Genomic DNA, 56,926 nt, shown 5'->3' with positions numbered 1-56,926 from the left:
GTCCATCCGGCCGACGGCGCCGTACACGGCGGTACGCTTCGTGAACGCGTAGGTCAGGCGTGCGACCAGCATGTTCGTGTCGTCGCCCGATGCCTTGACGTCCTTCCGCGCGGCCTGCGCATCGAAGCTTAACTGCGCCGAGATCGGTTGGCTGAAGCCCAGGTAGTACAGATCCGATTCCGAGATACCGGTTGCTGCATCAAGCTTGCGCCGGATAATACCGCCGCCGAGCCTGGTCGAGCCGAGCATATAGTAGCCGTTCATGCTTACCCGCCGGTCGAAGCGCTCGCTGCTATCGAGCCCGCCTGCGCCGCCAGCGGTCCCGTGGAACTTGTCATAGCTGAGGTTCAGGCCGTACTCCTTCATCTCGTACCCGACCAGGCCGGTGACCTGGCGGCAGGCTTTTGCCGCCCCTGCAAGCTCGCCGGCGCATCCGCCGGCCACATTATCGCGGCCGAAGCTGTAGGTCGCGCCGAGCTGCAGGCCGTCGAAGCTTCCGAGATAGGCAATGGCATTGTCGCTGCGCGCCCCTGCCAGGTAGGGATCGATACTGTTGATCGAGAAGAGGTTCGGGCCAAGGACATCGCTCTTGACCGGTGCCAGCAGCGTCATGTTGTTGACGCGGCCGACCTGCAGTGTTCCCCAGCTGCCCTTCAGTCCGACCCAGGCCTGGCGTCCGAACAGGCGTCCGCCCTGCCCCGACGTCCCGCTATCGGAATTGAATCCGCCCTCGAGCGTGAACACGGCGGAGAGCCCGCCGCCCAGATCCTCGGAACCGCGCACGCCGAAGCGTGACGGCACGGTGCCTGTCAATGACGATACCCTCGTGATCGCCTCTCCCCTTGCATTCGCGTTTGTCATTCGCGCGACAGCGGTGTCGACAATACCGTAGATCGCCACGTTGCCCTGTGCGTCTGCTGCGCTGCTGGTGAACGCCGTGGCAAGCATGGCAGCCATGAGCACCGCGCGCGGCCCGGTCATCTGTTTATGCATCAATGTCTCCTGGTCTTAATGTTTTGTGGTGCTGCGCTGGAGCGCCGCTGCGACGTCCCGGATTGCGTACCTGGTGCCGGACATCGCATGAAGCGGCGTCCGGCCCGGTCATGCCCGGGCCTTCGCCGTGGCGGCAAGCGGCGCGCTGTGCTGCGCCGTCGCAGCTCCTGCGGAGCAGTCATGCCTGATCAGGGCTGCAGCGAGGGCCGCGATCACTGCGGGTACGGCAATGACGAGGAAGTTGGTTTGCAGCGGCAAGGACATGCCGATCAGCGTACCGATCACGATTGGCGCCAGGATGGCGCCCATGCGGCCGACACCGGATGCGAAGCCGATTCCGGTCGAGCGTGCGTCGATCGGGTAGAACTGCCCGGTGTAGGCATAGGTAACGATCTGGGTGCCGATCGTGGTAGCGCCAGCCATGCCCACCAGCAGGTAGAGCACCGGGGTCGGCACTTTGTAGCCGAGCAGTGCAATCGACAGTGCTGCAAGCAGGTACATGACAACCATGACGCGTTTGATCTGGAACCGATCCGCAAGCCAGCCACCGCCGATTGCACCCACGACCGCCCCGAAGTTCAGCACGAGGGTGAACGTCAATGCCGATCCAAGGCTGTATCCGGCACTTGCCATCAGCTTGGTCAGCCACGAGCTGAGCGCGTAGACCTGGAAGAGACACATGAAGAAAATAGTCCAGAACATCACCGTGCTGAAACCTCTTCCGTTCTGGAACAGTCTGCCGACCGACGCGCCTTTCGTCCCGCCGGCAACCGGGAGATGGAAGGTATCGCCCTGCGTGGCGCGATAGGCAGGCTGCATCTTTTCGAGCACACGCTGCAGTTCGGCGACGCGGTTCTTGCGGATCAGGTAGGGCATCGTCTCGGGCAAGCTCTTCAGGATGAAGGGCACCAGGAGTACCGGCACGCCAGCTGCCAGGAAGACCGATTGCCAGCCGTATGCTTCAAGCATGCCCTTCCCCAGGACGGCCGCCAGCATGCCGCCGATGGCGTACCCGCTGAACATCAAGGTCACCATCGTGGCCCGGATGCGCTTGGGCGAGAACTCCGTCATCTGCGCGACCACGTTCGGCATGACGCCGCCGATCCCGAGGCCGGCAATGAAGCGCATCACACTGAACGCATAGGGATCGTCGACGAGGCCGGACGCGGCCGTGAACACGCTGAACAGCGCGACGCAGATGGCAATGGTGGGACGCCGCCCGATACGGTCGGCGATCGTGCCGAGAAAGATGGCGCCGACCATCATGCCGAACAGCGCGGAACTCATCATGAATCCGGCGTCCTGCGCGTTGACGCCCATCTCCTGCATGATCAATGGCAAGGCCACCCCAGCGACAGCCAGGTCATAGCCGTCGCAGATGATGATGACCGCGCACCATGCCAGGACCTTCAAGTGAAAACTGTTGAACTTCGCCTCGTCGGCGAGCTGGTGTACGTCGATGTGTCGCATGCTTGTCTCCTGGTTGTAATCGGCCTTTCGGCCGGCTTGTGGCTTGTTGTTGCAATCGACATGCGAAAGGCGTGGGCTGAAAAAGGTCGAACACGCCCCTGGCGCGGCATGAAGCCGGCCATTGTTCGGTTGTATAAGGTGCAGATCCCCGGGCGTTTGCCCGAACCGCAGGGCTGTCAGGGCGAGGCTGCCAGCTCCTGCCGCGCCGCCTCTTCAAGCGCGCGCCGCATGATCTTCCCCGTGCTCGTCTTCGGCAGGTCTGCCATGAACTGCACGAGACGCGGCAGCCGGTCCCGTGCGAGGCGAGCTTGGCAGTACGCGATGATTTCTGCTTCCGACGCAGTCCTGCCCTTGGCAAGGACGATGTAAGCCTTGGCGAGCTCCCCTTTTTCGGCGTCCTTCACCGTTCCGACCGCGACCATGGCAACCGCCGGGTGCCCGGCGATGACGCGCTCGATCTCGGCTGGATAGATATGGCATCCATCGGTGACGATGAGGTCTTTCGCGCGATCGATCAGGAAGATGAATCCGTCTTCATCCATGTGACCGAGATCGCCGGTTCGCAACCAGCCATCCTCGGTGAGTACCTCTGCGGTCGCGTCCTCGTTGTTGTAGTACCCCATCATCGTCAGCCCACCCCGGATCATCAATTCGCCGATTCCTGGATGCAGCGTGGATGCGAAGCAGTTGGGCATCACGTTGATGCGCGCCTGGACATGCGGAAGCGGAATGCCGATCGATCCGCGCTTGCGTGGGCCGTACAATGTCTGCGTCGTCGCCGGCCCGGCGAGTTCCGTCATGCCCCACAACTCGATAAGCGGGCACCCGAACGCTTGCTCGACCTGCTCGATCTTGGCTGTCGGCATCGTTTGCCCGCCGACGGTACAGCGTTGCAGGCTGCCGAGCTTGTACCTCTTGAGTTGCGGGACGTCCAGCAGGGACATGTACATCGTGGGGACACCTTCGAACAGGGTCGCGCCGAACTGTTCGATCGACTCCAGGACTGCGTGTTCGGCGAATGTCGGGTGCAGGACCAGGGTGCCTCCGCAAGCGAAAGTCGCGTTCATCACGATGTTTCCGTAGGCATGCGCACACGGCAGAGCAGTCACCACCACATCGCCGGCGTGGCGGGTATGCATGACAGAAGTCATGGCCGCGTTAAGCAGCACCGCCTTGTGACTCAGCATTGCGCCCTTCGGATGGCCCGTGGTGCCCGACGTGTACGCAATCGTGGAAAGTGCATCAGGACTGATTGCCGGGATCGTGAAATGCGCGCTTTCCCTGTCGATCATGGCGTCAAAGCCGAGCGCACCGGGCAAGGCCGGACCGAAGCTGACGACTTGCAGGTTTGTGGCACTGCCGACGGACTCGACAAGGGCGAGGGCGTTGTCGGCGGAGGCGACGACGAGCGACGCGCCGCAGTCTTCGATCGCATACTTCGCTTCTTCGGCGGTGAGCATCGCATTGAGCGGGTTCACGACTGCCCCCAGCTTGAGGACCGCGTAGTAGCTGACAATCCACTGCCAGGAATTCGGTGCGTACAAGCTCACACGGTGGCCCGGGGCGACCCCGACGCGCTCCAGCGCGTTGGCAAACCGGTTCGCGAGCTCGTTGAGTTGCCTGTAAGAAAAGCGGTCGCAGCCGATCGCGAGAGCGAGATGTTCACCGTGCTGGATGGCCGCACGCTCGAGTACATGGGCGATCGAGCGATCCATCAATCGACTCCTTCGTCATGCTGCGCGTGCAACAGAGGCATGACGGCCCCCGTGCGCGTAACGGTATGCCCCAAGCCGGTATAGGCATGCGTCATCTTGGTCTCCATAGCGTCTTCTTGTAGTGTCGGAAGGTCCGCTGGTGAGCGGGTTTCCTGCTCTGCGCGGCCCCCTGTGTTTGCAATATTAATTTTGTACGGCAGCGCAGAATGTCTTGCGACGAACAATTGGCCACAAATAGTCAGGCTGAGTGGCGCTGGATATGTCCGAGTCCATCCTCATCTTAACTTTTCCCCACTGACGACCGCGAGCGAGCGCCCGATTGCAAGCTGTGAAACACCGGGATTGCCGGACACTGGCAAGGCAGTTAAAATCATTCCTGCCTGTCAAGGCAAAGCTGGGGGTCCTGCATGTCGCAACGGCGACCTGTGGGTGAGACATACCCTTTGAACCTGATCTGGATAATGCCAGCGAAGGGAAGCACCGATGCTGGCTGCGCGCCGTCTCCGTACGTCCCCTTGCTGGATCCTGCTCAGTCACCGAGACGCCAACAAGGATCCAATGACCTCTCCCATCCGTGTAGACCGCGGCCGATCTGCCCTCAAGGGTCGCCGGCACCCGCCTCCCCCAGCCGATCGACCGGATGGCACGCCTGCCCGTGCTTGTGCTGCCAGGGCGGCGCGAAGCCGATGAACGTCGTCGTGCTGGGAGCGGGCGTCATCGGCACGACGTCGGCCTGGTACCTGCGTGAGGCAGGCCATGATGTCACGGTGCTCGAACGCCAGCCGGGGCCCGCGCTGGAGACGAGCTTTGCAAACGGATGCCAGATTTCGGTGTCGCATGCGCAGCCGTGGGCCAACCCTGCCGGATTACTGAAGATAATGCGCTCCCTCACCCGCGAAGACGCGCCGCTGCTGTTTCGCCTCCGCGCCGATCCGCTGCAATGGCAATGGTGCCTGCAGTTCCTGCGCGAATGCCGGCCCGCGCGCGTCAACGCAAACTTGCGCCAGATTCTTGCCATCGCTGAATATGGCCGCCGTAGCCTGCAGGCGCTGCGCGCGGAAACCGGCATCGAATACGACAGCCTGGCGCGCGGCATCCTGCACTTCTATACCGATCAGCGCGAGTTCGACAAGGCATGTGCCGTGGCAGCACAGATGCGGGAACTCGGCTGCCCGCGCAGGACGATCGATGCCGATGAGCTCATCCGGATCGAGCCTGCATTGGCTGCCATGCGCAAGAAACTGGTCGGCGGTGACTTTACGCCCAGTGATGAGTCGGGCGACGTCTACAAGTTCACGTCGGGGTTGGCTGCCGAAGGCGAGGCAGCCGGCATCCGCTTCTGTTACAACACGAGCGCAACGCGCCTGCTGGTCGAAGCGGGCACGGTGATCGGGGCGGAAGCCATCGATGGCGAAGGCAGGCATCGGGTAATACGCGCCGATGCCTTCGTTGTCGCACTCGGCAGTTTTTCCGCTCCGTTGCTTGCACCGCTGGGCGTCAAGCTGCTGATCTATCCCGGCAAGGGCTATTCGGCGACCTATGACATCGCTGACGCAAGCGCGGCCCCAAGCGTTTCCCTGACCGATGACAGCTACAAGCTCGTGCTGTCGCGGCTGGGATCACGCTTGCGGGTGGCCGGAACCTGTGAATTGAACGGCTATTCGCGCGCCCTGAATACGGTACGTTGCGAAGCGATCACGCGACGGGTCCGCGAGCTCTTCCCCGATGCCTGCGACTATGCGCGCCCAAACTACTGGACGGGCCTGCGACCGCTTACGCCGTCGAACGTACCGTATATCGGAAGGACGCGTTATCCCAACCTCTATCTGAATACCGGACACGGCACGCTCGGCTGGACCATGAGTTGCGGCAGTGCCCGGCTACTGGCCGATATCGTCGCCGGCCGCCGTCCTGAAGTCGCCTGCAGGACCGCCGCTGGCTGAGGCGGGATTCTGTACGGCCGGCAGCCATTACCCTTCTGCTGAACCTCGGATGCCTGGTGCAGGAGGACTCAATTCATCCGTAAACGGCGCAGTCTGGGCTTCTTCTGGATGCCTTGGTGATGCAGTGTTGGCTTTTTCGTAGTTGTTAACGTCGAGGTAGTGCAGTGTGTAGAAATTATCTGTTGGTTAGTTACGTATTTTGTATTTGCGGCCGGCTGATTTCCCGAATGGATGGGCGTTTATGACTGGACTCTTCAGGAAACAAAGAAGCGGCTGTGGATCGCCAGGGCCTTCCTGCGCCAGCCTTGCCATTGCCTTCGCTCTGCATTAGCCGCTTGGCACACGCCGATGTCATGACTGGAAGCGAGCTTCGGGATGGTATGGGCACTCTTCAACGCTAGCGCCCTTACCCAGCACCATGTTCGATACCATTGAAATTGCTCGCATAGCACCAGTCGGACATGCACGGACCCGCTCCATTCGACAATGAAAAAGCCGTTGACTATTCATACCAGAGATCAAGCTCCGATTGGTGAATTGCTCATGTTTTCCTGATTGACCAGCACCCAATGCGATAGAGCCCAAAACACGGTGGCCCGCGACCACGCAGTGCGTGGTCAGCGCCTGACAGGAACACAGCACCGCTTGAAATCATGGTCCTGACACCGATATAGCAAAATTAAGCACCTGATTCCGCAAAGCCGTGTATGAATACGATGCTGTTTTTCGACTATGAGACCACGGGTCTGGTCCCTGCCCGCGAACGCCCGGCCCAGTTCGCGTGCGTGCGTACCGACATGAATCTGGAAATCGTCGGACAACCGACGACGCTGTACTGCAAGCCGGCGCCCGACCATCTGTTCGATGCGGGCGCTTGCCTTGCCACCGGCATCACGCCGCAAGTGTGCGCCGAAGTGGGCCTGCCAGAGCTGCAGTTTGTGCGCGAAGTGTGCCGGGAACTTGGTACCCCCGGCACGGTCGGCGCCGGCTACAACTCGGTCGCGTTCGACGACGAGGTCACACGCTTTATGCTGTGGCGCAACCTGGTGGACCCGTACGAGCGCGAGTGGAAAAACGACTGCAGCCGATGGGACGTGATGATGGCGGTACGCGCCACGTACGCGCTACGGCCCGAGACGATGGAATGGCCGCGCGAGGACGATGGCAGGGTCTCATTCGCCCTGGAACGCTTAAGTAGCGCAAACCAGCTGCTGCATGAATCAGCGCACGATGCGCTGTCCGACGTGTACGCCACTATCGGGTTGGCGCGCCTCATCATGGAACGCCAGCCGCACCTGTACGCGCACTGTCTGGCAATGCGCAATAAGAACCTGGCGATGCAGGAGATGGGCTTGGAGCGGCGTCAGCCATTCATCCATGTCGGCTACGGCGCTGCCGCGACCGCGGGCCTGCGCATCATGTTTCCCCTCGCTGCGCATCCCATCAACCGCAACGAGGTCGTCGCCTGGGATCTGGCGCACGACCCGCGCGAGCTGCTTGATATGGACGCGGAGACCGCCCGCAAGCGCCTGTTCACGCGGGTCAAGGACCGGCCCGAAGGTTTCCAGCGCCTGCCGCTCGACAGCATTGCCGCGAACCAGTCGCCGGCGGTGTTCGCGAACCTTGACGTCGTATCAGGCCAGCGGGCGACCGAACTCGGCCTGGATGTGGATGCAGCGATGGAAAACGCCGCCACGATGGCGCGCGTGCTGCAGGCAGTGGACGTAGACAGGTTGTTGCAGGTGCTCTTTGCCCGTGACAGCCTGGACGGCGAGGCCGATGCCGAGGTGGCGTTGTACGCGGGCCTACTAGGCAATACCGACCGCCGCACGCTGGATCAGCTTCGCATCCTTGATCCGCGCGGCTTCTCCGCTGCCAGGCCGGAGTTCGACGACCCTCGGCTCGCTACGCTGTGGTTGCGCTACAAGGCGCGTCACTATCCGGATGCGCTGTCACCAAGGGAGCTCGACAAGTGGGAAGAACATCGCTTCGATAAGCTTATCATGGGCACTGACGGCAGCCGCACGGTCGCGATGGTGCGGGAGGACGTTGTGCGCTACTGGCGTGCCCTGGTGGCGTCGAGCGATCTCATCGACCCGGGAAAGCTGCGAATATTGGACGATGTGCTGGCCCACGCGAACGGCATCGCTGCCGAAATCGACCCGTACGAGACCGTTGCGCCGGCCCGGCCAGACGCAGCGCCAGCACTTGCAACCGTTTCTCCGTTTGCGGTGCAGCCGGACATGTTCGGCGGCGCTGGCGACGGTGGCATGTCGCCAAGACGTCGCGCCATCGCGCGTCGCGCCTAACAAGCGGCGTTGCCGTCGTAACGGGCAAGCAGTTGCGCGAGCACGTCGGCGGCCGCTGTGTTATCGGGAAAGTCGAATTGCTGCCGGCGCGGCCGGTACACGCCACCGGCCTCCTGCACTATCAGCATGATGTCGGGTAGTCGGCTCAGCGCCTGGATCGGCAGCTTCAGGCTGCTGCCGTCAGGCGTGAGCATGCGCAGCTGCCGCTGCAGTTCGTCATCGCATCCGACGCGGGGCACTGCTACTCTCGCGTTTCGCTCCCGCGCCGCGTCATTGCGGCCGTCTGTCCTGGCGAGATCGGGCCGCGCCGCCAGCATGCCCGCCAGGCGCGCCGTTTGCCGCTCGACGTCAAACCGTCCCGCGTACCGGCTTCCCTCCACCATCTGGTACCGGATATAGAGTCGCCCGTCGTCGCTGGCCTCAAGGCGATAGTGATCGGCCAGCAGCCCATCGCTCGAACGGTACACCATCCCGACGCGGTCGATAAACTGCTTTAACTCATCGTTCGCACGTACGCGAATCGAAAACATTTGCCGCAGCACCTTGGGGTCGAAGGCATCGAGCCCCGCTGCTTCCACCGCACGCATGCGGATGGCCTCGCCGTAGTGCAGCGTCAGCTCGTCCGGCGCATGGACAGCTACGCCCGTTGCGTAGCGCACGCAGCCCGGCCCGGCGTCGCCAACCAGGGCGAGGGATTCGAATAACTCGGCGATGACTTCGTCCTGCAGCACGCTGCGATAGCGCGGATCCAGCATCGCCAGGTCGATGCCGTCATCGATGCCCTCGGCGCGGCAGCGGTCCCGCAATGCTTGGTAGGAAGGATCGGCCTCGAGTTCGGGACCGGGGAAGCGGACTTCGCGCGCGAGCCGTCGGCCATCGTAGCCCAGTATGCGTGCGGCGCGGAACTCTTCCCCCGTCGCCTGGGGCGTCGGCCAGCGCTTGTGGTAACCGGCGAACACGGTACAGATACCGATGTAGTATGTCAGGTCGTGCGCGGGCCCTTCCTGGACAAACGGAAGTCCAAGCTGAGGCGTGGCGTCGAGCTTCGGGCCTCGTTTAGGTGTCATGGCCTGTCTTCGGAGCGTGTCGTCAATCTGGGTTGACGATACATGATCTGGACAGGCCGAGTTGTCCAGGATGACGAGTTGTCGGACTGCACTTCGCCAGATGGCTGTGGTGCAAGCTTGAAGCTCGGCCAGAATGGCGGCTTGCAGACAGATCCGCACGCGAACGGTTGCCGACAAACTGGACCTTCCTGGAAGCCTTCGCAAGGCGTGGTTAGTTTGTTCGCAGTTGTTAACGTCGAGGAATCGTCTTGGATGAAGCCCCACTGTCGGTTAGTTACATTTATAGGGCGGCGGCGATTCATTCATCAATAGACTCGTCCTGGTCACTGGCCTGGACCCGAAAAGAAACAAAAAAGCCGCCGATCATTCATACGAATGATCAACGGCTCTGCAGTTTTCAATTCAAATGCGTTACTTAGAGACTGCCGTCATTCCCACTCAATCGTCGCCGGCGGCTTCCCCGAAATGTCATACACGACACGATTCAGCCCGCGCACTTCATTGATGATCCGGTTCGACACCTTGCCCAGCAGCGAATGCGGCAGGTGCGCCCACTGCGCCGTCATGAAGTCGAGGGTCTGCACCGCGCGCAGCGCCACCACGTATTCGTAGGTGCGGCCGTCGCCCATCACGCCGACCGACTTCACCGGCAGGAACACGGCGAAGGCTTGGCTGGTCGCCTCGTACCAGTTCACCGGCGCCTTGCCTGGGTCGATGCCGGCCACGGCCGGCAGCTCGAACGGGGTGTTGCGCAGCTCTTCGATGAAGATGGCATCGGCTTCGCGCAGCAGGTCGGCGTATTCCTTCTTCACTTCGCCCAGGATGCGCACGCCCAGGCCAGGGCCCGGGAACGGGTGGCGGTAGACCATGTCGTGCGGCAGGCCCAGGGCCACGCCGAGTTTACGCACTTCGTCCTTGAACAGCTCGCGCAGCGGCTCGAGCAGCTTCAGGTTCAGGGTTTCCGGCAGGCCGCCCACGTTGTGGTGGCTCTTGATGGTCTGGCCCTTCTTGCCCTTGCCGGCCGATTCGATCACGTCCGGGTAGATCGTGCCCTGTGCCAGCCATTTCGCGTTGGTCAGCTTCTTGGCTTCGGCCTGGAACACCTCGACGAACTCGCGGCCGATGATCTTGCGCTTCTGTTCCGGGTCGGTCACGCCGGCCAGGTGGCCCATGAACTGGTCTTCGGCGTCGATGCGCAGCACTTTCACGCCCAGGTTCTTCGAGAACATGGACATGACCATCTCGCCCTCGTCCTTGCGCAGCAGGCCGTGGTCGACGAACACGCAGGTCAGCTGGTCGCCGATGGCGCGGTGGATCAGGGCCGCGGCCACGCTCGAGTCGACGCCGCCCGACAGGCCCAGGATGACTTCGTCGGTGCCGACCTGCTCGCGGATCTTCTGCACGGCTTCGCCGATGTAGTCCGGCATGTTCCAGTCCGACTTGCAGCCGCAGATCTCGTGCACGAAGCGGCCGATGATGGCCTCGCCCTGGGTGGTATGGGTCACTTCCGGGTGGAACTGCAGCGCATAGAAGCGGCGGTCCTCGTCGGCCATGGCGGCGACCGGGCAGCTGTCGGTGGAGCCCATCAGCTTGAAGCCAGGCGGCATCTCCAGCACCTTGTCGCCGTGGCTCATCCAGACGCGCAGCATGCCGTGGCCTTCGCCGGTGACGAAGTCGTTGATGCCGTTCAGCAGCGCCGTATGGCCGCGTGCGCGTACCTCGGCGTAGCCGAACTCGCGCACCTTGCCGTTCTCGACCTTGCCGCCGAGCTGGGCCGCCATGGTCTGCATGCCGTAGCAGATGCCCAGCACCGGCACGCCGGCTTCGAACACCGCCTGCGGGGCGCGCGGCGAGTCGCCTTCGAGCGTCGAGTTGTGACTGCCCGACAGGATGATGCCGCTGGCGCCGTAGTTGCGCACGAACTCGTCGCTGACGTCATACGGGAAGACTTCGGAGAACACGCCGGCATCGCGCACGCGGCGCGCGATCAGCTGGGTAACCTGGGAACCGAAATCGAGGATGAGGATTTTGGAGTGCATGTAAGGGCAACAATAGATGATGAATCGGGACCGTAGGGTGGTCGGCTATGCCGACCGCGCGTTCGACTCCCCTATGATCAGATCGAGCGGCTATTCATAGGCTAGCTGGACGCGCGGTCGGCGAAGCCGACCACCCTACGAAAACGCGGCCCACGGGCCGCGTTTCATTGGATACTTACTCGGAACGGTAGTTCGGCGCTTCCTTGGTGATCTGCACGTCGTGCACGTGCGATTCGCGCATGCCGGCCGAGGTGATCTCGACGAACTCGGCCTTCTCGCGCAGCTCTTCGATGGTCGAGCAGCCGCAGTAGCCCATCGACTGGCGCACGCCGCCGACCAGCTGGAAGATGATCGCCAGCACGCTGCCCTTGTAGGCGACGCGGCCTTCGATGCCTTCCGGCACGAACTTGTCGGCCTTGCTCGAGGCTTCCTGGAAGTAGCGGTCGGCCGAACCTTCCGCCATCGCGCCCAGGCTGCCCATGCCGCGGTAGGACTTGTAGCTGCGGCCCTGGTACAGGATGGTTTCGCCCGGCGCTTCATCGGTGCCGGCGAACATGCTGCCCATCATGACGGTGTGCGCACCTGCTGCCAGCGCCTTGGAGATGTCGCCCGAGAAGCGGATGCCGCCGTCGGCGATGCAGGGCACGCCGGTGCCTTCCAGCGCCTTGGCCACGTTCGAGATCGCGGTAATCTGCGGCACGCCCACGCCGGCCACGATACGGGTGGTGCAGATCGAGCCCGGGCCGATGCCGACCTTGACCGCGTCCGCCCCGTACTCCACCAGCGCTTTCGCCGCCGCCGCGGTGGCGATGTTGCCGCCGATGACGTCAACGTGCGGGAAACGTTCCTTGATCCACTTCACGCGGTCCAGGATGCCTTGCGAATGGCCGTGCGCGGTGTCGACCACCAGCACGTCCACGCCGGCCGCGACCAGCATCTCGATGCGCTCTTCGTCGCGCGCGCCCACGCCCACGGCCGCGCCCACCAGCAGCTTGCCCTGCGAGTCTTTCGACGCCAGCGGGTGCTCGTGCGATTTCTGGATGTCCTTGACGGTGATGAGGCCGCGCAGTTCGAAGGCCTCGTTGACCACCAGCACGCGCTCGAGACGGTGCTTGTTCATCAGGCGCTTGGCTTCGTTGGTGTCCGCGTCTTCGTTGACGTACACGAGCTTTTCGCGCGGGGTCATCTTGGCGCGCGCTTCCGCTTCCAGGTCTTCCTCGAAGCGCAGGTCGCGGTTGGTGATGATGCCGACCACCTGCTTGCCCTCGACCACCGGGAAGCCGCTGATGCCGTGCTGCTGCGACAGCGCCAGCACTTCGCGGATCTTCATGGTGGGAGGAATCGTGATCGGGTCGCGCAGCACGCCTGCTTCGAAACGCTTGACGCGCGCTACCTCACGGGCCTGGTCGGCCGGACGCAAGTTCTTGTGGATGATGCCGATGCCGCCCTCCTGTGCCATCGCGATCGCCAGGCGCGCCTCGGTCACGGTGTCCATCGCAGCCGACAGCAGCGGGATATTCAGCGTGATGTTCCGGGTCAGCTTGGTGCGAAGGGAAGTTTCGGCCGGAAGAACATTGGAGTAGGCCGGGACGAGCAGCACATCATCGAACGTGAGTGCTTTTTGGAGTAGACGCATAGCATTTTCCTATAGGCGCAAAAGTGAATTATACAGAATGTAGCTACGGCTGTCGCAGCCCTGCCCAAAAAACCCTGTCCCATGATTGACAGCCATGACGAAGCATGGCGAAATCGAGTAGTTACCTAAAGGAATTTTTATGCTGCGTTTCACCCCGATCCCGCGCCCTGCGTTGCTCCGCATGGCTGGCGCGACCGCCCTGCTCCTGGCCGCCAACCTGGCGCATGCCCAGTATTCGTGGATCGGCGAGAACGGCGTACGCCAGTTCTCGGACCGCCCGCCGCCGCCCGGCACGCCGCCCCACAAGATCCTCAAGGCGCCCGGCCGCGCCGCGCAGGCGCCACTGGCCGCGCCTGTGTCCACGGCTGTTTCCGAAGCCGGCCCGGCCGCTACCCAGGCCGGCACCGCGCCGGCAGCGCCGCCGGATGCAGGCGGGCGCAAGGGTCCGCCCACCCTGGCGGAGCGGGAAGCCGCCTACCGCGAGCGGGTGAAGCAGCGTGCCGAACAGGACAGGAAGGAAGGCCTCGAAGCGCAGCGCCGCCGCGACCTGGCCGAGCGCTGCGAACTGGCGCGCCAGGCCAAGGCCCAGGCCGAATCGGGCATCCGCGTGGCGCGCATGAACGCCGACGGCGAGCGCGTGTTCCTGACGGACGAAGAAAGGGCCGCGGATGCGGCCCGTGCCGGCAGGGCGCTGGCGGACTGCCGCTAGGTGTAGCCCAGCCCTGTTCCTTCCGCGCACACCACCATGTTGCGCCCGCCCGCCTTGGCGGCGTAGAGCGCCGCGTCCGCCCGCGCCATCAGGCTGGCGAAGGTGTCGCCCTCCTCCAGCATCGCCAGTCCGATGCTGACGGTATAGGTCACGCCGTGGCCGGACGGCGTCGCCGCTGCCGAGCGGTCGAGTGCGGCGCGCAGGCGCTCCGCGACCGCGCGGGCCGCCTCCAGGCCCGCGTCGGGCAACAGCACCGCGAACTCTTCGCCGCCGAGACGGGCGAAATGGTCGATCTTGCGGATGGCTTCCCGGGTCCGCTCGGCCAGGTCGCGCAGCACCTGGTCGCCGACGCCGTGCCCATAGGTGTCGTTGATGCGCTTGAAATGGTCCGCGTCCACCAGCAGGAGACCGAGGCCGCCCGCATGCCGCTGCGCCCGCGCGAGCTCGCGCTCGGCAATGGCGAAGAACGCGCGGCGCGACGGTGCGCCGGTCAGGTGGTCGTGGTCGGCGGCGTAGGCGGTCTCGGAGATCACGCGGGCGTTGGCCATCATCACCGCGCCCAGGGTCAGGGCCGGCAGCGCCAGCGTGCCGATCGCCAGGAACACCAGGTTGGCCGTGCTCGGCTCGAGCAGCGACACCGGCGCATACGCCTCGACCGCATGGAAGGCCCCGCGCACGGCATGCCCGATGCCGAGCACCAAGGCCGCGCTGCGGGTGAAGGCGAAGGGATAGCGCAGCCGCCCGTCGACCCGGCCCCGCAGGGTGGCGAAAATGGCGAAGTACACGGCGGCGTGGTAGCACGACACCGACACGACCCGCATGGCCAGCGACTCGGCCAGATGGTGGAACACGACCACCCCGGCCAGGGCGGCGAGCGCGCCGCCCAGCAGCAGGCCGCGCGGCACCGGCAGGCCCAGGTGGCGCCGGAACCCGGCATACATCAGGGCGATCGTGCCGAGGTACAGCGCATTCGCCACCTCGATGCTCAGCAGGTCGGGCAACACACCCCGGGAAGCGAACAGCAGCAGCGCAATGATGGCCAGCGCGTTGGCCTGTCCCCACTCGCGGATGCCCGCGACCTTGCTGCCGGCCAAGGACGACAGGACCAGCAGCATGACCACCGACAGTGCGGTGGTCACCAACAACAAACTCAACGCACTCAGCATGTACGAAGCAAAGGCACGGCGGCTCAAGCCGCGGGCGGACGGGCACCGCCGGACGACGGCGCGCCGTCAGCCTTCTTCGCCGCGCGCTTGCGGCGCGATTCCTTCGGGTCGGCAATCAAGGGCCGGTAGATTTCGATGCGGTCGCGCTCGCGCAGCACCGTGTCGAGGGTTTTCTTCTTGGCGTAGATGCCGACCGGTTGCGTCGCCAGGTTGATGTCCGGGTAGGCTTCGAGCACGCCGCTCATCTCGATGGCCTGGCCGATCGTCGTGCCGGGCGCGACCTTCATCGGACGCAGGAATTCGTCGCGTGCGGTGGCGTAGCAGACGTAGACCTGCAACTGCGCTTGCAACTGCGCTTGCAGCATCTCATCCATAGATCGCCTCTGCGCGCTTGCAGAACGAGTCCACCATGCTGTTGGCGATCATGCCGAACACCGGCCCGATGATCTGCTCCAGGATGATGCTCGAAAACTCGTAGTGCAAATCGAAGTCGATCTTGCAGGCATCGGCACGCAAGGCCTTGAAGTTCCACGTTCCTTCCAGCATCTTGAACGGGCCGTCGACGAGGTGCATCTTCATCTGCGTCGGCCGGTTGTTGTGGTTCGACGTGGTAAAACTCTGCTTGACGCCGTGAAAATTGATCTGCAGGCTGGCCACCAGCTTGTCTTCGCTGCGTTCGATCACTTTCACGCCCCCGCACCAGGGAAGGAATTTCGGATAATCTTCGACCTTTGCGACGAGATCGAACATCTGCTCCGTGCTATAGCCCAGAAAAACTGATTTGTGCACTACTGCCATTGGTCAACCGTTTGTTATGATGTTGGACGAGTTGCATTTTGCGCCATGTGTTGTATATCTGGCGCCACAGCAGTAGTTTAACCGAGACGCGGATTTTCGCTATTTCATGAGTATCGTTGACAATAAAAAAGCTTTTTTTGACTACTTCATCGAGGACCGCTACGAAGCCGGTATCGTGCTCGAAGGCTGGGAAGTCAAGGCCATCCGCGCAGGCAAGGTGCAGATCAAGGAAGCCTACGTGGTCGTGCGCAACGGCGAACTGTTCCTGTTCGGCGCCCACATCAGCGCGCTGAACACCGCCTCCGCCTTCAGCCACCCCGAAGCCCTGCGCACCCGCAAGCTGCTGCTGCACCGCGCCGAACTGGACAAGCTGGTCGGCAAGGTCGAGCGTTCCGGCTACACGCTGGTGCCGCTGAACCTGCACTTCAAGGGCGGGCGCGTCAAATGCGAGATCGGGCTGGCCAAGGGCAAGAAGCAGCACGACAAGCGCGCCACCGAGAAGGACCGCGACGCCAAGCGCGAAGTGGCCTCGGCGATGAAGCAGCACCGCCGCTGATCGCCGCAGGCAGGAAGCGGTCCTTTCCTGCATCGCTCCGCCGCCCTTCTGCGCTAAGGGTGTCCGATTGCATATTTGCTCGGGACGGCAGTCTTCGTAGGGTGGACGGCTTGCCGTCCGCGCGTTCAAGCAACCCATGCCCTATCCCTGCGCCTTCGTCAGTTGAACGCGCGGTCGGCGTAGCCGACCACCCTACGAGAACACATACCCTAGTCCGGCCTGGCGAAGCGCAGGCTCAGGCGCCACATCAGGAAACTGAGCACCGCGCCGATCGCCGCGCCGCAGGCGAGCTTGAACGCGCTGCCGAACAGCAGCGGTGCCACCAGCCCCGACACCAGCGCGAAGGACATCATCTGGATGAAGCCGACCATCGAGGCCGCCAGGCCGCGATTGTGCGGGAACAGCCCCATTGCCGACAGCTGGATGCCGGGCATGGCCACGGCCAGGCCGAAGGTGAAGACCGCCAGCGGCAACACCGCCCACGGGATGCTGGCCGGGAACAGCGCGTTGTAGCCGACGTTCAGGATCGATGCCACGCCCATCACCGCATAGCCGATCCACAGCAGGCGTGCCGGCGGCACCCTGGTGGCGCGCTTGCCGCCCCAGGCCGACCCGAGCACCATGCCGCCGATCAGCGGGATGAACATCCAGGCGAACGCGGTTTCGGGCAGGCCCAGGATCTCCATGACGAAGTTCGCGGCCGAGCCGATATACAGCGACAGCCCGCCGAACACCAGGCCCAGGGCCAGCGCCAGCATCACGAACTGCGGGTGGCGCAGCACCATCAGGTAGTTGCGGCCGATCGTCGCCGGGTGGAAGGCCTGGCGCTTCTCGCGCGGCAGGCTCTCCGGCAACATGCGCGTCACCAGCAGGATCATGGCGGCGCCGAAGATGGCCAGGAACACGAAGTTCGAGCGCCAGCCGAAGGCCACGTGCAGCCAGCCGCCCAGCACCGGCGCGATGGCCGGCGCCAGCCCGAATACCATCATGATGTGCGACATCATCTTCTGCGCCTGGGCGCCGGAGAAGCGGTCCTGCACGATGGCCTGGCCGATCACCGAGCCGGCGCCCGCCGACAGGCCCTGCAGCGCGCGGAACACCAGCAGCCAGCCGAAGGTCGGCGCCAGCGCCGCGCCGATCGAGGAAAGCGTGTACAGCGACAAGGCGGCCAGGATCACCGGGCGCCGGCCGAAGGAATCGGACAGCGTGCCGTAGAACAGCATCATGAAGGCGAAGGTGAACAGGAACACGCTCAGCGTCTGCTGCACGGCCACCGCCCCCACCCCGAACTCGGCGCCGATGGCGGGCATCGACGGCAGGTAGGTGTCGATCGCGAGTGCCCCGATCATGCCGAGGCAGGCGAGGATGACGGTGAGGAGTCGTTGCATGGAAGTGCCTTCTGAATCTGGAAAGATCCGGCACTTGACGGCGACGCGTCGGGGCAAGCGTCCGGAGGGGACGCGATTGTACTGGATTTCAGCAGAACAATTTTGGCAGCCCTTCAAAAGACGGATGTCGCTGCCTAGCGCAGCGACATCCCGAAACGCTCGGGGCGCGGCATCCAGTTGCCCTGGTAATCGGCCGAGACCAGGATGCGCTCGGCGCGGCCGATCAGGAGCTTGCGGGGCACGAAGCCGATGACGCGGGAGTCGGCGCTGTTGTCGCGGTTATCGCCCAGCATGAGAAAGGCGTCCGGCGGCACGGTGACCGGCCCGAAGTCGCGCGCGACCAGCCGCTGCGGCAGCCGCTGGATGCGGTGCCGCCGGCCATCCACGGTTTCCTGCATGCGCAGCGCGTCCAGCTTACCTTCCGGCATCGCCTCCTGCACCACCTCGTCCAGCGCATACTGCGACGCGACGCCGTCGATCACGAGGCGCCCGTCGCGCATCTCGACCCGGTCGCCCGGCAGCGCCAGCACGCGCTTGATCAGGCGGGTGCCGTCGTGCGGCGAACTGAAGATGACCACCTCGCCGCGCCGGGGTTCGCCGGTGCGCGCCACCACGATGTCGGTCAGCGGCACCTTGAGGTGATAGGCCAGGCGGTTGAAGAACACCACGTCCCCTTCCAGCAGGTTGGGCCGCATCGAACTCGACGGGATCGGGCTCCAGTCCGCCACGGCGGTGCGGAAGACGCCGAACAACAGAATGAACATCAGGAAACCCTTGTTGGCACGCACGAACGCTTTCATCTGGCGATCCTCCTCTTGTTATGATGAGAACGTTATACGGACGATTCCTTTAGCGATGCTTAAAAACGATGCTATTTAGTCAATCTGCATAATATCGAACAAGAGGCACCCTCGGGATTGTCGATGTAACATCGTTGTCATATTCGCCCACTACACTGCCTGCGCCGACACTACGACGCAGAACCAATGGATATGAAACACAAGGCCCTGGAAACCGAGGCCAGAAGCATTCCGGAAGGCGGCGCGTTCCTGAACCGGGAACTGTCGCTGCTCGAATTCAACCGGCGCGTGCTGGCCCAGGCGGAAGACCCGTCGATACCGCTGCTGGAGCGGCTGCGCTTCCTGACGATCGTCTCGGGCAACCTCGACGAGTTCTTCGAGGTGCGGGTGGCCAGCCTGCTGGCCCAGCACCAGATGGAGGCCGGCCACAACGGCATCCCGCATGCGCTGGCGACCACGCTGGAGCGTGCATCCGCCGAATGCCGCGTCCTGATCGAACGCCAGTACCGGCTGTTCAACGAGGAGATCCTGCCGAGGCTGTCCGAGAACGGCATCCACATGCTGCGCCGGAGCGAGCGCAACGCCGCCCAGCGCGCGTGGGTCAAGCAGTTCTTCGACCACGAGGTGCGCCCCCTGCTCACGCCGATCGGACTGGACCCTGCCCACCCCTTCCCGCGGGTGATCAACAAGAGCCTGAACTTCATCGTCGAACTGGCCGGCAAGGACGCCTTCGGGCGCGGCACCGGGATCGCGATCATGAAGGCGCCGCGCGTGCTGCCGCGCGTGATCCGCCTGCCGGACGAGCTCTCCGACAAGAAGGGCCAGTCCTTCTGCCTGCTGTCCTCGGTGATCCAGGCCCACATGGCCGACCTGTTCACCGGCCGCGAAGTCGTCTCCTACTCCCAGTTCCGCGTCACCCGCAACAGCGACCTGTGGGTGGACGAGGAAGAAGTGAAGAACCTGCGCCAGGCGCTGCAGAGCGAACTCCACAGCCGCAACTACGGCTTCGCGGTGCGCCTCGAGGTAGGTCGCGGCTGCCCGCCGCACCTGTCGAACTTCCTGCTCAACCAGTTCGAGATCGACCGCAGCCGCCTGTTCGCGGTCGACGGCCCGGTCAACCTGGGCCGCCTGCTGGAGGTGGCCAACACCCAGGACAAATCCGAGCTCAAGTTCACGCCCTTCGTGCCGGGCTTCCCGCCCAAGCTCACCGGCCCCGACATCTTCGCCTCGCTGCGCAAGCAGGATGTCCTGCTGCACCATCCGTTCGAGTCCTTCCAGCCGGTGATCGAGTTCATCCAGACCGCCGCGAGCGACCCCTGCGTGGTGGCGATCAAGCAGACCATCTACCGCGCCGGCATGAACTCGGACCTGATGGAGGCGCTGATCGGCGCCGCGCAGCGCGGCAAGGAGGTGACCGTCATCGTCGAACTGATGGCGCGCTTCGACGAGGAAGCCAACATCAACTGGGCCGGGCGCCTGGAACAGGCCGGCGCCCAGGTGGTGTACGGCGTGGTGGGCCTGAAGACCCATGCCAAGATGGCGCTGGTGATCCGCCGCGAGGCGGGCGGCCTGCGCCGCTACGCCCACCTCGGCACCGGCAACTACAACTCGACCACCGCCAAGTTCTATACCGACATGGGCCTGCTGACGGCGAGCGAAGATGTCACGGCCGACGTCAACGAGGTGTTCATCCACCTGACCAGCCTGACCCGCCCGAAGCAGCTCACCAGCATCTGGCTGGCGCCGTTCTCGCTGCACAAGGAGATCGTGCGCGCCATCCGCGAAGAGGCCGCGATCGCGCGCCATGGCCGTCCGGCGCGCATCATCGCGAAGATGAATTCGCTCACCGACGAATCGGTCATCAAGGCCCTGTACGAGGCATCGGAGGCCGGCGTGCGCATCGAGCTGATCATCCGGGGCGCCTGCGCCCTGCGCCCCGGGGTCAAGGGCATGAGCGAGAACATCCGGGTGCGCTCGATCGTCGGCCGCTTCCTGGAACACACCCGCATCTTCTACTTCCGCAACGACCTGAAGCACGACATCTACCTGTCGAGCGCGGACTGGATGAACCGCAACCTGTTCCGGCGCGTGGAGGTGGCCTTCCCGGTGCGCTCGCCTGCGCTCAAGCGCCGCGTCCTGCGCGAGGGCCTGCACCCCTACCTGAAGGACAACGTCAATGCCTGGGACCTGGGCAGCGACGGCCACTACAAGCGGCGCAAGCCGCGCAACGGCCAGAAGGCCGTCAGCGCCCAGCAGATGCTGATGGAAATGCTCGGAGCGAACAGCCTGCCTACCAAGGAGAACGAACATGGACCTGATCCTGTGGCGCCACGCTGAGGCGGAAACGCCGGAACCGGGCGCGCCCGACCTGACCCGCGCGCTCACCGCCAAGGGCAAACGCCATGCCGGCCGCGTCGGCGCCTGGCTGCACCGCCAGCTGCCGGACGACGTGCGGGTGCTGTCCAGTCCAGCCACCCGCTGCGTGCAGACGGTGGAGGCCCTGGGCCGCAACTACAAGCGCCTGGACGCCCTGGGTACCGACTCGAGCGCGGAAGCCATCCTGGACGCCTGCGGCTGGCCGGAACACCGCCAGCCGGCCCTGATCGTGGGACACCAGCCGCTGCTGGGCCAGGTGGTGTCATTGGTGCTGTGCGGCGGCAAGCAGGACTGGCGCATCCGCAAGGCGGGGGTGTTCTGGATCAGCACCAAGGGCAGTGAGGGCCTGCCCTATCTGAAACTGGTGGTGGGGCCGGATTTCATCGGGCAGCTGCGCTAGGCCTGCGTCACACCACCCGCACCTGGCACGGTATCCCGACCTCTCCCCAGGCCCCCTCTTCCTTCTCCAGCCACGGCGCCAGCGTCGGATGCCGGTCCAGCAGCATGCGCGGCAGGTCGATGTCGATGCGCGCCGCGTCGATGCGGGCCTTCATGCGCAGCTTCAGCCCGGCCAGGTCGTCGTCGGCGCGCGCGTGCATGAAGACCACCGCCATGCGCAGGGCCAGCACGGCCTTGGCCAGGTCGGCGTCGCCCAGCGCATCGCGGATCTTGCGCAGGTTGCCCTTCTGCCCCAGCACCATGACGCTCATGCGGCGCTGTTCGCGCGTCGTGAACCCCGGCAGGTCGGCATGCTCGACGATGTAGGCGCCGTGCTTGTGCGCGCCGGTCATCGACACGGCCAGCCCGACTTCGTGCAGCATGGCGCTCCAGCACAGGTAATGGTGCGAGTCCGAGGGCTCCAGCTTCTCGTACAGGGTCGAGGCGATGCGCGAGGTGCGCAGCGCGCGCTGGCTGTCCACGCCGAAGCGGCGCATGCAGGCGCGAATGGCCGCGTCGCGCCGGTCGCGGCGGTTGGCGCGCAGCTCGAGGTCGGACAGCACGCCCAGGCGCAGGCCGGCGTTGATCGCCGTGAGCCGCTCGATGCCGAGCTCCTGCATCACGCCGATCAGGACCGTCAGGCCGCCCACCATCACCGGCACCCGCTCCTTCTTCACGCCCGGCATGCTGAAGGCATCGACGTGGCCCAGTTCGAGCAGGATGTCGCGCAGCGCGTGCAGGCTGGCCTGCGACATGGTGCCGTCGCCGATGGCGTTCTTCGACAGCACTTCATTGATTGCGCGCATCGTGCCGGACGAGCCGTAGGCCGCGTCCCAGCCCTGTGCCTTGTACAGGCCGGCCGCATCCTCGAAGCGGGCGCGCGCCTCGGTCACGGCCGCATCGAAGAGGGCGGCGGTGATGCGGCCGTCGCCGAAGAAGGCGGCTGTCTGCGGCTGCGTGCCGATGCCGAAGGATTCGACCAGGTTGATCTCCGGCCCGATCGCGGCGATGACTTCGGTGGAGCCGCCGCCGATGTCCACCACCAGGCGCCGCTCGTCGGGCTTGTCGATGGCGCGCGCCACGCCCATGTAGATCAGGCGCCCCTCTTCCTCGCCGGAGATGACCTCGACCGGATGGCCGATCGCTGCCTCCAGCTGGGGCAGCAGCTGCTCGGCATTGCGCGCCACGCGCAGGGTGTTGGTGGCCACCACGCGCACCGCGTCGAGCGTGTATTCGTCGAGGATGGCGCGGAAGTCCTGCAGGCAGCGTACCGCGCTGCGCATGGCAGCCTCGGACAGCATGTTGTCCTTGTCCAGGCCCGCGGCCAGCCGGATCGGATCGCGCGCGGTACGCACGATGTGCATGCGCCCGCCCGCCGGTTCGCCGATGTGCAATCGGAAGCTGTTGGAACCGAGGTCCACTGCTGCAAACATACGCGCCTCTAGCTGTTGAATTCGTTGCCGAAGTATACAGGTTCGGGGCGCGCTCGGTAGGACTGATTCGTGGGCCGATTCGGTGCGCTCAGCGCTTGCGGCGCAGGCTGTACCAGATGCCGACGGCGACCGGGGCGCCCAGCGTCACCGCCGAGACCAGGTCCCAGGCGCCGTCGCCCAGCAGGGCGGCGACCAGGCCGATGAGCGTGAGCACGGCGAGCAGCACCGGCATGGCCCAGATCCGGGCGGTGGAGCGGATCATGACGCCTCCGTCGAACGGACCAGTGCCGGCGCTTGCGCCTCCTGCGGCGGTGCTTGCGTGCCGGCCTTGAACGCCCTGGCGCTGCGCGCACGCCTGATCCACAGGTACAGGCCGCTGCCGAGGATGACGATGGTGCCGATGTCGAGCAGCGCCCACAGCAGCTTCATGGGCTGGCCGCCGTAGTCGCCGAAGTGCAGCGGCTGCGACAGCAGCAGCGCGGTCAGGTACCAGGGCAGTTCGCGGCGGTCGGTGATCTCGCCAGTGGCGGCGTCGATCAGCACCGGCTTGTACAGGCGCGAGCTGAAGGCCTCGTCGCCGCGCATGTACACGCCGTAATGGTGGGAACTGGTGAACGGGGTGCCCGGGAAGGCGACGAAGGCGACCTTCATGCCCGGCTCGGCCGCTTCGGCGCGCAGGATCGCGTCGTGGATCGACGCCATGTTGTCGATCTTCGGCTCGCCGCGTCCCTGGTACGGCTTGAGCATCTCGGCGATCTCGGTGTTCTGCCAGTACTTGAGCAGCAGGTCGGCCCAGGTATTGACCATGCCGGTCGCGCCCACCACCAACACCCACACCAGGGTGACGATGCCCAGCAGGTTATGCAGGTCGAGCCACTTCAGCAGGCTGCTCTTGTCGCGCCGTACGGTTCCGAAATCGAGCTTGCGCATGAACGGGGCGTACAGCACCACGCCGCTCACGACGGCGACGATCAGGAGCAGGCCCATGAAGCCGAGGAACAGCTTGCCGTACAGGCCCGCGAACAGGTCGACGTGCAGGCGGAACATGGTGGACATGAAGGCCCCGCCTTCGAAGGCTGGCTCGGTGATCACCTTGGTGGTGCGGGCGTCGACCGCGATCGGCTTGTACTGTTCGTCGTTCGGATGGTCGCCCAGCGTGACGTTCCAGATCGCCGGCTCATCGATCTCCTGCGACATGTACATTGGAATCTTGTTCGGGTACAGCTCCCGGGCCGAGGCCAGCACCGCGTCGATGTTGCCGCGCGGCGGGTTGGCCTGCATTGCGGGCGGCAGGGCGGGCGCTTCCACGTCGGTGCCGAGCAGGTGGCCGATCTCGTGGTGGTAGATGAGCGGCAGGCCGGTCAGGCACAGCAGCAGCATGAAGACGGTACAGACCAGGCTGCTCCACTTGTGGATCCAGCCCCAGCGGCGCAGCTTGGTGGGCGACATGAGTGGGTGAAAGCTTGTTGGGTTAGCGTATGCTCAGGTTAGGTCCGGAGAATAATAATCGTTCTCATTTACAGAAGCAACCCAAACCGGATAGAATGATAATTATTCTCATTAAGAAAAACAGGTTCCGCCGATGAAATCGTCCGCCACCGCTCCTTCAGTCCGCGCATCTGCCCGCGCATCCAGCCGTACTTCCGCCCTTGCCTCCCGCCTGGCCCTGAGCCCGATCGCCATCGCCGCCTCCCTGCTCGCCGGCGCCGCCCATGCCCAGGAATCCGCCAACGTCGAACCGGTCGCCACCGTCGTGGTCAGTGCCTCGGCCGACGCCTCGGCGCAGGGCCTGCCGTCCGCCTACGCCGGCGGCCAGGTCGCGCGCGGCGGCCGCATGGGCCTGCTGGGCAACGTGGACATCATGGATACGCCCTTCAACACCATGAACTACACCCAGGCCCTGATCCAGGACCAGCAGGCGCGCAGTGTTGCGGACGTGGTACAGAACGACCCGTCGGTGCGGGTGGCGCGCGGTTTCGGCAACTACCAGGAGCTGTACGTGATCCGCGGCTTTGCCGTGAACTCCGACGACCTGGCCTACAACGGTTTGTACGGCATGCTGCCGCGCCAGTTCGTGGCCTCGGAACTGCTCGAGCGCGTGGAAGTGCTGCGCGGGGCCAACAGCTTCGTGAACGGCGCGGCGCCGGGCGGCGGCGGCATCGGCGGCGCCATCAACCTGCTGCCCAAGCGCGCGCCGAATGCACCCCTTACCCAGGTCACGGCCGGCGTCGAATCGGGCGGCCAGGGCTATCTCGCGACGGACATCGCCCGCCGCTTCGGACCGGAAAGCCGCCTGGGCGTGCGCGTCAACGCGGTACGCCGCGACGGCGACACCGCGGTGGACCGCGAAAGCCGTGAGCTGAGCCTGTACTCGGTGGGCGTGGACTACCGCGGCCGCGGCTACCGCGTGTCGGCCGACGTCGGCCACCAGGACCACCAGTTGCGCGGCGCGCGTCCGAGCGTGACCATGGGCGCCGGCCTGCCGGTCATCCAGGCTCCCGACAGCAGCAGCAACTACGCCCAGCCCTGGACCTTCTCGGGCGAGCGCGACACCTTCGGCACGCTGCGCGGCGAGCTCGACCTGCCCGGCGGCGCGGTGGCCTGGGCCGCGGTCGGCGTGCGCGAGGGCGATGAGTCGAACGTCATCTCCTCGCCGACCGTGACGGCCGTCGACGGCAGCGCCACCATGACCCGCTTCGACAACGTGCGCACGGACAAGGTCCGCACCGGCGAAGCCGGCGTGCGCGGCGAACTGCGCACCGGCCCGGTCAGCCACAAGCTGAGCGCCTCGGTCTCCGGCTTCCATTCGCAGTCGAAGAACGCCTACGGCATGAGCGACTTCGCCGGTTTCGCCTCGAACATCTACCGCCCCGTGGACGTGGCGGCGCCGTCGAGCGGCTTCTTCACCGGCGGGAACATGGCCGATCCGCTGCTGACCCACAAGGCGATCCTGTCGAGCGTTGCCGTGGCCGACACCCTCGGCTTCATGGACGACCGGCTGCTGGTGACCGTCGGCGCGCGCCACCAGAAGATCAAGGACTACGGCTACGATTACACGACCGGCGCGCCGAACGCCCGCTACGAGGAGAGCGAAGTCACGCCGGTGGCGGGCATCGTCTACAAACCCGTGAAGGGGGTGTCGGTCTACGCCAACTACAGCGAAGCGCTGCAGCAGGGCCCGGTGGCCTCGGGCATCGACATCGTGAACCAGGGCGAAGTGTTCGCCCCCTACGTCTCGCGCCAGAAGGAAGTCGGGGTCAAGGTCGACAGCGGCAAGCTGGGCTTCACGGCGGCGCTGTTCACGACCTCGCAGCCGAGCGGCTTCGTGGTGGAGCGGCGCTTTGGCGTGTTCGGCGAGCAGCGCAACCGCGGCCTGGAACTGACCGCGTTCGGCATGCCCGCGCCGGGCCTGCGCGTGCTGGGCGGGCTCACCCTGCTCGAGGCCGAGCAGCGCAGGAACGCCGGCGGCGTCAACGAGGGCAAGGACGCGATCGGCGTGCCGGGCACCCAGCTGAACCTGGGCGCCGAATGGGACGTGCCGGGTGTACAGGGGCTGTCGCTCAACGCCCGTGCGCTGCACACGGCGAAGCAGTATGCGGATGCGGCCAATACCCAGCGCCTGCCCTCGTGGTCGCGCCTGGACATCGGCGCGAACTACACGGCCCGCTTCATGGACCGCGACGTGACGCTGCGCGCGCGCATCGACAACGTCACCGACCGGAACTACTGGGCATCGGCGGGCGGGTACCCGGGCTTCGGCTACCTGGTCCAGGGCGCGCCGCGGACGGTGGCGGTATCGGCGACGGTCGACTTCTAAACACGCATCGCGCGGACCGGCAACGCCGGTATCGGGAGCGGCGCCATGGTCTCCGGCCATGGCGCCGCCCGGCTTGTCAGCTGGTCCATCTGCACGGATCCAGCGGTGTGTTCGCTTTGCCGAGGCTCAGGTACAGTGTGCACCTCGCACTCGCGTCGACACCCACCGGCCGCAAGGCCCGGTAGCGCACAATGATCCAAATACATTGCCATGACATTTGAATTAATGGCTGCAGCGGCCAGGAGCTTTTTGTTCGTGCTGGTGGCGATGCTGCCCATCCTCAATCCCGCAGCGACGGCGCCGATCTTCCTGAGCATGACCGAGGGCGCCTCGGGCGGCACCCGCACCCTGCTGGCGCGCCGCATCGCGCGCAACATGTTCTGGCTGATGACGGGCTCGATGCTGATCGGCTCGTACGTCCTCGATTTCTTCGGCATCTCGCTGCCGATCGTGCGCGTCGGCGGCGGCCTGATCCTGGCCTCGGTGGCATGGCGCCTGCTCAGCGCAACACCGTCCACCCCGGACAGCCGCGCCGCCCTGGCCGAAGCGTTCACGCCGGACCACGCGCACCGGCAGGCGTTCTACCCGCTGACCTTCCCAATCAGTTGCGGTCCGGCCTCGATCTCCGTGGCCATCACGGTGGGCGTGGCCCTGCACGACGAGAAGCTCGTGATGTCGCTGGCGCGCATGGGCGGCGCGATGATGGCGCTGGCCATCATCGGCGTGCTGCTGTACCTGGCCTTTCGCTACGGGGAGCACTTCCTGCGCCTGATCGGCGATGCCGGCACGGCCGTCTTCCTGCGCCTGACCGCTTTCATCCTGCTGTGCCTCGGCGTGCAGATCGTCTGGGATGGCGTGCGCGAACTGCTGCTGGAGTTGTCCACCGTTCAGACCTACATGACGGCGGTCCAGGCCGGCATGCACGGCTGAGCGCCCGCGCAGCGCCTGCATGCGGCGGCGCTTGACCAGGCTTCATTGCGGCGGCCGCACATCCTGCTTCAATGCCGCCAGCGCCATCTTCTCCACCAGCCCCGGCGCCAGCAGCTTCATGAAGCGCCCGATCTTCCCTTTCGCCGTCATCACCACCTCGCGCCGGCGCGCATTCATTCCCTCGATGATCAGGCGCGCGCATTCCTCGACGCTCATCGCACCCTCTTCCTTCAGCGCGCTGGTCCCCATCGCCTCGCCTTGCGCATTGAAGCCGCGGTAGCGGATCCGTGTCGCCACCACGCCCGGATAGGCCGTCGTCACGCTCACGCCCGCACCTTTCAGTTCGGCCCGCAGCGCCTCGAAGAAACCGGTCAGCGCGAACTTGGTCGCGCTGTAGGCGGTCCGCCCCGGCACGCCGACCAGCCCGGCCAGCGAGGACACCGCGACGATGCTGCCTTTCGAATCCTTGAGGTGCGGCAGCGCCGCCTGCGTGCACCAGACCGCGCCCCACAGGTTCACGCGCATCAGCTCCTCATACCAGGACAGGTCCTCGACTTCCTCGAACAGCGCATGCGCCGAGCGGCCCGCGTTGTTGACCAGGACGTCGAGGCCGCCGAAGCGTTCGACGGCACTGATGACCAGCCGCCGGCACTGGATCTGGATCGAGACGTCGGTGGGCACAATCATCGTCTGCGCACCGAGGGTCGCGCATTCGGCGGCCACGGCCTCGAGCTGCGCCGCATTGCGCGCGGCCAGCACCAGGTTCACGCCGGGGCCGCCGTTGGCCGTGCCTTCCAGCGCCGCCAGCTGGCGCGCCATCTCGGCGCCGATGCCGTCGGACGCGCCGGTGATCACGATGGTGCGCACCACGCCTGCACCCGGCCTGCGTGCCCCGTTCATTTTTGCGACTTCACGATGTGCAGCGCGCTGGCGATGACACCACTCATGTCACCCATGTTGGCCGGGACGATCAGCGCGTTGTTGGTCTTGGCCAGGTTGCCGAAGGCGTCGACGTAATGCTCGGCCACGCGCAGGTTGACCGCGTCCATGCCGCCTGGCTCGCGGATCGCCGCGCCCACCTGACGCAGCGCCGCGGCGCTGGCCTCGGCCAGCGCGACGATGGCGCTCGCTTCGCCCTGGGCGCGGTTGATCGCGGCCTGGCGCTCGCCTTCCGAACGCAGGGTGGCCGCTTCGCGCTCGCCGCTGGCGATGTTGATCTGCTCCTGGCGCCTTCCTTCGGAGGCCGCAATCAATGCCCGTTTTTCGCGCTCGGCGGTGATCTGGCGCTGCATCGCGTGCAGGATCTCGGCCGGCGGCGTCAGGTCCTTGATCTCGTAGCGCAGCACCTTCACTCCCCAGTTGGCGGCCGATTCGTCGATCGCGTTGACGATGGTGGTGTTGATGTGGTCGCGCTCTTCGAAAGTCTTGTCGAGCTCCATCTTGCCGATCACCGAGCGCAGCGTGGTCTGGGCCAGCTGGGTGATGGCCTGGATGTAGTTGGACGAGCCGTAGGACGCGCGCATGGCGTCGGTCACCTGGAAGTACAGGATGCCGTCGACCTGCAGCTGGGTGTTGTCGCGCGTGATGCAGACCTGCGGCGGCACGTCGAGCGGGATTTCCTTGAGGCTGTGCTTGTAGGCGATGCGGTCGATGAAGGGGACCACGATGTTCAGGCCCGGGGCCAGCACGGCGTGGAACTTGCCGAGGCGCTCGACCACCCAGGCGTGCTGCTGCGGCACGACGTTGATGGTCTTGAAGATGAATACCAGGGCGATGATGAAGAACACCAAGGCGACCATACCAAACGAGAATTCCATGAGCATCCCTTATAGTTGACTAGTTATTTATATGCTGAGCTTATGAATCGGCGATCAGGCGTTGGCGACGATCAGGCGGTTCCCGAGAACCTCGACGATCCGGTAATCGCCTGCTTCCGGCAACGCTCCCGGGCCGAGCTCGACGTCCCACAGCGCGCCCCGGTACATCACGCGGGCACGGCCGTTCTCCCATGCGCCGACCTGGAGCCGCTGGCCGATGTCGAGGTTGACGTTGCTGTCGCGCGTGGCGCTCGAACGGGCCGGCCTGCCGAAACGGCTGCGGTGCAGGATGGCCGTGGCCACCAGGCCGACGACGGCCGCGCTCAAGGTCTGCACCGGCCCACTGGCGCCCGACCAGGCCGCAAATGCCCCGGCGCACAGCCCGATGGCGATCATCAGGAGGTAAAAGGTGCCGATGAACAGTTCGGCGATCACGACGATGCCGGCTGCAACCAGCCAGCCCATCCAGTCGGTCATGTTGTGTCTCCTTCTTCGGTTCGGTCAAGTAAAAAACCCCCGCGGCCTGCAAGGGGCGGCGAGGGTTCGGCGATGTCGATGTGCTTGATTATTATGTGCTTTCTGGCAAACAGTTGATCGATGCCAGTGTAGCAGGTATGGACAGCAATGGACGGCTTCGGGTTGCGATTTATCCAAGCCGCATAGGGATCCGCGCCAAAGAAAAAACCCCCGTTGCCATGGAGGGCAACGGGGGCCGGTTCAGCGCAAGCCGCGAATTACTGTGCGGATGCCAGCTTGTTCCAGGTATCGATCACCGAGTCCGGATTGAGCGACATCGACTCGATGCCTTCACCCACCAGCCACTGGGCGAAGTCCGGGTTGTCCGACGGCCCCTGGCCGCAGATGCCGATGTACTTGCCCTGCGCGCGGCAGGCCTTGATCGCCAGCGACAGCATCGCTTTCACGGCCGGGTCGCGCTCGTCGAAGTCCTTGGCCAGCAGCTCCATGCCGGAGTCGCGGTCCAGGCCCAGGGTCAGCTGGGTCAGGTCGTTCGAGCCGATCGAGAAGCCGTCGAAGTACTGCAGGAACTGCTCGGCCAGGATGGCGTTGGACGGCACTTCGCACATCATGATGACGCGCAGGCCGCCTTCGCCTCCACCTTCGCCGCGCTTCAGGCCGTACTTGGCCAGCAGGTCGATGACCTTCTCGGCCTGGCCCAGGGTGCGCACGAACGGAATCATCAGCTGGACGTTGGTCAGGCCCATCTCTTCGCGCACGCGCTTCATGGCCATGCATTCCATCTCGAAGGCTTCGGCGAAGTCTTCGGCCAGGTAGCGCGCGGCGCCGCGGAAGCCCAGCATCGGGTTCTCTTCGTCCGGCTCGTAGCGCGAACCGCCGATCAGCTTCTTGTACTCGTTCGACTTGAAGTCGGACAGGCGCACGATGACCGGCTTGGGCCAGAACGCGGCGGCGATCGTCGCCACGCCTTCGGCCAGCTTGTCGACGTAGAAGGCGCGCGGCGAGGCGTGGCCCCTGGCCACCGACTCCACCGCCTTCTTCAGGTCGGCGTCGATGTTCGGGTACTCGAGGATGGCCTTCGGGTGCACGCCGATGTTGTTGTTGATGATGAATTCGAGGCGCGCCAGGCCGACGCCGGCGTTCGGCACCGACTGGAAGTCGAAGGCCAGCTGCGGGTTGCCCACGTTGAGCATGATCTTGGTCGGGATCGGCGGCAGTTCGCCGCGCGACACTTCGGTGATCTCGGTTTCCAGGATGCCGTCGTAGATGCGGCCCTCGTCGCCTTCGGCGCAGGACACGGTGACGAAGTTGCCGTCCTTCAGCGTTTCGGTGGCGTCGCCGCAGCCGACCACCGCCGGCACGCCCAGTTCACGCGCGATGATCGCCGCGTGGCAGGTACGCCCGCCGCGGTTGGTGACGATGGCCGCGGCGCGCTTCATGACCGGTTCCCAGTTCGGGTCGGTCATGTCGGCCACCAGCACGTCGCCCGGCTGCACGCGTTCCATCTCGCTCGGGTCGTGGATCACGCGCACGGGACCGGCGCCGATCTTCTGGCCGATCGCGCGGCCGCTGGTGAGCACCGTGCCCGAGCCCTTCAGGCTGAAGCGCTGCTGGGCGTCGCTGGTCTTCTGCTGCGACTTCACGGTTTCCGGACGCGCCTGCAGGATGTACAGCTTGCCGTCGCGGCCGTCCTTGCCCCACTCGATGTCCATCGGACGGCCGTAGTGGTTCTCGATGATGACGGCATATTTCGCCAGCTCGACGACTTCGGCATCCGTCAGGGAATAGCGGTTGCGCATCTCGATCGGCACGTCGACGGTCTTCACCGAACGGCCGGCCTTGGCTTCGTTGGTGAATTCCATCTTGATCAGCTTCGAGCCGATGTTGCGGCGGATGACCGGCGACTTGCCTTGCGCGAGCATCGGCTTGTGCACGTAGAACTCGTCCGGGTTGACGGCGCCCTGCACCACCGTCTCGCCCAGGCCGTAGCTGGACGTGACGAAGACCACGTCCTTGAAGCCAGATTCGGTATCGATGGTGAACATCACGCCCGAGGCGCCGGTGTCCGAGCGGACCATGCGCTGCACGCCGGCCGACAGCGCGACCTCGGCGTGGGTGAAGCCTTTATGGACGCGGTACGAGATCGCGCGGTCGTTGTAGAGCGACGCGAACACGTGCTTCATCGCTTCCAGCACGTTGTCGATGCCGACCACGTTCAGGAAGGATTCCTGCTGGCCTGCGAACGAGGCGTCCGGCAGGTCTTCCGCGGTGGCCGAAGAGCGCACGGCGAACGAGACCTCGGTCTCGGAACCGGCCACCAGGCGCTCGTAGAATTCGCGGATTTCCTGCTCCAGGCGCGGCTGGAACGGGGTGTCGACGATCCACTGGCGGATCTCGGCGCCGGCCGCGGCCAGCGAGCGCACGTCGTCCACGTCCAGGCCTTCCAGGCGGGTGGCGATGCGCTGGCCGAGCGACGGACCGGCATCGAGGCTATGGTCGAGGAAATCGCGGAAGGCGTCGGCCGTGGTGGCGAAGCCGCCCGGCACGCGCACGCCGGCGCTGGCCAGCTGCGAGATCATCTCGCCGAGCGAAGCGTTCTTGCCGCCGACCGACTCGACATCGGTCATACGCAGGTTCTCGAACGATGCGACATAGGTGCGCGCTGTGTTCGACGCCTGGTCAGGCTCCTTCAATGCTGCTACAGACAGGTTAGTCATGGTAAAACACCCTTACTTGATGATAGAAACCTTCGCGGCCCTCCGGGAGGGCCGTCGCGCAGCGCTGGAGACGGGGCGTCTTCTTGTTATTCTGGCCGTCGTGCAGCACAATGCAAACCCGTTGCCGAGCATTTTACCCTGTGAGCCGGCGATTCACACCGCACGATGCTGCAACTTTGTCAGCAAAGATTAGCATTTCGACACCATGACCATAGAAACCAGCCCCGCCTCCAATCCCGCTTCCGCGCCTTCGTCCCGCACGGTGTTCTTCGTGTCGGACGGCACCGGCATCACGGCGGAGACCTTCGGCCACGCGGTGCTGAGCCAGTTCGAAATGCGTTTCCGCCAGATCCGCCTGCCTTTCATCGACTCGATCGAGAAGGCGCACGAGGCGGCGCGGCGCATCAACGACAGCTTCGCACGCGACGGCCAGCGGCCCATCGTGTTCTCGACCCTGGTGAAACATGACCTGTCGAGCGTGATCCGGGCGGCCAAGGGCATGCACATGGACCTGTTCCAGACCTTCGTCTCGCCGCTCGAGCAGGAACTGGGGGTCAAGTCGACGCACACGATCGGGCGCATCCACAACGCAGTGGACACCGAGGAGTACAAGAACCGCATCGAAGCGATCAACTTTTCGCTGGCCCATGACGACGGTCAGTCGCACAAGAACCTGGCCGAGGCCGATGTGATCCTGGTCGGGGTGTCGCGCTCGGGCAAGACGCCGACCAGCCTGTACCTGGCGATGCAGTACGGGCTGAAGGCGGCCAACTATCCCCTGATCCCGGACGACTTCGAGCGCGGCAAGCTGCCCTCGTCGCTGCCGCCGTTCAAATCGAAGCTGTTCGGGCTGACGATCACGCCCGAGCGCCTGTCCCAGATCCGGAACGAACGCCGCGCGGGCAGCAAGTACGCTTCCATCGAGAACTGCCGCTACGAAGTGAACGAGGCCGAAGCGATGATGAAGCGCGAAGGCATCCGCTGGCTGTCGTCGACGACCAAGTCGATCGAGGAGATCGCGACGACCATCCTGCAGGAAATCAAGCCGGACCGGCGCGAGTATTGAGCCGGCACCCTTGAACCGGCACCGAGCCGGCTCGACACGGTGGACTCAGAAGAAGTGGCGCCAGTCCTCGAGCCAGGCGGGGAAGGCCGCCGCCTCCATCGGGTTGGCAATGTGGTAGCCCTGGGCATAGGTGCAGCCGAGGTTCTGCAGGAAGTCCCAGTCCTGGCGCGTTTCGACGCCCACCGCCACCGACATCCGGTCCAGGCTGTGCGCCAGGCCGAGGCAAGAGCGCAGCACAGTGCCCAGCGGGCGGCGCTTGGAGGCGCCGTCGACGAAGCTGCGGTCAATCTTCAGCTCGGTGAAGGGGATGCGGGCCAGCAGCTGCAGGTTCGAGCGGCCGGTGCCGTAGTCGTCGATCGCCAGGCCGAAACCCATCATGCGCAGCCGTACCAGCTGTTCGATGAAGGTCGGGTCGGTGTTGAGCACCGACGATTCCGGCATTTCGAAGGTCAGGTATTCGGGCGCGACGCGGTGGCGGCCGATGCAGCCGCCAATCTGGCGGATGAAGGCGGGGTGCGCCAGCGTCTCGGGCGCCAGGTTGATCGAGATCGAGATCGGGATGCCCTGGTCGTGGAACGCGCGGCAGCGTTCCACCGACATCTCGATCATGCTCCAGTCGAGGAAGTCCACCCGGTTGTTCTGCTCCAGCGCGTCGATGAATGCGCCCGGGCCCAGCACGCCGTGCTCGGGATGGCGCCAGCGCGCGAACGCTTCCAGTCCCTTCACCTGACCGGTGGCGAGTTCGATCTTCGGCTGGAAGAAGGGTTCGAACTGGCGCTTCTGCAGGCCGATGCCGATTTCCTGGAAGCTGAAGCGCGGCCCGGCCGGGCGCGCGTCGGCGCGCGCGACCGGGGTGTAGTTGTCGAGCAGCGGCTTGAGCCTGGCTGCCGTCACCGGCTTGGCGATGGTGCCCAGCAGCTCGACGCCGAGCGCCTGGGCCAGCGTCTCCACCGAGAACAGCAGGCTCGACGGCTGCGCGCCGGTGACGAGCACGCGCGGCCCCGCGCCCGCGGCGCCGGCCGAGACCATGGCGCCGAGCTTGCGGATCAGTTCCAGGCCATCCATCCCCGGCAGCGCCAGGTCGACGATCGCGACGTCGACCTTCGGCGTGATGCCCGGCTCCAGCCGCTGCAGCGCCAGGTGCCCGTCCGGCACGTCGGTCACGCGGCTCGCGCCCAATTGGCCGAGCAGCTCCACCAGCGTCCTGCGCTGGGCAGCGTCGGCTTCCGCCACCAGGAAATGCAAATGCGCGATGTCCATCCCTACTCCACTTTCGCTACTCAAAGCCAGATTACCCCGAGACCGGGCCGGCGTCCATGCCGATGTGCCTGCCTTCGCTATTCCTGCAACTGGCGCAGCTGCTCGAAGAAGCACACCGCGGCGCACGCGGCCACGTTGAGCGACTCCACCTTGCCCGCATGCGGCACCGCGACCCGGTGCGTCGCGAGCTCCAGCAATTCCCGCGATACGCCCTGCCCTTCGTGGCCCAGCACCCAGGCCACCGGACGGCGCAGGTCGAGGGAGTACAGGCGCTCCGATGCGTAGCCGCTGGTGGCCAGTACCGGCACCTGCGCCGCGCGCACCAGCTCAGCGAGTTCGATGTTCTCGAAGATGTCGAGGACGAAATGGGCCCCCATCGCGGCGCGCAGCACCTTGGGCGACCAGCAGAAGGCGGTCCCGGGGCTGCAATAGACCTGTTTGATGCCGCTGGCGGCGGCGCTGCGCAGGATCGAGCCGACGTTGCCCGGGTCCTGCACGCCGTCGAGCAGCACGCTCGACTCGACCAGGCCGGGCGCCCTGGACGGCTTGGGCGAGTCGACCACGAACACGATGTGCACGCCGTTCTCGACCTGGCTGATGGCGGCGAACAGCGCCTCAGGCAGCGCCGTGACGTGCGCGCCCAGGCCTTCGCAGGCCGCGACGATGTTCGCCACTTCCGGATTGGCGAGCGCCCCGTCCGATACCACGCAATGCAGCGGGGCGCCGCGCAGGTCGAGCCAGGACTGGCACAGGTGGACGCCGTCGAGCAGGCTTTGGCCGGCCTTGCGGCGCGCCTGCGAACTGGTGGCGAGCCCCTTGAGCTCCTTGTAGAACGCGTTGTCGCGCGAGGTGATGCTCTTCATCGATCAGATCTCATGCGGCGAACAGGTCGGCCTGCAGCAGCTCGCGCACCGGCCCGAACGAGCGGCGGTGCACCGGCGACGGCCCGTGCAGGCGCAGGCGCTCCAGGTGCAGGGCCGTCGAGTAGCCCTTGTGCTGGTCGAAACAGTATTGCGGATATTGCGCGTGCAGCTGCACCAGGGCGGCGTCGCGCGCGGTCTTGGCCAGGATCGAGGCCGCCGAGATCGCATGCACCTTGTCGTCGCCTTCGACCACGGCGTGCGCGCGAATGTCCATCGGCGGGCAGCGGTTGCCGTCGATGAGCGCGATGGTCGGCACGGTCTTCAGCGCCTCCACCGCGCGGCGCATCGCCAGCATGGTGGCGTGCAGGATGTTGAGGGTATCGATCTCTTCGCACGAGCACTCGGCGATCGCCCAGGCCAGCGCCTGCTCCCTGATCAGCGGCGCCAGCTCGTCGCGACGCGCCTCGGTCAGCTTCTTGGAGTCGCGCAGGCCCTCGATCGGCCGTTTCGGGTCGAGGATGACGGCGGCGGCGAACACCGGCCCCGCCAGCGGACCGCGGCCGGCCTCGTCGACGCCGCACACGATGTCGGCGTCGGTGAACGGCCGCAGCCGGGGCGGCAGCCCCGGGTAGGGATTGACCTTCTTCTTGCTCATTTCTTTCTTCCGATGACCCGCAGGACGGCATCCGCGCTCGCCTCGGCGCTATTACGCAGCAGGCTGTGGTGCATGTCGGTAAAACGCCGCGCCAGCGCCTCGCGTCCGGCCGGGTCGTCCAGCTGGCGCCACACGGCATCGGCCAGCACCGAGGGCGTGGCCGCATGCTGAAGATACTCCGGAACGAGGAATTCGCGCGCCAGGATGTTCGGCAGGCCGATCCATGGCTGGTAGCCCATGTGGCGCATGATTTCCCACGAAGCGCGCATCACCTTGTATGCGATGACCATCGGCTTCTTGAACAGCGCCACTTCGAGCGTGGCGGTGCCGGATGCGACCAGCACGGCGTCGGCGGCGGCGATGGCCGCGTGCGACTGGCCATCGACCAGTTCTACCTTCACATCGGCCAGCCCGGCCTTGTTCACGATCTCGGTGTAGTAAGCGCGCTGGCGCTCGCCCGCCATCGGCACCACGAACACCAGGTTCGGATCGCGCTGGGCCAGCAGCTTCACGGCGCCGATGAACGGCTCGACCAGGTACTTCAGTTCGCCCATGCGGCTGCCCGGCATCACCGTGACCACGCGCGCATCCCTGGCAATGCCGAGCGACTCCCGCGCCGCGGCCACCTCGGGCGCCAGCGGGATCATCTCGGCCAGCGGATGGCCGATATAGGTCACCGGCACGCCCGCCGCGCGATAGATCGCTTCCTCGAACGGGAAGATCACCAGCATGTGCGACACGGCGCGCTTGATCTTCTTGATGCGCCCGCCGCGCCAGGCCCATATCTGCGGGCTGACGAAGTGGACGGTGGGAATGCCTTGCGCGCGCAGCTGCTCTTCCAGGCCGAGGTTGAAGCCGGGGTAGTCGGCGCCGATGAAGGCTGCCGGCGGATCAAGCAGCAGGCGGTCGCGCAGGCGGTTCTGGATGCCCTTGATCTCGCGGTAGCGCGGGATGATCTCGAACAGGCCGCGCACGGTGAGCGTCTCGATCGGGACGTCCGACACCATGCCCTGCTCCAGCATGCGCGGGCCGCCGATGCCGTGGAAGCGCGCGTTCGGCAGGTGCGGACGCAGCCCGGCCATCAGGCGCGCCGCGAGCATGTCGCCGGACACCTCGCCGGCGACCATCGCCAGCGAAATCTCCGGGCGCGGGGTGCCGCCGGAGAAAATCTCAGCGGACGATGCCACGGGTGGCCGACCCCAGGAATTCGCGCATCGCGCGGATGTCGGCCGCGGCCGCCGGAAGGACGGCTTCCTGCTCCAGCAGGGCGGCCTTGGCCTCTTCCAGCGTGAGGTTCGAGCGGTACAGCAGCTTGTAGGCGGCGCGGATGCCGTCGATCTGCTCGCGCGTGAAGCCGCGGCGCTTGAGGCCTTCGATGTTGATGCCGCGCTGGCCGGCCGGGTTGCCCGACACCAGCACGAACGGCGGCACGTCCTGGGTCAGGCTGGTGTACATGCCGATGAAGGCATGGGCGCCGATCTTGCAGAACTGGTGCACGCCGCAGTAGCCCGACAGGATCGCGTGGTCGCCCACGTGCACGTGCCCGGCCAGCTGTGCGTTGTTCGAGAAGATCGTGTGGCTGCCCACCTGGCAGTCGTGCGCCAGGTGCACGTAGGCCGAGATCCAGTTGTCGTCGCCCAGGCGCGTGACGCCTTCGTCCTGGGCGGTACCCAGGTTGAAGGTGACGAATTCGCGGATGGTGTTACCGTCGCCGATCTCCAGGCGGGTCGGCTCGCCCTTCCACTTCTTGTCCTGCGGCGCGGCGCCGATCGAACCGAACTGGAAGAACCGGTTGTCCTTGCCGATCGTCGTATGGCCTTCGATGACCACGTGCGGCCCGACCACGGTGCCGGCGCCGATGCGCACGTTCGGGCCGATGATCGAGTACGGGCCGACTTCGACCGAGCTGTCCAGCTCGGCCTTCGGGTCGACGATCGCGCTAGGATGGATCTTGCTCATGTTACTGTCCCACTGCCGGTGCCGAAGCGTCGTTCGCGCGGATGGTGCACATCAGCTCACCCTCGACCGCGACCTTGCCGTCGACGCTGGCGACGGCCTTGTACTTCCAGATGCCGCGCGACACGCGCAGGATCTCGACTTCCATCTTGAGCTGGTCGCCCGGCTCGACCGGACGCTTGAAGCGCGCATTGTCGATGCCCACGAAGTACACCACCGAATTCTCGTCCGGCTTCACGTTCATGGTCATGAACGACAGGATGGCGGCGGTCTGCGCCATCGCTTCGATCATCAGGACGCCCGGCATGACCGGCTTGTGCGGGAAGTGGCCGTTGAAGAATTCCTCGTTGACGGTCACGTTCTTGATGGCCGTGATGCGCTTGCCAAGCTCGACGTCGAGCACGCGGTCGACCAGCAGCAGCGGGTAGCGGTGCGGCAGGTACTCCTTGATCGCGTTGATGTCGAGGGTCTTGACGGCGTTCGTGGTCTGGACTTCGGTGTTCATTTTTGTTCTGTCAGTGTTTTGATTGTTTTTTCAAGGACGCGGATCTTCTCGCGCATCGACGCCAGGTTGCGCACGATGGCGGCGCTGCGCTCCCATTCGGCATTCTTGGCCAGCGGGTAGAAACCGGTGTACTGCCCCGGTTCGAGCACGGAGCGCGACACCATGCTGCCGGAGGAAATATGGACGTTGTCGGCGATCTCAAGGTGGCCCAGCACCATGGCGGCGCCGCCGAAGGTGCAACCCTTGCCGATCCTGGCGCTGCCGGCCACGCCCACGCAGCCGGCCATGGCGGTGTGCGCCCCCACGTGGCAGTTGTGGCCGATCTGGATCTGGTTGTCGAGCTTGACACCGTCCTCGATGACGGTGTCGGCCAGCGCACCACGGTCGATGCAGGTATTGGCGCCGATGTCGACGTCGTCGCCGATGACCACGCGCCCGGTCTGCGGGATCTTGATGTACTTGCCGCCTTCGACCGCGAAGCCGAAGCCGTCGGTGCCGATCACGGCGCCCGAATGGATGATGCCGCGCGCGCCGATGACGCAGCGGGCGTGGAAGGTCACGTTGGCGAACAGGTGGGTGCCCTCGCCGATGCGCGCTTCGCGGCCGATGAAGCAGCCGGCGTCGATCACGGCGTGTGCGCCCACCACGGCGCCCGCTTCGATGGTCACGTGCGGGCCGACCGTGGCGGTCGGGTCGACCACGGCGTCCTTCGACACCACCGCGCTCGGGTCGATTCCGGGCGCCGGCGGCGTCGCCGCCAGCGACTCGAAATACTGCGCGGTACGCGCGAAGTAGGCGTAGGGGTTGGTGGTGACGATGCGCGCGCCTTCGTAGGTGGCGGCGACGGTCGGATCGTCCAGCGGCGACAGGATCAGGGCCGCGGCCCCGCTTTGCGCGGCCAGCGCGCGCAGCTTGCTGTTGCTGAGGAAGCTGATGTGCGAGGCGCCGGCGCTGTCGAGCGGCGCAATGGCCGTCACCTCGAGGTCCGGGTCGCCCACCAGTTGTCCGCCGAAGCGCTCGACCAGGTCTTTCAGTCGAATGCCCATGTTGGGATGTCGGGTGTCAGTCAATGTCGTACTTGTCCTTGCCCGCCGGCCCGATGGCCGCGAGCTCCATTGTCCAGCTTACTTGTCCAGTAACTTCAGGATCTTGTCGGTGATGTCGATGCGCGGGCTCGACCATGCGGCCTCGGCCAGCACGGCGTCGAGCTTTTCCTGCTCGGCGACCTGCTCGATGATCTTGTAGGCGCGCGTCGCGATGGCGGCGCGTTCCTCGTTCTTGCGCTGCATGAGGTCTTCCTGGAACTCGCGCTGCATGCGCTGGACGTCCTTGTCCATGTTGAGCAGCTCGCGCGCCCGGCGGGTGCGCTCGACGTCGGTCAGGCCGGCCGCTTCCTTGTCGAACTTCTCCGACATCTGCTTGAGCTTCGTGACAGTCTCTTCGACCGCCTTCTGGCGCTTCGAGAATTCCGCCTGGATGCGCGCATCGGCCGTCTTCGCCATCTTCGACTCGGTCATCAGGCGCTCGGTGGCGACGTAGCCGATCCGGCTCGGGCCCATCTGGGCCTGAGCCTGGCCCAGCGGCGCTGCGCACAGCGCGGCCAGCAGCAGAGTCCGGAACAGCGGCCGGGGCAACGAGGCAATCAGCGTTTTCAAATCATTCTCCGCATGTCGATGTGGGCCCGCGGTGGACCCCAAATAAGCCAGCCAAGGCGGCCCGGTCAGAAGCCGGTGCCCATCTGGAACTGGAAGCGTTCCAGGCGGTCGCCCGGCAAGGCGTTCAGGGGCTTAGCATAACTCAACTTGAGCGGTCCCACCGGGGAAATCCACGACAGGCCGATACCCGCCGAGTAGCGCATCTGCTCGAGGCGGATCCGCGCGTCCTCCTGGAACACCTGGCCGCCGTCCACGAAGGTGAACCAGCGCAGGCTGCGGTCGGTGCCGCTGCCCGGGAACGGGAACTGCAGTTCGGCGTTGGCGATGACGCGCTTGGAGCCGCCCACCGCGTCGTAGAAGCGCGGATCGACCACGCCCAGCGACGAACTCTCGTAGCCGCGCACCGAACCGATGCCGCCGGCGTAGAAGTTCTTGAAGACCGGGTAGCGGCTGTCGCCGATGCCCTTGCCGTAGTCGAACTCGCCGCGCAGCGCCAGCGTCATCCAGCGCGTGAGCGGACGCCACCACTGGTGTTCGTACACCAGTCGGTAGTACTTGGCGTCGCCGATGGCGTCGACCTCGAGGTTGGCGCGCTGGAAGCGGCCGCGGGTCGGCGTCACCGCGCTGTCGCGGGTATCGCGGCCCCATGCCGCGGTCAGCGGGATGGCGTTGGTACTGGCCTTGCCGATGCCGCTTTGCGGACCGCCGTTCTGCTGCACGAACTGCTTGTAGATCTCCGGGGAAGTCTGGTCGGTCTCGATCTGGGTGCGCTCAAGGCCGGCCCCGAAGAAGACGGTATCCGATTCCGAGAACGGCACGCCGAAAGTCATCGAGCCACCGGTCTGGCGCACGGTGAACAGGCCCAGGTTCAGCGCCGGCGGACGCGAAGTGCGCAGGTAGGCCTGGAACGAGCGCGAGATGCCGTCGTCCGTGAAGTACGGATTGGTCTGCGAGAACGCGATCGTGCGGTTGTACTTGCTGGTATTCAGTTCCAGGCCGATGGTGTTGCCGCTGCCGGCGAAGTTGGCCTGCGAGATCGAGGCGGTGAAGGTGAACTTCTCCGACTGCGAGAACGCGCCGCCGATCATGAAGTTACCGGTCGGCTTTTCCTCGACCACGAAGTTCACGTCGACCTGGTCGGTGGTGCCCGGCGATTCCGGCGTCTCGACCTTCACGTCCTTGAAGTAGCCGAGGCGGTCGACGCGGTCGCGCGAGAGCTTGACGCGGTTGGCGTCGTACCACGAGCTTTCGAACTGGCGGAATTCGCGGCGGATCACTTCGTCGCGGGTCACGGTATTGCCGGCGATGTTCATGTGGCGCACGTAGGCGCGCTTGCCCGGATCGATGAAGAAGGTGAATTCGACTTCGCGCTTCTCGCGGTTGATCTCCGGGTTGGCGGTGACGTTGGCGAACGCGTAGCCGAAGGTGCCGAGGCGGTCGGCGATCAGCTTGTTGGTCGCCTCCTGCGCACTGCCCGAATAGGTCTTGCCCGGCTGGAGCAGGATCAGCTGCCTGAGCTCGTCCTCGCGGCCGAACATCTCGCCTTCGAGCTTCACGCCCGAGACGGTGTACTTCTCGCCTTCGGTGATGTTGAGGGTCAGGTAGATGTCGCGCTTGTCCGGGGTGATCGAGACCTGGGTCGATTCGACATTGGCTTCGAGGTAGCCGTGGTTCAGGTACCAGGACTTGATGGCTTCGAGGTCGCCGGTCAGCTTCTGCTTGGAGTACTGGTCGGCCTTGGAGTACCAGGTGAACCAGCCCGAGGTCGACAGCTGCAGCAGTTCGCGCAGCTGCTTGTCCGAGAAGGCCTTGTTGCCCACGAACGTGATGCCCTTGATCTTGGCGACCGAGCCTTCGTCGACGTTGAACATGATCGTCACGCGGTTGCGCTCGATCGGGGTGACGGTTGTGGTGATCTTCACGCCGTACAGGCCGTGCGACAGGTACTGGCGCTTGAGTTCCTGCTCGGCGCGGTCGACCGCCGCCTTGTCGAAGATCTTGGTCTCGCCCACGCCGATTTCGCGCAGGGCCTTGACCAGCATGTCCTTTTCGAATTCCTTGGTGCCGGTGAAGTCCACCGACGAGATCGCCGGGCGTTCCTCGACCAGCACGACCAGCACGCCGTTCTCCTCCTCCAGGCGGATGTCCTTGAAGAAGCCGGTCGCGAACAGGGCCTTGATCGCCGCGGTTGCCTTGTCCTCGTCGAAGGTCTCGCCCACGCGCACCGGCAGGTAGCTGAACACGGTGCCCGCTTCCGTACGCTGGATGCCTTCGACCCGGATGTCCTTGACCACGAACGGGTTGACGGCAAGCGCATTGCCGGCGCAAAGGGCCAATACGGCTGCGCCAATCATGCTGCGGCGGATGAACGGCAGGGCAAAACGATCAGGTTGTGAATTCATTGGCTGGATTTCTGGGTCAGTCATTGGACAACATACATATTCTTCTGCCGGTGCGCGGACCTCTGTGGGCACCGCTATAGCAACCGCACCAGGTCATTGAAGACGGCGAGCGCCATCAGCATGAACAGCAGGCCGACCCCGAAGCGTTGCGCGAACTCTCCGACTCGCGCAGGCAGGGGGCGCCCGGTCAAAACTTCCAGCGAATAATACAGTAAATGGCCACCATCCAGAACCGGAATTGGTAACAAATTCATTACGCCTAAGCTAATACTAATAAATGCAATGAACTGCAAATAGGTGGTCAGGCCGACCCGCGCGGTCTGGCCCGCGTAGTCGGCAATCGTGATCGGGCCGGTGACGTTCTTCCACGAGGCTTCGCCGGTAATCATCCTGCCGATCATCTTGATGGTCATGACGCTGGTCTCCCAGGTCCGCTCCACGCCCTTGACGACCGCATCGATCGGGCCGGACGAGACCGTGACCATCTCGACCGGTTGCGACAGCATGACCTTGGCCACGCCGCGCCCGTTGGCATCGCGCTCGGGTTCGACGGTCACGGGAATCGGCCGTCCGTCGCGCTCGACCTCCAGCTGCACCGGGCGTCCGCCCGATGCGCGCATGGTCTCGGTGAAGGCCAGGCCGTCGTCGACCACCTTGCCGTCGGCACGCAGGATCTGGTCGCCCGGCAGCAGGCCGGCGCGCTCCCCTGCCCCGCCCGGCAGCACCTTTTCAATGCGCGCAGGCTTGCGCCACAGGTCCAGGCCGAGCTCCTTCATCACGTCGCCCTCGACGTCGAGCCTGGCGATCGCGGCCGCGGCAATGGTGGCGCTGTAGGTGCCGCCGCCCTGGGCCTGCAGCTCGAGGCGCGCGTCGCCCTTGTCCACGGTGGCGTGGATGATCTGCCAGCGCAGTTCGGTCCAGGACTGAACCGGGTTGCCGTTGACGGCAACCACCGTATCGCCGCCGCGGATGCCGGCCTGCGCCGCCACCGAGTCGGCCGGCACCGCGCGCAGGCGCGCCGACGGCTCCTCGACACCGTGCATGAACAGCACGGCCATCAGGCCGATTGCGACCAGGAAGTTGGCGAGCGGGCCGGCCGCCACGATGGCGATGCGGCGCCAGACGCTCTGGCGCGTGAATTCGCGATGCAGCTCGGATTCGTCCTTCGGCGCGGTTTCGGGGTCGCGGCTGTCCAGCATCTTGACGTAGCCGCCCAGCGGCAGCGCCGAGATCGCCCATTCGGTCTGGTCCTTGCCGAACCGGCGCGACCATACCACGCGTCCCATGCCGACCGAAAAACGCAGCACCTTCACGCCGCACATCCGCGCCACCAGGTAGTGGCCCAGTTCGTGCAGGACGATCAGGGGACCGAGGGCCAGCACGAAGGCCAGCACGGTGTAGATCAGGCCCATGGCTCAGCCCCGCAGCGTGGAAACCTGGGCGCGCGCGGCCTCGCGCGCGCGCGCATCCTGCTCGAGCACCGCCTCGATCGATGGCGCCGGGCCGTGCGGCACGGCATCCAGGGCGCCGGCAATGACGCGGTCGATGTCGCGAAAGCCGATCTCGCGGTCGAGGAAGGACTGGACCGCCACTTCATTGGCGGCATTGAGCAGGGCCGGCGCGGTGCCGCCGGCGCGCAGCGCGTCGAAAGCCAGTGCCAGGCAGGGGAAGCGCGCGAAGTCCGGCTTGTAGAACTGCAGCGCCGCCATGTCGGTCAGGTCGAGCTGGGGCACGCCCGAGTCGATCCGCTCCGGGAACGCGAGCGCATGCGCGATCGGGGTGCGCATGTCCGGGTTGCCCAGCTGGGCCAGCACCGAGCCGTCCACGTACGAAACCATCGAGTGGATCACGCTCTGCGGGTGGATCACGACCTCGATCCGGTCGGCCGGGGCGCCGAACAGCCAGTGGGCCTCGATCACTTCCAGGCCCTTGTTCATCATGGTGGCGGAGTCGACCGATATCTTGCGGCCCATGACCCAGTTCGGGTGCTTGCAGGCTTCCTCCGGGGTGACCGCGCCCAGGGTCTCGACGGCGCGGTTCAGGAACGGGCCGCCGGAAGCGGTCAGGAGGATCTTTGCCACGCCTGCCGCCTGCGGATCGCGCGCGTAGTGCTGCGGCAGCGACTGGAAGATCGCGTTGTGCTCGCTGTCGATCGGCAGCAGCGTCGCCTTGTGCTCGCGCACCGCGTCCATGAACAGCTGGCCGGACATGACGAGGGCTTCCTTGTTGGCCAGCAGGACCTTCTTGCCGGCGCGCGCCGCGGCCAGGGTCGGGGCCAGGCCGGCGGCGCCGACGATGGCCGCCATCACGGTATCGACTTCCCGGCTGGAGGCGACGTCGCACAGGGCCTGTTCGCCGTGCTCGACCTGCGTCGGCAGGCCGTCGGCGGCCAGCAGTTGCGCCAGGCGCGCTGCCGCGTCCGCGCTGCCGACCACGGCACGTGCCGGCCTGAAGCGGCGGCAGGCATCGGCGAGTTCCTCGACGCGGCCATGCGCCGTCAGTGCGTACACGCTGTACTGCTGCGGATGGCGGGCGAGCACGTCGAGGGTCGAGGCGCCGATCGAGCCGGTGGCGCCCAGGATGGTAATGCGCTGCATGTTGGTTTCCCTTTGTCGGGTTCTGTCAGAGCCGGGCGGCGATCAGGGCCGCCAGTGGCAGGACCGGGACGAGTGCGTCGATGCGGTCCAGCACGCCGCCGTGGCCGGGCAGCAGGTTGCTGCTGTCCTTCATGCCGGCGCGGCGCTTCAGCTGGGATTCGAACAGGTCGCCGACCACGCTGGCGGCGACGATGAGGATCAGGACCGCGTACAGTGCAGCCCAGCCGAGACTGGCCTGCACGCGCGCGGCAAAGGTACCGGCGAGCGCATCGCCGCCGAGCAGGATGCTGGCCGTTGCCAGCACCAGCACGGCGATGCCGCCACCGATCGCCCCTTCCCACGATTTGCCGGGCGAGATCATTGGGGCCAGCTTGCGCTTGCCGAAGGCCTTGCCCGAGAAGTAGGCGAAGATGTCGGCGGCCCAGACGATGGCCATCACCGACAGCAGGAACAGGGGCGAATACGCGAACAAGGTCACGATCGCCGCAAAGCAGGCGACCACGGCGATGGCGTAGATCAGGCTCAGGAAGGTATTGCCGGTGCTGTTCAGCGGCGGCAGGCCGAGCTTGAGCGACGGCGCGAAGCGCAGCGCCCACACCAGTACGCCGATGGCGAACCAGAAAGTCGGATCGCTCCCGGGCGCGACGAAGAAGGCGTAGACGAACGCGGCCGTCCAGAACGCGGCGATCAGGGTCGCGCTATTGCTGTGCGGGTTGAACAGGCGGAAGCACTCCCAGATCGCCGCCCCGAAGAATGCCGAGGCAACCACCGCGAACGCCGTGTAGTGGTTGAAATACAGGACCGGCAGCAGCACTGCCAGCAGCACGAGCGCGGTGAGGATCCGGGTCTTGAGCATCGTTGGGCTTATGGGTCGTTCTATGCGTTGGTCTTGTTGGCCACCTGCTCGCCGGTCTGGCCGAAGCGGCGTTCGCGCTGCTGGAACGACGCGATGGCGTCGTCCAGCGCTTCCTTCGAGAAATCGGGCCAGAAGGTCTTGGTGAAGTACAGCTCCGAATACGCCAGCTGCCACAACAGGAAGTTCGAGATGCGCTCTTCTCCGCCGGTACGGATGAACAGGTCCGGCTCGGGCGCGTAGGCCATCGCCAGGTGCGGCGCCAGCATTTCTTCGGTGAATTCGGTCACGCCCGGGTTGGCGGCGACCATCTTGCCGGTGGCCTGCATGATGTCCCAGCGCCCGCCATAGTTGGCGCACACGCTCACCGTCAGGCGGGTATTGTTGGCGGTGCGGCGCTCGGCCGCATTGATCATGTCCTGCAGCTTCGGATCGAAGCGGCTCAGGTCGCCCACGACCTTGAGGCGGATATTATTCGCGTGCATCTTCGACACTTCGCGCTCGAGCGCGGTGACGAACAGGCGCATCAGGAGCGATACCTCCTCGGCCGGACGACGCCAGTTCTCGGACGAAAATGCGAACAGGGTCAGGTATTCGACGCCGCGTTCGACGCAAGCCTCGACGACGCCGCGCACCGCCTCCACGCCCTTGACGTGGCCGGCCACGCGCGGCAGCAGGCGTTTGGTTGCCCAACGACCATTGCCATCCATAATGATGGCGATATGGCGCGGGACGGTCAGCGCTTCGGGTACGGCAGTGGTCGAACTTTTGAACATCGTTGCATCCAGATTGGCAGTCGCGCCCGGGGCATGGCCAGGAGCGCGACAGCCGGTCTTAAAGGGAGTCGGACCGGCCGCAGCAATGCCGGGGCCGGTCCGCCTGGGCGCCGGGGCTCTCGAACGGCAGCCCCGGCATGGCCCGTGTTACACCGTCATGATGTCTTTTTCTTTTTCAGCCAGCAGCTTGTCGATCTCGGCGACGAACTTGTCGGTCAGCTTCTGGACTTCGTCCGATGCGCGACGCTCCTCGTCTTCCGAGGCGGTCTTGTCCTTGACCATCTTCTTCAGCGCTTCGTTGGCATCGCGGCGGATGTTACGCACGGCGATCTTCGCGTCTTCGCCTTCGGTCTTGGTCAGCTTGACCATTTCCTTGCGGCGCTCCTCGGTCAGCGGCGGGGTCGGCACGCGGATGGTGTCGCCCTGCGCCGACGGGTTCAGGCCCAGGTCGGAGTCGCGGATCGCCTTTTCGATGGCGCCGGCCATCTTCTTCTCGAACGGCGTCACGCCGATGGTGCGGGCGTCGATCAGGGTCAGGTTGGCGACCTGCGACAGCGGGGTCGGCGATCCGTAGTATTCGACCGTCACGGAATCGAGGATGCCGGCGTGGGCGCGGCCGGTGCGGACCTTCGCCAGGTTGGCCTTCAGGGTGTCGATGGACTTGGCCATGCGTTCCTGGGCGTTCTTCTTCACATCAGCTAAGGACATGCTGCTCTCCTGTTCTTCTTAATTCAAATGATTCAACTACATTAAATGAAAGCTTAGACGTGCACCAGTGTACCTTCGTCTTCGCCCATGATCACGGCTTTCATGGCGCCCGGCTTGACAATGGAGAAGACCTTGATCGGCAGCTTCTGGTCACGGCACAGGGCGAACGCCGTGGCGTCCATCACCTGCAGGTTCTTGGCGATCGCCTCGTCGAAGGAGATCGAGTTGTAGCGGGTCGCATCCGGATCCTTCTTCGGGTCGGCGGTGTAGACGCCGTCGACCTTGGTCGCCTTCAGGACGATCTCGGCCGAGATTTCCGCACCGCGCAGCGCGGCGGCGGTGTCGGTGGTGAAGAACGGGTTGCCGGTGCCGGCGGCAAAGACGACGACCTTGCCCTCTTCCAGGTATTGCAGGGCCTTCGGGCGGACATAGGGCTCGACCACCTGCTCGATGCTGATCGCCGACATCACACGCGCGGTGATGCCCACATGGCGCATGGAGTCGGCCAGGGCCAGGGCGTTCATGACGGTGGCGAGCATGCCCATGTAGTCCGCGGTGGCGCGGTCCATGCCCTGGGCGCCCGGGGCCACGCCACGGAAGATGTTGCCGCCGCCGATCACGACCGCCACCTGCACGCCCAGCTTCGCCACTTCCGCCACGTCGGCCACCATGCGATCGATGGTCGCGCGGTTGATGCCGAACTGGTCGTCACCCATCAGCGCTTCGCCAGACAGTTTGAGGAGGACTCGTTGGTAGGCTGGTTTTGTCATGATGAAGCGGCTCCTATGTTGTGTGTCGAATTCGGGTCTGACCGGTGCCGGGTGACGTCCTGCCGGCTTCCGGCCTCACCTGCTCCTGGCAGGTGGCGCAGATGGTGCGGCGCGGATCGCACGCTGCACCACCCTACAAAAACGGGCCTTTCGGCCCGCTTTCATATTACTGCTTGTTTGCAGCCATCTGGGCTGCGACTTCTGCTGCGAAGTCGTCGACTTTCTTCTCGATGCCTTCGCCCACGACGTACATCGTGAATGCCTTAACGTTGGCGCCGGCGGCCTTCAGCATCTGCTCGATCGACTGCTTGTCGTTCTTCACGAATGCCTGGTTCAGCAGCGACACTTCCTTCAGGTACTTCTGCACCGAACCGTCGATACGCTTGGCGACGATCTCGGCCGATTGCGGCTGCTTGCCTTCGGCGACGGCCTTGTCGGCGTCTTCCTTGGCCTTCAGTTCTGCAACCGAACGCTCTTTCTCGATCATTTCAGCAGGCACTTGCTCTGCCGACAGGGCGACCGGCTTCATTGCAGCGATGTGCATTGCCACGTCCTTGCCGACCTGGTCTTCGCCTTCGAACTCGACCATCACGCCGATACGGGCGCCGTGCAGGTACGAAGCCAGCTTGGCGGTGGTGTCGAAACGCTGGAAACGGCGCACGGTCATATTCTCGCCGATTTTGCCGATCAGTGCCGTACGCACGTCGTCGAAGGTCTTGCCTTCGTGCTCGATCGCTGCCAGGGCGGCGACGTCGGCCGGGTTCTTCTCGGCGACCAGGCGGGCTGCCAGGTTGGCCATGGCCAGGAATTCTTCGTTCTTGGCAACGAAGTCGGTTTCGCTGTTGATCTCGACCAGCGCGCCGACGTTGCCGGCGATGTAAGCGGCGACCACGCCTTCAGCGGTGATACGCGCGGCTGCCTTCGATGCCTTGCCGCCCAGCTTGACGCGCAGGATCTCTTCGGCACGGGCCATGTCGCCGTCGGCTTCGGTCAGTGCCTTCTTGCATTCCATCATCGGCGCGTCGGTCTTCGCGCGCAGTTCACCCACCATCGCTGCGGTAATTGCTGCCATGTCGTTTCTCCTAAATGTTGATCGAAGAGCGCGCACCTCCAGCGGAGCTGCGCACGATATCTTCTTGCTAAATCTTTTGCTTAAAAAAAGGGGGCTCGTGCCACGGCTCGGCGCCCCCTTTCGATAACCCGGCAGGTCGATCCTGCCGATTAATTATGCCTGCTCGGAAACTTCGACGAAGTCGTCGCCAGCGGCCTTGACCATCTCGACGACTTCGTTGGTGGCGTTGGCGCGGCCTTCCAGGATCGCATCGGCGACGCCGCGTGCGTACAGGGTGATCGCCTTCGACGAGTCGTCGTTACCCGGGATCACGTGGGTGACGCCTTCCGGCGAGTGGTTGGTATCGACCACGCCGATGACCGGGATGCCCAGCTTGCCGGCTTCGGTGATGGCGCCCTTGTGGTAGCCGACGTCGACGACGAAGATCGCGTCCGGGATACCGCCCAGTTCCTTGATGCCGCCGATCGACTTCTGCAGCTTTTCCATTTCGCGCGAGAACATCAGCGCTTCTTTCTTCGACAGCTTCTCGACCGAACCGTCTTCGACCTGGGCTTCCATGTCCTTCAGGCGCTTGATCGAGGTCTTGATGGTCTTGAAGTTGGTCAGCATGCCGCCCAGCCAGCGCTGGTCGACATACGGCACGCCTGCGCGCTGCGCTTCGGCGGCGATGATGTCGCGGGCCTGGCGCTTGGTGCCGACCATCAGGATGGTGCCGCGGTTTGCCGAGATCTGCTTGATGGTCTTCATCGCATCCTGGTACATCGCCATGGTCTTTTCCAGGTTGATGATGTGGATCTTGTTGCGATGACCAAAGATGAACGGTGCCATCTTCGGGTTCCAGAAACGGGTCTGGTGGCCGAAGTGGATACCGGCTTCCAGCATTTCGCGCATAGTAACGGACATGTAATTCTCCAGGGTTGGGTCTTGAACGTAGCCAGTTACCTAGCAGGCACCCTTTGGCGGCCACGCTCGCGATTTCAATTAAAAAAGACTGTTTTTACAACATTGCTCGATGCGAATACGAGCAACCCGAGATTCTAGCCGGATTTGGCTTGCAGTTCAAGGGTTTGCGTAGGCCGGGCGGTAATGCCACCCACCCTACGCAAACGCGCATCCCTTATAATGGCGCAATATCGCCCGCACACCGGGCCAACCACGATCTGCAGGAAAAAACCTTATGGCCACCATCATCAAGACCCCTGACGAAATCGAAGGCATGCGCGTCGCCTGCCGGCTCGGCTCGGAAGTGCTGGACTACATCACCCCGTTCGTCAAGCCAGGCGTCACCACCGGCGAACTCGATCGGCTGGCCCACGACTACATGGTCAATGTCCAGGGCACGGTTCCCGCCACGCTCAACTACGCGCCGCCGGGCTACCCGCCCTTCCCGGGCTCGATCTGCACCTCGCTCAACGACGTGATCTGCCACGGCATCCCGGGCGACCGCGTGCTCAAGAGCGGCGATGCGCTGAACATCGACATCACCCCAATCACCAAGGAAGGCTTCCACGGCGACAACAGCCGCATGTTCCTGGTGGGCGAGCCGTCGATCATGGCGCGCCGCCTGTCGGAGATCACCTTCGAGTGCATGTGGCTCGGCATCGCCAAGGTCCGGCCGGGCGGCCACCTGGGCGACATCGGCCATGCGATCCAGCAGCACGCCGAGAAGAACGGCTACAGCGTGGTGCGCGAATTCTGCGGACACGGCGTAGGCAGGAACTTCCACGAGGAACCGCAGGTGCTGCACTACGGCCGTCCCGGCACCGGGGAACGCCTGGAGCCAGGCATGATCTTCACCATCGAGCCGATGATCAACGCCGGCCGCCGCGACATCAAGGAAATGCCGGACGGCTGGACCATCAAGACCAAGGATCGCAGCCTGTCGGCGCAGTGGGAGCACACCGTGCTCGTCACCGAAACCGGCGTCGAGGTCCTGACGATGTCGGCAGGCAGCCCGCCGCCCCCGGCGATCGTGCTGCCGCTGCTGAACCAGGCCGCCGCCGTTCCGGCCTGAACCGCCTTTCCTTCATACGGTAACGCCATGGGCCAGCCCGCGCTCCTCGACGGCTCGCGCACCGAATTGCGCCAGCGCTTGAAATCCGAGCGCCAGGCCCTGATCGACGCCTTCCGCCACGACGGCAAGCCGGAAAAGCTGCTGCGCGGCCTGCGCACCTGCGTCGACGGCGTGCTGGGCGATGCCTGGCACGCTGCCGGGCTTCCGGCCAATACGGCCCTGGTCGGCGTGGGCGGCTATGGCCGCGGCGAGCTGTTCCCCCACTCCGACGTCGACCTCCTGATCCTGCTCGGCCAGCCGGCCGACGCCCTCACCCAGGCAAAGCTCGAAGCGCTGGTGCAGCTGTTCTGGGACCTGGGCCTCGAGATCGGCCACAGCATCCGCACCGTGGACGAATGCATGGTCGAATCCGGCGCGGACATCACCGTGCAGACCAGCCTGCTGGAGGCGCGCCTCGTCACCGGCGACGCGCATCTGTTCGACGAGCTGCGCCACCGCTACCGCGCGGCCATGGATCCGCAGGCCTTCTTCCAGGCCAAGACCGCCGAGATGCGGGTGCGCCACGCGAAGTACGAATACACGGCCTTCGCGCTGGAACCCAACGTCAAGGAAAGCCCGGGCGCGCTGCGCGACCTGCAGGTGATCCTGTGGGTGGCCAAGGCCGCCGGCCTGGCCGAATCGTGGAGCCAGATGGCGCGCGCCAAGCTGATCACGCGCACCGAGGCGCGCCAGCTGATGGAAAAGGAATACGCCTTCAAGGACATCCGCGTGCGCCTGCACCTGCAGACGAAGCGCCGTGAAGACCGCCTGGTGTTCGACGTGCAGACCGCGATTGCGAAAACCTTCGGGCTGGAGAACGGCGACGGGCGCCGCGCCAGCGAATACCTGATGCAGCGCTACTACTGGGCGGCCAAGACGGTCACCCAGCTCAACACCATCATGCTGCAGAACATCGAGGCGCAGCTGTTCCGGCGCCCGGCCGCCTCCAGCCCGCTCAGCGGCCCGTTCGGGGTACGCTTCAACGAAGTCCACGGCTTCATCGACATCGCCCACGACGACACCTTCGAGCGCCACCCGCCGGCGGTGCTCGAGGTGTTCGTGGCGATGACCGAGCGGCCCGACATCAAGGGATTGAGCGCACGCACCATCCGCGCCCTGTGGCATGCGCGGAACGTCATCGACGACGCCTTCCGCGCCGACCCGGCCAACCGCGCGCTGTTCCTGCGCATCCTGAAAGCGCCCGTCGGCCTCGTGCACGCGCTGCGCCGCATGAACGACATGGGCATCCTGGGGCGCTACCTGCCGGCCTTCCGCAGCATCATCGGCCAGATGCAGCACGACCTGTTTCACGTCTACACGGTGGACCAGCACATCATGATGGTGGTGCGCAACCTGCGCCGCTTCACGATGCCCGAGCATGCGCACGAGTACCCGTTCTGCAGCCAGCTGATCGCCGACTTCCGCGACCGCTGGCTGCTCTACGTGGCCGCCCTGTTCCACGACATCGCCAAGGGCCGCGGCGGCGACCATTCCGAGCTCGGCATGCAGGACGCACGCGAGTTCTGCGTCAGCCACGGGTTGCGCGAGGCCGACACCGAACTGGTGGTGTTCCTGGTGCAGCACCACCTGACCATGTCCACCGTGGCGCAGAAGCAGGACCTGTCCGACCCCGACGTCATCGCCGCGTTCGCCGCCGTCGTGAAGGACGAGCGCCACCTGACGGCGCTGTACCTCCTGACCGTCGCCGACATCCGCGGCACCAGCCCGAAGGTGTGGAATGCCTGGAAGGCCAAGCTGCTGGAAGACCTGTACCGGGTGACCCTGCGCGTGCTGGGCGGCGAGCCGCACAGCACCGACCGCGAGCTGCGCGCCCGCCAGAAGGAAGCGCTGGCCACCCTGCGCCTGTACGGTCTCCCCGCCGATGCGCACGAGGCGCTGTGGCGCCAGCTCGACGTCGCCTACTTCCTGCGCCACGACGCCTCCGACATCGCCTGGCAGACCCGCGCGCTGCACGACAAGGTGGCCAGCGAACGCCCGGTGGTGAAAGCACGCCTGGCCCCGATCGGCGAAGGCCTGCAGGTGGCCGTGTACGTGAAGGACCAGCCCGACCTGTTCGCGCGCATCTGCAGCTACTTCGACCGCAAGAATTTCAGCATCCTGGACGCGAAGATCCATACCACGCGCCACGGCTATGCGCTCGACAGCTTCCTCGTCACCGAGGAGAATTTCGCGGGCAGCTACCGCGACATTATCAACCTGATCGAGCACGAGCTGCACGCCCAGCTGGCGTCGCAGGAAGCCCTGCCCGTCCCGACGCGCGGCCGCCTGTCGCGCCTGTCGCGCACCTTCCCGGTCACCCCGAGCGTGGACCTGCGTCCCGACGAGCGCGGCCAGTTCCACGTGCTCTCGGTGGCGGCCAACGACCGCCCCGGCCTGCTGTACACGATCGCCAGCGTGCTCACCCGCTACCGCATCAACCTGCACACCGCGAAGATCATGACCCTGGGCGAACGGGTCGAGGACGTGTTCCTGATCGACGGCACCGCCCTGGCCAACCCGCGCGTGCAGGTCCAGCTCGAGACCGACCTGCTCGACGCGCTTAAAATCTAGCGCCCGGCATCCAGCGCGCCAGATGCAAGCCCTTCCCTTTACCGTTTTAACTTGATTCCTGTTTTCCGATGACCGAACCTGTCCGCCTCTCCAAACGTATGTCCGAACTCGGCCTGTCCTCGCGCCGCGAAGCCGATGAATGGATCGCCCGCGGCTGGGTGCGGGTGGACGGCAAGGTCGTCTCCGAGCTGGGCAGCAAGGTGCTGCCGCACCAGAAAATCACCGTCGAGCGCCAGGCCGCCGCCGAGCAGTCCAAGCGCGTCACGGTCCTGATCAACAAGCCGGTGGGCTACGTCAGCGGCCAGGCCGAAGACGGCTACAAGCCCGCCGTCACGCTCATCAAGCCCGAGAACCGCTGGCCTGACGATCCTTCTTCCGAACAGTTCCACCCGACCCAGCTGCGCAGCCTGGTGCCGGCCGGGCGCCTCGACATCGACTCGGTGGGCCTGCTGGTGCTGACCCAGGACGGCCGCATCGCCAAGCAGCTCATCGGCGAGAACACGTCGATCGAGAAGGAATACCTGGTGCGGGTGCAGTACACCAAGCCAGGCAAGCTGCCGGATGCGGACCTGAAGAAGCTGAACCACGGCCTGTGGATGGATGGCAAGCCCCTGCTGCCGGCCAAGGTGCGCTGGCAGAACGAGGACCAGCTCAGCTTCACCCTGCGCGAAGGCCGCAAGCGCCAGATCCGCCGCATGTGCGACATGGTGGGCCTGAAAGTGATCGGGCTGAAGCGAGTGCGCATCGGCAAGGTCAAGCTGGGCGACCTGCCGCCCGGGCAATGGCGTTACCTGGGGGCGGACGAGCAGTTCTGAACCGCGGCAAGCCGGCCGCGTTTCTCCGCACCACAGCTTGAAAGCGGTCGCCGCCTCGCGCACATTTTGCCGATCGAAACCTGTGCAAACGCTTCCTGCCAGCCATCTCCAGCGAGTCTTTCCATGATCACCAGCGCACTCCTGAACAGCATTCCGCATATTACCCATGGCTTCGGTAGAGAAGCGGAACTGATACCGGGCGCGCTACAGCCGGTCTGGGATGTGCGGCCAAACAAGAGGCAGGTGCACGGCACCCGTGTCGCGAAGATTGTCGGCATGCACCAGCAAGTCGGCGAGGCCGACGCCTTCCACACGTCGATGCCGGGGATTCCGGTTAGCGTCGTCACGGCCGACTGCGTGCCCCTGCTGCTGGCAAAGCGCGACGGCAGCCACATCGCGGCAGTGCACGCGGGTTGGCGCGGCCTCGCCAGCGGTATCATCCCGACGGTGCTGGATGCGCTGCCAGGAGGACGCGACTGGGTTGCCGCGATCGGCCCGACGATTTGCGCGTCGTGCTACGAAGTGAGCGCAGAACTCGCGGACGAATTCGCATCCCGCTTTCCAGCCATCGCCGCAAGCGAGTTGCTGCCGACACCGCGGCACCTGGACCTGCGCGCCGTGGCGGCCCATCAACTGCGTGAGGCAGGTGTCGAGGCAATCGACCACGTCGGCGGCTGTACGTGCTGCGCACGTGACGAGCACGGTGCGCTCGCCTTCCGCAGCTACCGGCGCGGCGACCGCAATTCGCAGCAGCACGCGGGACTCTATATCCGGCCGGGTTAAGTACGTCTAAGGTCTGCCAAGATTCCTTCTGCCAGCAGAGCAGCATGCGTAGACACCGGGCCTCGATGAACTTCCGGAAGCGGCCTGGAGCAGACCTTCACGCTAATACCTTTCTTGTTGCGAGAGTCCCAATGGATTGGTCCAAAATTTCGGATGTAGACCAGCAAGCTGTTTGCCGAGCAATGCAATATTGGGTAGAGCATTGGGACCAGGAGTGCCCCACACTTTTCGGTATCGAGCCCGATGGTCTGAAGAGAGCTTCGCACCGCTGGCCTTTGACCGTGGGAGAGGAGCAGCCAGGGTTGAAGACGGCAGCGACTGGTGCATTGCGCGAATTACTTTACGGGGCGTCAGCGCTGCCAAAGGCGGCAGTTCCAGGGGTGCTCGGGATTTCCTACGATTCAGCCGAGGCATTGATTCAGAAATTCTGCGAATGACTGCGACAGGTCGGATCCGGTCCTTCGTGACAGTCTGCGATTTTTCGGTCCTGGCAACCTGCTATGCTGAGCTCAACGGCCGGGTTCGGCCAGCAGCGGACATCGAGAATCTGACTAGAGAAACATAGCTTGAGGAAACTATAGTGATTTCTGCGATCGTTGTTCCCATTTTCATGATTTTGTTTGGAATCCCAAACAAAATCATCGACGCTAAACATCGTAAGAGAGGGGCGTACCAACCCGGGCATGAGTGGAGCTATTACGCGAAACTCAGCAAAGAGGGAAATTGGGAAGGAAGGTTTGTGATGTGGTCAGGTTATCTTGCAATCGCTGTCATCCTCGCTGTTATCGCCGAGATGTTTTACGTTCTTTCTCGATAACTAGTGAGTGTTCAGAAGGTATGCTTAGGTGTCGAGTCCCGTTTGATCGTAAACGCGTTTAACGAATAATTCTGGTCGTTTCTGCTGCCATTCCTTGAGCGCGAGGATGGGTGTTTTCGCGTCGAGTGCGCGCTGCGGAATGTGGTGGTTGTACA

The 56,926-nt window shown here is 65.1% G+C and carries 49 protein-coding genes, 1 pseudogene and 1 riboswitch (1 of these 51 cut by a window edge); of the genes and pseudogenes, 14 read left to right on the top strand and 36 right to left on the bottom strand.

Annotation, left to right across the window (positions count from 1 at the left end):
• The 3 genes from ACFFJK_RS13330 to ACFFJK_RS13320 all read right to left on the bottom strand — a co-directional run.
• Positions 1-993: the 5' portion of a porin gene (locus ACFFJK_RS13330; RefSeq protein WP_379679736.1), read on the bottom strand. It extends 99 nt beyond the left edge of the window; 993 of the gene's 1,092 nt are visible here — the first part of the coding sequence; the start codon lies at positions 991-993; its stop codon lies beyond the left edge, outside the window.
• Positions 994-1,101: 108 nt separating this feature from the next.
• Entirely contained in the window at positions 1,102-2,463 is a 1,362-nt protein-coding gene (locus tag ACFFJK_RS13325; protein WP_379679735.1) for an MFS transporter, read from the bottom strand.
• A gap of 176 nt (positions 2,464-2,639) precedes the next feature.
• Positions 2,640-4,178: a class I adenylate-forming enzyme family protein gene (locus ACFFJK_RS13320; protein WP_379679733.1), complete on the bottom strand. Its 1,539-nt coding sequence runs from the start codon at positions 4,176-4,178 to the stop codon at positions 2,640-2,642.
• 386 nt (positions 4,179-4,564) lie between these two features.
• A riboswitch (TPP riboswitch) is annotated at positions 4,565-4,671 on the top strand.
• Between the two features lie 193 nt (positions 4,672-4,864).
• On the opposite strand from ACFFJK_RS13320, the gene ACFFJK_RS13315 reads away from it, so the two are divergent.
• Both ACFFJK_RS13315 and sbcB read left to right on the top strand, forming a co-directional pair.
• Positions 4,865-6,121, top strand: coding sequence for a D-amino acid dehydrogenase (locus ACFFJK_RS13315; RefSeq protein WP_379679731.1), 1,257 nt, complete (start codon positions 4,865-4,867; stop codon positions 6,119-6,121).
• A 707-nt stretch (positions 6,122-6,828) separates the two neighbouring features.
• Positions 6,829-8,430, top strand: coding sequence for an exodeoxyribonuclease I (gene sbcB / locus ACFFJK_RS13310; RefSeq protein ID WP_379679729.1), 1,602 nt, complete (start codon positions 6,829-6,831; stop codon positions 8,428-8,430).
• Here sbcB and ACFFJK_RS13305 read toward each other — a convergent pair.
• From ACFFJK_RS13305 to guaB, 3 genes are all read right to left on the bottom strand, one after another.
• Positions 8,427-9,674, bottom strand: a complete 1,248-nt coding sequence (locus tag ACFFJK_RS13305; protein ID WP_379679728.1) for a hypothetical protein — start codon at positions 9,672-9,674, stop codon at positions 8,427-8,429. The two genes, sbcB and ACFFJK_RS13305, sit on opposite strands and share 4 nt — an antisense overlap.
• 251 nt (positions 9,675-9,925) lie before the next feature.
• Complete coding sequence (gene guaA, locus ACFFJK_RS13300) at positions 9,926-11,536, bottom strand: glutamine-hydrolyzing GMP synthase (protein WP_379679727.1); 1,611 nt, start codon at positions 11,534-11,536, stop codon at positions 9,926-9,928.
• Between the two features lie 175 nt (positions 11,537-11,711).
• Positions 11,712-13,172, bottom strand: a complete 1,461-nt coding sequence (guaB, locus tag ACFFJK_RS13295; RefSeq protein WP_379679725.1) for an IMP dehydrogenase — start codon at positions 13,170-13,172, stop codon at positions 11,712-11,714.
• Positions 13,173-13,311: 139 nt separating this feature from the next.
• Between guaB and ACFFJK_RS13290 the strand changes: the two genes are divergently transcribed.
• The gene (locus ACFFJK_RS13290) at positions 13,312-13,881 is read left to right on the top strand and encodes a DUF4124 domain-containing protein (RefSeq protein ID WP_379679724.1); all 570 of its coding nucleotides are present in this window, start codon (positions 13,312-13,314) and stop codon (positions 13,879-13,881) included.
• Here the strand turns inward: ACFFJK_RS13290 and ACFFJK_RS13285 are convergent.
• Genes ACFFJK_RS13285 through ACFFJK_RS13275 form a run of 3 tightly spaced genes read right to left on the bottom strand, consistent with a single transcriptional unit; the run spans position 13,878 to position 15,845 of the window.
• Positions 13,878-15,035, bottom strand: a complete 1,158-nt coding sequence (locus ACFFJK_RS13285; RefSeq protein WP_379679723.1) for a GGDEF domain-containing protein — start codon at positions 15,033-15,035, stop codon at positions 13,878-13,880. The two genes, ACFFJK_RS13290 and ACFFJK_RS13285, sit on opposite strands and share 4 nt — an antisense overlap.
• Positions 15,036-15,070: 35 nt before the next feature.
• Positions 15,071-15,421, bottom strand: coding sequence for an RnfH family protein (locus tag ACFFJK_RS13280; RefSeq protein WP_379679722.1), 351 nt, complete (start codon positions 15,419-15,421; stop codon positions 15,071-15,073).
• Positions 15,414-15,845, bottom strand: coding sequence for a type II toxin-antitoxin system RatA family toxin (locus tag ACFFJK_RS13275; protein ID WP_379679721.1), 432 nt, complete (start codon positions 15,843-15,845; stop codon positions 15,414-15,416). The genes ACFFJK_RS13280 and ACFFJK_RS13275 overlap by 8 nt, the downstream gene beginning before the upstream one ends.
• 106 nt (positions 15,846-15,951) lie before the next feature.
• Here ACFFJK_RS13275 and smpB point away from each other — a divergent pair, with 106 nt between their 5' ends.
• Entirely contained in the window at positions 15,952-16,401 is a 450-nt protein-coding gene (smpB, locus tag ACFFJK_RS13270; protein WP_379679720.1) for an SsrA-binding protein SmpB, read from the top strand.
• A gap of 209 nt (positions 16,402-16,610) precedes the next feature.
• Here the strand turns inward: smpB and ACFFJK_RS13265 are convergent, their stop codons facing one another.
• Together ACFFJK_RS13265 and lepB are read right to left on the bottom strand one after the other, a co-directional pair.
• Positions 16,611-17,789 carry a multidrug effflux MFS transporter gene (locus tag ACFFJK_RS13265; RefSeq protein ID WP_379679719.1) on the bottom strand — a complete coding sequence of 393 codons (1,179 nt, stop codon included), beginning with the start codon at positions 17,787-17,789 and terminating at the stop codon, positions 16,611-16,613.
• Between the two features lie 134 nt (positions 17,790-17,923).
• Positions 17,924-18,589: a signal peptidase I gene (gene lepB, locus ACFFJK_RS13260; protein ID WP_379679718.1), complete on the bottom strand. Its 666-nt coding sequence runs from the start codon at positions 18,587-18,589 to the stop codon at positions 17,924-17,926.
• A gap of 186 nt (positions 18,590-18,775) precedes the next feature.
• On the opposite strand from lepB, the gene ppk1 reads away from it, so the two are divergent.
• Together ppk1 and ACFFJK_RS13250 are read left to right on the top strand one after the other, a co-directional pair.
• Entirely contained in the window at positions 18,776-20,926 is a 2,151-nt protein-coding gene (gene ppk1, locus ACFFJK_RS13255; protein ID WP_379679717.1) for a polyphosphate kinase 1, read from the top strand.
• Complete coding sequence (locus ACFFJK_RS13250; protein ID WP_379679716.1) at positions 20,898-21,365, top strand: SixA phosphatase family protein; 468 nt, start codon at positions 20,898-20,900, stop codon at positions 21,363-21,365. The genes ppk1 and ACFFJK_RS13250 overlap by 29 nt, the downstream gene beginning before the upstream one ends.
• A gap of 7 nt (positions 21,366-21,372) precedes the next feature.
• On the opposite strand, the gene ACFFJK_RS13245 is transcribed toward ACFFJK_RS13250, so the two are convergent.
• The 3 genes from ACFFJK_RS13245 to ACFFJK_RS13235 form a co-directional block, all read right to left on the bottom strand.
• Positions 21,373-22,836 (bottom strand): Ppx/GppA phosphatase family protein, encoded by a 1,464-nt coding sequence (locus ACFFJK_RS13245; protein WP_379679715.1) that lies wholly within the window; start codon positions 22,834-22,836, stop codon positions 21,373-21,375.
• An 88-nt stretch (positions 22,837-22,924) separates the two neighbouring features.
• Positions 22,925-23,098 carry a hypothetical protein gene (locus ACFFJK_RS13240; protein ID WP_379679714.1) on the bottom strand — a complete coding sequence of 58 codons (174 nt, stop codon included), beginning with the start codon at positions 23,096-23,098 and terminating at the stop codon, positions 22,925-22,927.
• Positions 23,095-24,285, bottom strand: a complete 1,191-nt coding sequence (locus tag ACFFJK_RS13235) for a PepSY-associated TM helix domain-containing protein (RefSeq protein WP_379679712.1) — start codon at positions 24,283-24,285, stop codon at positions 23,095-23,097. The genes ACFFJK_RS13240 and ACFFJK_RS13235 overlap by 4 nt, the downstream gene beginning before the upstream one ends.
• 133 nt (positions 24,286-24,418) lie before the next feature.
• On the opposite strand from ACFFJK_RS13235, the gene ACFFJK_RS13230 reads away from it, so the two are divergent.
• Both ACFFJK_RS13230 and ACFFJK_RS13225 read left to right on the top strand, forming a co-directional pair.
• Positions 24,419-26,653: a TonB-dependent receptor gene (locus ACFFJK_RS13230; RefSeq protein WP_379679711.1), complete on the top strand. Its 2,235-nt coding sequence runs from the start codon at positions 24,419-24,421 to the stop codon at positions 26,651-26,653.
• A gap of 210 nt (positions 26,654-26,863) precedes the next feature.
• Positions 26,864-27,583: a MarC family protein gene (locus ACFFJK_RS13225; RefSeq protein WP_379679710.1), complete on the top strand. Its 720-nt coding sequence runs from the start codon at positions 26,864-26,866 to the stop codon at positions 27,581-27,583.
• A gap of 42 nt (positions 27,584-27,625) precedes the next feature.
• Here the strand turns inward: ACFFJK_RS13225 and ACFFJK_RS13220 are convergent, their stop codons facing one another.
• The 4 genes from ACFFJK_RS13220 to ppsA all read right to left on the bottom strand — a co-directional run bounded on the left by ACFFJK_RS13220 (position 27,626) and on the right by ppsA (position 32,504).
• Positions 27,626-28,450: an SDR family oxidoreductase gene (locus ACFFJK_RS13220; RefSeq protein ID WP_379679754.1), complete on the bottom strand. Its 825-nt coding sequence runs from the start codon at positions 28,448-28,450 to the stop codon at positions 27,626-27,628.
• A gap of 29 nt (positions 28,451-28,479) precedes the next feature.
• Positions 28,480-29,400, bottom strand: coding sequence for an SPFH domain-containing protein (locus ACFFJK_RS13215; RefSeq protein ID WP_379679709.1), 921 nt, complete (start codon positions 29,398-29,400; stop codon positions 28,480-28,482).
• A 54-nt stretch (positions 29,401-29,454) separates the two neighbouring features.
• On the bottom strand, positions 29,455-29,877 hold the full coding sequence (locus ACFFJK_RS13210; RefSeq protein ID WP_379679708.1) for an NfeD family protein: 423 nt from the start codon (positions 29,875-29,877) through the stop codon (positions 29,455-29,457).
• A 257-nt stretch (positions 29,878-30,134) separates the two neighbouring features.
• Positions 30,135-32,504, bottom strand: a complete 2,370-nt coding sequence (gene ppsA / locus ACFFJK_RS13205; RefSeq protein WP_379679753.1) for a phosphoenolpyruvate synthase — start codon at positions 32,502-32,504, stop codon at positions 30,135-30,137.
• 295 nt (positions 32,505-32,799) lie between these two features.
• Here ppsA and ppsR point away from each other — a divergent pair, with 295 nt between their 5' ends.
• The gene (gene ppsR, locus ACFFJK_RS13200) at positions 32,800-33,660 is read left to right on the top strand and encodes a posphoenolpyruvate synthetase regulatory kinase/phosphorylase PpsR (RefSeq protein WP_379679707.1); all 861 of its coding nucleotides are present in this window, start codon (positions 32,800-32,802) and stop codon (positions 33,658-33,660) included.
• Between the two features lie 45 nt (positions 33,661-33,705).
• Here ppsR and ACFFJK_RS13195 read toward each other — a convergent pair whose 3' ends face one another.
• The 17 genes from ACFFJK_RS13195 to rpsB all read right to left on the bottom strand — a co-directional run bounded on the left by ACFFJK_RS13195 (position 33,706) and on the right by rpsB (position 50,635).
• Positions 33,706-34,920, bottom strand: coding sequence for an EAL domain-containing response regulator (locus ACFFJK_RS13195; protein WP_379679705.1), 1,215 nt, complete (start codon positions 34,918-34,920; stop codon positions 33,706-33,708).
• A 77-nt stretch (positions 34,921-34,997) separates the two neighbouring features.
• Positions 34,998-35,783 (bottom strand): TrmH family RNA methyltransferase, encoded by a 786-nt coding sequence (locus ACFFJK_RS13190; protein WP_379679703.1) that lies wholly within the window; start codon positions 35,781-35,783, stop codon positions 34,998-35,000.
• A gap of 10 nt (positions 35,784-35,793) precedes the next feature.
• Entirely contained in the window at positions 35,794-36,438 is a 645-nt protein-coding gene (gene rnhB, locus ACFFJK_RS13185) for a ribonuclease HII (RefSeq protein WP_379679702.1), read from the bottom strand.
• Entirely contained in the window at positions 36,435-37,565 is a 1,131-nt protein-coding gene (gene lpxB / locus ACFFJK_RS13180; RefSeq protein ID WP_379679752.1) for a lipid-A-disaccharide synthase, read from the bottom strand. Before lpxB ends, rnhB begins: the two co-directional genes overlap by 4 nt.
• Positions 37,566-37,608: 43 nt before the next feature.
• On the bottom strand, positions 37,609-38,397 hold the full coding sequence (lpxA, locus tag ACFFJK_RS13175; protein ID WP_379679700.1) for an acyl-ACP--UDP-N-acetylglucosamine O-acyltransferase: 789 nt from the start codon (positions 38,395-38,397) through the stop codon (positions 37,609-37,611).
• Between the two features lies 1 nt (position 38,398).
• Entirely contained in the window at positions 38,399-38,899 is a 501-nt protein-coding gene (fabZ, locus tag ACFFJK_RS13170; protein WP_379679698.1) for a 3-hydroxyacyl-ACP dehydratase FabZ, read from the bottom strand.
• Positions 38,896-39,945 (bottom strand): UDP-3-O-(3-hydroxymyristoyl)glucosamine N-acyltransferase, encoded by a 1,050-nt coding sequence (gene lpxD / locus ACFFJK_RS13165; RefSeq protein ID WP_379679750.1) that lies wholly within the window; start codon positions 39,943-39,945, stop codon positions 38,896-38,898. Before lpxD ends, fabZ begins: the two co-directional genes overlap by 4 nt.
• A 78-nt stretch (positions 39,946-40,023) precedes the next feature.
• On the bottom strand, positions 40,024-40,554 hold the full coding sequence (locus ACFFJK_RS13160) for an OmpH/Skp family outer membrane protein (protein WP_379679697.1): 531 nt from the start codon (positions 40,552-40,554) through the stop codon (positions 40,024-40,026).
• Between the two features lie 65 nt (positions 40,555-40,619).
• A complete protein-coding gene (gene bamA / locus ACFFJK_RS13155; RefSeq protein ID WP_379679696.1) occupies positions 40,620-42,956 on the bottom strand; it encodes an outer membrane protein assembly factor BamA in 2,337 nt (778 codons plus the stop codon).
• 74 nt (positions 42,957-43,030) lie between these two features.
• Positions 43,031-44,368 (bottom strand): RIP metalloprotease RseP, encoded by a 1,338-nt coding sequence (rseP, locus tag ACFFJK_RS13150; protein ID WP_379679695.1) that lies wholly within the window; start codon positions 44,366-44,368, stop codon positions 43,031-43,033.
• A 3-nt stretch (positions 44,369-44,371) separates the two neighbouring features.
• Positions 44,372-45,553, bottom strand: coding sequence for a 1-deoxy-D-xylulose-5-phosphate reductoisomerase (ispC, locus tag ACFFJK_RS13145; protein ID WP_379679694.1), 1,182 nt, complete (start codon positions 45,551-45,553; stop codon positions 44,372-44,374).
• 25 nt (positions 45,554-45,578) lie between these two features.
• On the bottom strand, positions 45,579-46,409 hold the full coding sequence (locus tag ACFFJK_RS13140; protein ID WP_379679693.1) for a phosphatidate cytidylyltransferase: 831 nt from the start codon (positions 46,407-46,409) through the stop codon (positions 45,579-45,581).
• A 20-nt stretch (positions 46,410-46,429) separates the two neighbouring features.
• The gene (uppS, locus tag ACFFJK_RS13135) at positions 46,430-47,182 is read right to left on the bottom strand and encodes a polyprenyl diphosphate synthase (protein WP_379679692.1); all 753 of its coding nucleotides are present in this window, start codon (positions 47,180-47,182) and stop codon (positions 46,430-46,432) included.
• A gap of 147 nt (positions 47,183-47,329) precedes the next feature.
• Complete coding sequence (gene frr, locus ACFFJK_RS13130; RefSeq protein ID WP_379679690.1) at positions 47,330-47,890, bottom strand: ribosome recycling factor; 561 nt, start codon at positions 47,888-47,890, stop codon at positions 47,330-47,332.
• A 53-nt stretch (positions 47,891-47,943) separates the two neighbouring features.
• Positions 47,944-48,660, bottom strand: a complete 717-nt coding sequence (gene pyrH, locus ACFFJK_RS13125) for a UMP kinase (RefSeq protein WP_379679689.1) — start codon at positions 48,658-48,660, stop codon at positions 47,944-47,946.
• A gap of 166 nt (positions 48,661-48,826) precedes the next feature.
• Positions 48,827-49,732, bottom strand: a complete 906-nt coding sequence (gene tsf / locus ACFFJK_RS13120; RefSeq protein WP_379679688.1) for a translation elongation factor Ts — start codon at positions 49,730-49,732, stop codon at positions 48,827-48,829.
• 153 nt (positions 49,733-49,885) lie between these two features.
• Positions 49,886-50,635, bottom strand: coding sequence for a 30S ribosomal protein S2 (rpsB, locus tag ACFFJK_RS13115; RefSeq protein ID WP_379679686.1), 750 nt, complete (start codon positions 50,633-50,635; stop codon positions 49,886-49,888).
• A gap of 274 nt (positions 50,636-50,909) precedes the next feature.
• On the opposite strand from rpsB, the gene map reads away from it, so the two are divergent.
• The 5 genes from map (at position 50,910) to ACFFJK_RS13090 (ending at position 56,771) form a co-directional block, all read left to right on the top strand.
• The gene (gene map / locus ACFFJK_RS13110; protein ID WP_379679684.1) at positions 50,910-51,746 is read left to right on the top strand and encodes a type I methionyl aminopeptidase; all 837 of its coding nucleotides are present in this window, start codon (positions 50,910-50,912) and stop codon (positions 51,744-51,746) included.
• A gap of 27 nt (positions 51,747-51,773) precedes the next feature.
• The gene (locus tag ACFFJK_RS13105; RefSeq protein ID WP_379679683.1) at positions 51,774-54,356 is read left to right on the top strand and encodes a [protein-PII] uridylyltransferase; all 2,583 of its coding nucleotides are present in this window, start codon (positions 51,774-51,776) and stop codon (positions 54,354-54,356) included.
• 68 nt (positions 54,357-54,424) lie between these two features.
• Positions 54,425-55,171 carry a pseudouridine synthase gene (locus tag ACFFJK_RS13100; protein WP_379679682.1) on the top strand — a complete coding sequence of 249 codons (747 nt, stop codon included), beginning with the start codon at positions 54,425-54,427 and terminating at the stop codon, positions 55,169-55,171.
• Positions 55,172-55,294: 123 nt separating this feature from the next.
• On the top strand, positions 55,295-55,954 hold the full coding sequence (locus ACFFJK_RS13095; RefSeq protein WP_379679681.1) for a purine nucleoside phosphorylase YfiH/LACC1 family protein: 660 nt from the start codon (positions 55,295-55,297) through the stop codon (positions 55,952-55,954).
• 580 nt (positions 55,955-56,534) lie between these two features.
• Complete coding sequence (locus tag ACFFJK_RS13090) at positions 56,535-56,771, top strand: hypothetical protein (protein ID WP_379679680.1); 237 nt, start codon at positions 56,535-56,537, stop codon at positions 56,769-56,771.
• A 24-nt stretch (positions 56,772-56,795) separates the two neighbouring features.
• On the opposite strand, the pseudogene ACFFJK_RS13085 reads toward ACFFJK_RS13090, so the two are convergent.
• Positions 56,796-56,926: pseudogene (locus ACFFJK_RS13085) on the bottom strand (IS481 family transposase); the annotation flags it as partial.

Origin of the sequence: Massilia consociata, from assembly GCF_042432755.1 — a bacterium.
GTDB lineage: Bacteria > Pseudomonadota > Gammaproteobacteria > Burkholderiales > Burkholderiaceae_D > Telluria > Telluria consociata.
Note: the sequence above shows the minus strand (reverse complement) of the source record. Positions and strands in the feature narration are given on the sequence as shown.

Excerpts from the sequence above, each read along its gene's own strand:
- pyrH (WP_379679689.1), bottom strand. The coding sequence starts at position 48,660 with ATGACAAAACCAGCCTACCAACGAGTCCTCCTCAAACTGTCTGGCGAA.
- ACFFJK_RS13280 (WP_379679722.1), bottom strand. The coding sequence starts at position 15,421 with ATGGATGAGATGCTGCAAGCGCAGTTGCAAGCGCAGTTGCAGGTCTAC.
- uppS (WP_379679692.1), bottom strand. The coding sequence starts at position 47,182 with ATGTTCAAAAGTTCGACCACTGCCGTACCCGAAGCGCTGACCGTCCCG.
- ACFFJK_RS13230 (WP_379679711.1), top strand. The coding sequence starts at position 24,419 with ATGAAATCGTCCGCCACCGCTCCTTCAGTCCGCGCATCTGCCCGCGCA.
- ACFFJK_RS13265 (WP_379679719.1), bottom strand. The coding sequence starts at position 17,789 with ATGCAACGACTCCTCACCGTCATCCTCGCCTGCCTCGGCATGATCGGG.
- tsf (WP_379679688.1), bottom strand. The coding sequence starts at position 49,732 with ATGGCAGCAATTACCGCAGCGATGGTGGGTGAACTGCGCGCGAAGACC.
- ppsR (WP_379679707.1), top strand. The coding sequence starts at position 32,800 with ATGACCATAGAAACCAGCCCCGCCTCCAATCCCGCTTCCGCGCCTTCG.
- ACFFJK_RS13190 (WP_379679703.1), bottom strand. The coding sequence starts at position 35,783 with ATGAAGAGCATCACCTCGCGCGACAACGCGTTCTACAAGGAGCTCAAG.
- ACFFJK_RS13250 (WP_379679716.1), top strand. The coding sequence starts at position 20,898 with ATGGACCTGATCCTGTGGCGCCACGCTGAGGCGGAAACGCCGGAACCG.
- ACFFJK_RS13240 (WP_379679714.1), bottom strand. The coding sequence starts at position 23,098 with ATGATCCGCTCCACCGCCCGGATCTGGGCCATGCCGGTGCTGCTCGCC.
- ppsA (WP_379679753.1), bottom strand. The coding sequence starts at position 32,504 with ATGACCGATGTCGAGTCGGTCGGCGGCAAGAACGCTTCGCTCGGCGAG.
- fabZ (WP_379679698.1), bottom strand. The coding sequence starts at position 38,899 with ATGAACACCGAAGTCCAGACCACGAACGCCGTCAAGACCCTCGACATC.
- ispC (WP_379679694.1), bottom strand. The coding sequence starts at position 45,553 with ATGCAGCGCATTACCATCCTGGGCGCCACCGGCTCGATCGGCGCCTCG.
- ACFFJK_RS13215 (WP_379679709.1), bottom strand. The coding sequence starts at position 29,400 with ATGGAATTCTCGTTTGGTATGGTCGCCTTGGTGTTCTTCATCATCGCC.
- ACFFJK_RS13210 (WP_379679708.1), bottom strand. The coding sequence starts at position 29,877 with ATGACCGACTGGATGGGCTGGCTGGTTGCAGCCGGCATCGTCGTGATC.
- ACFFJK_RS13315 (WP_379679731.1), top strand. The coding sequence starts at position 4,865 with ATGAACGTCGTCGTGCTGGGAGCGGGCGTCATCGGCACGACGTCGGCC.
- rpsB (WP_379679686.1), bottom strand. The coding sequence starts at position 50,635 with ATGTCCGTTACTATGCGCGAAATGCTGGAAGCCGGTATCCACTTCGGC.
- ACFFJK_RS13225 (WP_379679710.1), top strand. The coding sequence starts at position 26,864 with ATGACATTTGAATTAATGGCTGCAGCGGCCAGGAGCTTTTTGTTCGTG.
- ACFFJK_RS13290 (WP_379679724.1), top strand. The coding sequence starts at position 13,312 with ATGCTGCGTTTCACCCCGATCCCGCGCCCTGCGTTGCTCCGCATGGCT.
- lpxD (WP_379679750.1), bottom strand. The coding sequence starts at position 39,945 with ATGGGCATTCGACTGAAAGACCTGGTCGAGCGCTTCGGCGGACAACTG.
- lpxB (WP_379679752.1), bottom strand. The coding sequence starts at position 37,565 with ATGGTCGCCGGCGAGGTGTCCGGCGACATGCTCGCGGCGCGCCTGATG.
- rseP (WP_379679695.1), bottom strand. The coding sequence starts at position 44,368 with ATGGGCCTGATCTACACCGTGCTGGCCTTCGTGCTGGCCCTCGGTCCC.
- frr (WP_379679690.1), bottom strand. The coding sequence starts at position 47,890 with ATGTCCTTAGCTGATGTGAAGAAGAACGCCCAGGAACGCATGGCCAAG.
- ACFFJK_RS13245 (WP_379679715.1), bottom strand. The coding sequence starts at position 22,836 with ATGTTTGCAGCAGTGGACCTCGGTTCCAACAGCTTCCGATTGCACATC.
- ACFFJK_RS13105 (WP_379679683.1), top strand. The coding sequence starts at position 51,774 with ATGGGCCAGCCCGCGCTCCTCGACGGCTCGCGCACCGAATTGCGCCAG.
- ACFFJK_RS13275 (WP_379679721.1), bottom strand. The coding sequence starts at position 15,845 with ATGGCAGTAGTGCACAAATCAGTTTTTCTGGGCTATAGCACGGAGCAG.
- lpxA (WP_379679700.1), bottom strand. The coding sequence starts at position 38,397 with ATGAGCAAGATCCATCCTAGCGCGATCGTCGACCCGAAGGCCGAGCTG.
- ACFFJK_RS13100 (WP_379679682.1), top strand. The coding sequence starts at position 54,425 with ATGACCGAACCTGTCCGCCTCTCCAAACGTATGTCCGAACTCGGCCTG.
- ACFFJK_RS13095 (WP_379679681.1), top strand. The coding sequence starts at position 55,295 with ATGATCACCAGCGCACTCCTGAACAGCATTCCGCATATTACCCATGGC.
- smpB (WP_379679720.1), top strand. The coding sequence starts at position 15,952 with ATGAGTATCGTTGACAATAAAAAAGCTTTTTTTGACTACTTCATCGAG.
- ACFFJK_RS13235 (WP_379679712.1), bottom strand. The coding sequence starts at position 24,285 with ATGTCGCCCACCAAGCTGCGCCGCTGGGGCTGGATCCACAAGTGGAGC.
- ACFFJK_RS13325 (WP_379679735.1), bottom strand. The coding sequence starts at position 2,463 with ATGCGACACATCGACGTACACCAGCTCGCCGACGAGGCGAAGTTCAAC.
- bamA (WP_379679696.1), bottom strand. The coding sequence starts at position 42,956 with ATGAATTCACAACCTGATCGTTTTGCCCTGCCGTTCATCCGCCGCAGC.
- ACFFJK_RS13195 (WP_379679705.1), bottom strand. The coding sequence starts at position 34,920 with ATGGACATCGCGCATTTGCATTTCCTGGTGGCGGAAGCCGACGCTGCC.
- ACFFJK_RS13320 (WP_379679733.1), bottom strand. The coding sequence starts at position 4,178 with ATGGATCGCTCGATCGCCCATGTACTCGAGCGTGCGGCCATCCAGCAC.
- rnhB (WP_379679702.1), bottom strand. The coding sequence starts at position 36,438 with ATGAGCAAGAAGAAGGTCAATCCCTACCCGGGGCTGCCGCCCCGGCTG.
- guaB (WP_379679725.1), bottom strand. The coding sequence starts at position 13,172 with ATGCGTCTACTCCAAAAAGCACTCACGTTCGATGATGTGCTGCTCGTC.
- ACFFJK_RS13140 (WP_379679693.1), bottom strand. The coding sequence starts at position 46,409 with ATGCTCAAGACCCGGATCCTCACCGCGCTCGTGCTGCTGGCAGTGCTG.
- sbcB (WP_379679729.1), top strand. The coding sequence starts at position 6,829 with ATGAATACGATGCTGTTTTTCGACTATGAGACCACGGGTCTGGTCCCT.
- guaA (WP_379679727.1), bottom strand. The coding sequence starts at position 11,536 with ATGCACTCCAAAATCCTCATCCTCGATTTCGGTTCCCAGGTTACCCAG.
- lepB (WP_379679718.1), bottom strand. The coding sequence starts at position 18,589 with ATGAAAGCGTTCGTGCGTGCCAACAAGGGTTTCCTGATGTTCATTCTG.
- map (WP_379679684.1), top strand. The coding sequence starts at position 50,910 with ATGGCCACCATCATCAAGACCCCTGACGAAATCGAAGGCATGCGCGTC.
- ppk1 (WP_379679717.1), top strand. The coding sequence starts at position 18,776 with ATGGATATGAAACACAAGGCCCTGGAAACCGAGGCCAGAAGCATTCCG.